The sequence below is a fragment of the Rhizobium sp. BR 315 genome (assembly GCF_050577975.1).
GTDB lineage: Bacteria > Pseudomonadota > Alphaproteobacteria > Rhizobiales > Rhizobiaceae > Rhizobium > Rhizobium miluonense.
Map to the genome: position 1 here is coordinate 57,672 of NZ_JARWKZ010000021.1, position 47,932 is coordinate 105,603.

Annotated in this window: 42 protein-coding genes and 2 pseudogenes (1 of these 44 running past the window's edge); 35 read left to right on the forward strand and 9 right to left on the reverse strand. The window is 59.4% G+C overall.

Going from position 1 to position 47,932, the window contains the following annotated elements:
• Positions 1 to 1,919 carry the 5' portion of an ABC transporter ATP-binding protein/permease gene (locus QD409_RS20045; protein WP_430763456.1) on the reverse strand. It extends 85 nt beyond the left edge of the window, so the window shows 1,919 of its 2,004 coding nt (coding positions 1–1,919); the start codon lies at positions 1,917 to 1,919; the stop codon falls past the left edge of the window.
• A gap of 544 nt (positions 1,920 to 2,463) precedes the next feature.
• Between QD409_RS20045 and QD409_RS20050 the strand changes: the two genes are divergently transcribed.
• Positions 2,464 to 2,661, forward strand: a complete 198-nt coding sequence (locus tag QD409_RS20050; RefSeq protein WP_092856769.1) for a hypothetical protein — start codon at positions 2,464 to 2,466, stop codon at positions 2,659 to 2,661.
• 294 nt (positions 2,662 to 2,955) lie between these two features.
• On the opposite strand, the pseudogene QD409_RS20055 reads toward QD409_RS20050, so the two are convergent.
• Positions 2,956 to 3,447 (reverse strand): annotated as a pseudogene (locus tag QD409_RS20055) (transposase family protein); the annotation flags it as partial.
• Positions 3,448 to 3,923: 476 nt separating this feature from the next.
• On the opposite strand from QD409_RS20055, the gene QD409_RS20060 reads away from it, so the two are divergent.
• The 7 genes from QD409_RS20060 to QD409_RS20090 all read left to right on the forward strand — a co-directional run bounded on the left by QD409_RS20060 (position 3,924) and on the right by QD409_RS20090 (position 9,776).
• The gene (locus tag QD409_RS20060) at positions 3,924 to 5,222 is read left to right on the forward strand and encodes an NRAMP family divalent metal transporter (protein ID WP_430763457.1); all 1,299 of its coding nucleotides are present in this window, start codon (positions 3,924 to 3,926) and stop codon (positions 5,220 to 5,222) included.
• A 158-nt stretch (positions 5,223 to 5,380) separates the two neighbouring features.
• Positions 5,381 to 5,641, forward strand: coding sequence for a hypothetical protein (locus QD409_RS20065; protein WP_430763458.1), 261 nt, complete (start codon positions 5,381 to 5,383; stop codon positions 5,639 to 5,641).
• Between the two features lie 1,052 nt (positions 5,642 to 6,693).
• Positions 6,694 to 7,089, forward strand: coding sequence for a DUF1236 domain-containing protein (locus QD409_RS20070; protein WP_430763459.1), 396 nt, complete (start codon positions 6,694 to 6,696; stop codon positions 7,087 to 7,089).
• 157 nt (positions 7,090 to 7,246) lie between these two features.
• Positions 7,247 to 7,621 (forward strand): hypothetical protein, encoded by a 375-nt coding sequence (locus tag QD409_RS20075; RefSeq protein ID WP_430763460.1) that lies wholly within the window; start codon positions 7,247 to 7,249, stop codon positions 7,619 to 7,621.
• A gap of 149 nt (positions 7,622 to 7,770) precedes the next feature.
• On the forward strand, positions 7,771 to 8,313 hold the full coding sequence (locus tag QD409_RS20080; protein ID WP_430763461.1) for a BON domain-containing protein: 543 nt from the start codon (positions 7,771 to 7,773) through the stop codon (positions 8,311 to 8,313).
• Between the two features lie 130 nt (positions 8,314 to 8,443).
• On the forward strand, positions 8,444 to 9,169 hold the full coding sequence (locus QD409_RS20085; protein ID WP_430763462.1) for an MgtC/SapB family protein: 726 nt from the start codon (positions 8,444 to 8,446) through the stop codon (positions 9,167 to 9,169).
• 235 nt (positions 9,170 to 9,404) lie between these two features.
• Complete coding sequence (locus QD409_RS20090; protein WP_430763463.1) at positions 9,405 to 9,776, forward strand: COG4315 family predicted lipoprotein; 372 nt, start codon at positions 9,405 to 9,407, stop codon at positions 9,774 to 9,776.
• Positions 9,777 to 10,087: 311 nt separating this feature from the next.
• Here the strand turns inward: QD409_RS20090 and QD409_RS20095 are convergent.
• From QD409_RS20095 to QD409_RS20120, 6 genes and pseudogenes are all read right to left on the reverse strand, one after another.
• Positions 10,088 to 10,408 (reverse strand): annotated as a pseudogene (locus QD409_RS20095) (glutathione synthase); the annotation flags it as partial.
• Positions 10,409 to 10,694: 286 nt separating this feature from the next.
• The gene (locus QD409_RS20100) at positions 10,695 to 10,994 is read right to left on the reverse strand and encodes a hypothetical protein (protein ID WP_430763464.1); all 300 of its coding nucleotides are present in this window, start codon (positions 10,992 to 10,994) and stop codon (positions 10,695 to 10,697) included.
• A 130-nt stretch (positions 10,995 to 11,124) separates the two neighbouring features.
• A complete protein-coding gene (locus tag QD409_RS20105; protein ID WP_430763465.1) occupies positions 11,125 to 13,350 on the reverse strand; it encodes an MGH1-like glycoside hydrolase domain-containing protein in 2,226 nt (741 codons plus the stop codon).
• A gap of 3 nt (positions 13,351 to 13,353) precedes the next feature.
• Positions 13,354 to 16,026, reverse strand: coding sequence for a carbohydrate-binding protein (locus QD409_RS20110; protein WP_430763466.1), 2,673 nt, complete (start codon positions 16,024 to 16,026; stop codon positions 13,354 to 13,356).
• An 8-nt stretch (positions 16,027 to 16,034) separates the two neighbouring features.
• The gene (locus QD409_RS20115) at positions 16,035 to 19,511 is read right to left on the reverse strand and encodes a molybdopterin cofactor-binding domain-containing protein (protein ID WP_430763467.1); all 3,477 of its coding nucleotides are present in this window, start codon (positions 19,509 to 19,511) and stop codon (positions 16,035 to 16,037) included.
• Positions 19,504 to 20,073 carry a (2Fe-2S)-binding protein gene (locus tag QD409_RS20120; protein ID WP_430763468.1) on the reverse strand — a complete coding sequence of 190 codons (570 nt, stop codon included), beginning with the start codon at positions 20,071 to 20,073 and terminating at the stop codon, positions 19,504 to 19,506. Before QD409_RS20120 ends, QD409_RS20115 begins: the two co-directional genes overlap by 8 nt.
• Before the next feature lie 348 nt (positions 20,074 to 20,421).
• Between QD409_RS20120 and QD409_RS20125 the strand changes: the two genes are divergently transcribed.
• From QD409_RS20125 to QD409_RS20150, 6 genes are all read left to right on the forward strand, one after another.
• Positions 20,422 to 21,552 (forward strand): FAD-dependent monooxygenase, encoded by a 1,131-nt coding sequence (locus tag QD409_RS20125; RefSeq protein WP_430763469.1) that lies wholly within the window; start codon positions 20,422 to 20,424, stop codon positions 21,550 to 21,552.
• Positions 21,549 to 22,349: an alpha/beta fold hydrolase gene (locus QD409_RS20130; RefSeq protein WP_430763470.1), complete on the forward strand. Its 801-nt coding sequence runs from the start codon at positions 21,549 to 21,551 to the stop codon at positions 22,347 to 22,349. Before QD409_RS20125 ends, QD409_RS20130 begins: the two co-directional genes overlap by 4 nt.
• A 58-nt stretch (positions 22,350 to 22,407) precedes the next feature.
• Positions 22,408 to 23,160 (forward strand): maleate cis-trans isomerase family protein, encoded by a 753-nt coding sequence (locus tag QD409_RS20135; RefSeq protein WP_430763496.1) that lies wholly within the window; start codon positions 22,408 to 22,410, stop codon positions 23,158 to 23,160.
• A gap of 11 nt (positions 23,161 to 23,171) precedes the next feature.
• A complete protein-coding gene (locus tag QD409_RS20140; RefSeq protein WP_430763471.1) occupies positions 23,172 to 23,804 on the forward strand; it encodes an N-carbamoylsarcosine amidohydrolase in 633 nt (210 codons plus the stop codon).
• A 54-nt stretch (positions 23,805 to 23,858) separates the two neighbouring features.
• Positions 23,859 to 24,890: a leucyl aminopeptidase gene (locus QD409_RS20145; protein WP_430763472.1), complete on the forward strand. Its 1,032-nt coding sequence runs from the start codon at positions 23,859 to 23,861 to the stop codon at positions 24,888 to 24,890.
• A 103-nt stretch (positions 24,891 to 24,993) separates the two neighbouring features.
• On the forward strand, positions 24,994 to 25,476 hold the full coding sequence (locus tag QD409_RS20150) for a MarR family winged helix-turn-helix transcriptional regulator (RefSeq protein ID WP_430763473.1): 483 nt from the start codon (positions 24,994 to 24,996) through the stop codon (positions 25,474 to 25,476).
• 116 nt (positions 25,477 to 25,592) lie between these two features.
• Here the strand turns inward: QD409_RS20150 and QD409_RS20155 are convergent, their stop codons facing one another.
• Entirely contained in the window at positions 25,593 to 26,672 is a 1,080-nt protein-coding gene (locus QD409_RS20155) for an ABC transporter substrate-binding protein (RefSeq protein WP_430763474.1), read from the reverse strand.
• Between the two features lie 592 nt (positions 26,673 to 27,264).
• Between QD409_RS20155 and QD409_RS20160 the strand changes: the two genes are divergently transcribed.
• From QD409_RS20160 to QD409_RS20260, 21 genes are all read left to right on the forward strand, one after another.
• Positions 27,265 to 28,179 carry an ABC transporter permease gene (locus QD409_RS20160; RefSeq protein ID WP_430763475.1) on the forward strand — a complete coding sequence of 305 codons (915 nt, stop codon included), beginning with the start codon at positions 27,265 to 27,267 and terminating at the stop codon, positions 28,177 to 28,179.
• 8 nt (positions 28,180 to 28,187) lie between these two features.
• Positions 28,188 to 28,967: an ABC transporter permease gene (locus QD409_RS20165; protein ID WP_430763476.1), complete on the forward strand. Its 780-nt coding sequence runs from the start codon at positions 28,188 to 28,190 to the stop codon at positions 28,965 to 28,967.
• A complete protein-coding gene (locus QD409_RS20170) occupies positions 28,954 to 29,997 on the forward strand; it encodes an ABC transporter ATP-binding protein (RefSeq protein WP_430763477.1) in 1,044 nt (347 codons plus the stop codon). Before QD409_RS20165 ends, QD409_RS20170 begins: the two co-directional genes overlap by 14 nt.
• A 1-nt stretch (position 29,998) precedes the next feature.
• A complete protein-coding gene (locus tag QD409_RS20175; RefSeq protein ID WP_430763478.1) occupies positions 29,999 to 30,628 on the forward strand; it encodes a cysteine hydrolase family protein in 630 nt (209 codons plus the stop codon).
• Positions 30,628 to 31,101, forward strand: coding sequence for a MarR family winged helix-turn-helix transcriptional regulator (locus tag QD409_RS20180; protein ID WP_430763479.1), 474 nt, complete (start codon positions 30,628 to 30,630; stop codon positions 31,099 to 31,101). The genes QD409_RS20175 and QD409_RS20180 overlap by 1 nt, the downstream gene beginning before the upstream one ends.
• A gap of 39 nt (positions 31,102 to 31,140) precedes the next feature.
• Positions 31,141 to 32,043, forward strand: coding sequence for a ribokinase (locus QD409_RS20185; protein ID WP_430763480.1), 903 nt, complete (start codon positions 31,141 to 31,143; stop codon positions 32,041 to 32,043).
• A gap of 661 nt (positions 32,044 to 32,704) precedes the next feature.
• Entirely contained in the window at positions 32,705 to 33,919 is a 1,215-nt protein-coding gene (locus QD409_RS20190) for an aspartate aminotransferase family protein (protein ID WP_430763497.1), read from the forward strand.
• Between the two features lie 16 nt (positions 33,920 to 33,935).
• Complete coding sequence (locus QD409_RS20195; protein ID WP_430763481.1) at positions 33,936 to 34,625, forward strand: GntR family transcriptional regulator; 690 nt, start codon at positions 33,936 to 33,938, stop codon at positions 34,623 to 34,625.
• Complete coding sequence (locus QD409_RS20200) at positions 34,622 to 35,632, forward strand: aldo/keto reductase (protein WP_430763482.1); 1,011 nt, start codon at positions 34,622 to 34,624, stop codon at positions 35,630 to 35,632. The genes QD409_RS20195 and QD409_RS20200 overlap by 4 nt, the downstream gene beginning before the upstream one ends.
• 21 nt (positions 35,633 to 35,653) lie before the next feature.
• Positions 35,654 to 36,523, forward strand: a complete 870-nt coding sequence (locus QD409_RS20205) for an NAD(P)-dependent oxidoreductase (RefSeq protein WP_430763498.1) — start codon at positions 35,654 to 35,656, stop codon at positions 36,521 to 36,523.
• The gene (locus tag QD409_RS20210; protein WP_430763483.1) at positions 36,523 to 37,431 is read left to right on the forward strand and encodes an SMP-30/gluconolactonase/LRE family protein; all 909 of its coding nucleotides are present in this window, start codon (positions 36,523 to 36,525) and stop codon (positions 37,429 to 37,431) included. Before QD409_RS20205 ends, QD409_RS20210 begins: the two co-directional genes overlap by 1 nt.
• A 226-nt stretch (positions 37,432 to 37,657) precedes the next feature.
• Positions 37,658 to 38,665: a BMP family lipoprotein gene (locus QD409_RS20215; RefSeq protein WP_430763484.1), complete on the forward strand. Its 1,008-nt coding sequence runs from the start codon at positions 37,658 to 37,660 to the stop codon at positions 38,663 to 38,665.
• 79 nt (positions 38,666 to 38,744) lie between these two features.
• Positions 38,745 to 40,337, forward strand: coding sequence for an ABC transporter ATP-binding protein (locus QD409_RS20220; protein ID WP_430763485.1), 1,593 nt, complete (start codon positions 38,745 to 38,747; stop codon positions 40,335 to 40,337).
• A complete protein-coding gene (locus QD409_RS20225; protein ID WP_430763486.1) occupies positions 40,334 to 41,458 on the forward strand; it encodes an ABC transporter permease in 1,125 nt (374 codons plus the stop codon). The genes QD409_RS20220 and QD409_RS20225 overlap by 4 nt, the downstream gene beginning before the upstream one ends.
• Positions 41,446 to 42,414, forward strand: coding sequence for an ABC transporter permease (locus tag QD409_RS20230; RefSeq protein WP_430763487.1), 969 nt, complete (start codon positions 41,446 to 41,448; stop codon positions 42,412 to 42,414). Before QD409_RS20225 ends, QD409_RS20230 begins: the two co-directional genes overlap by 13 nt.
• A 34-nt stretch (positions 42,415 to 42,448) precedes the next feature.
• The gene (locus QD409_RS20235; protein WP_430763488.1) at positions 42,449 to 43,408 is read left to right on the forward strand and encodes a nucleoside hydrolase; all 960 of its coding nucleotides are present in this window, start codon (positions 42,449 to 42,451) and stop codon (positions 43,406 to 43,408) included.
• 1 nt (position 43,409) lies between these two features.
• Positions 43,410 to 43,979, forward strand: a complete 570-nt coding sequence (locus QD409_RS20240; protein WP_430763489.1) for a DUF4269 domain-containing protein — start codon at positions 43,410 to 43,412, stop codon at positions 43,977 to 43,979.
• Positions 43,964 to 45,127, forward strand: coding sequence for a fumarylacetoacetate hydrolase family protein (locus QD409_RS20245; protein ID WP_430763490.1), 1,164 nt, complete (start codon positions 43,964 to 43,966; stop codon positions 45,125 to 45,127). Before QD409_RS20240 ends, QD409_RS20245 begins: the two co-directional genes overlap by 16 nt.
• On the forward strand, positions 45,124 to 46,902 hold the full coding sequence (locus QD409_RS20250; protein WP_430763491.1) for an IlvD/Edd family dehydratase: 1,779 nt from the start codon (positions 45,124 to 45,126) through the stop codon (positions 46,900 to 46,902). Before QD409_RS20245 ends, QD409_RS20250 begins: the two co-directional genes overlap by 4 nt.
• A gap of 17 nt (positions 46,903 to 46,919) precedes the next feature.
• On the forward strand, positions 46,920 to 47,345 hold the full coding sequence (gene cdd / locus QD409_RS20255) for a cytidine deaminase (RefSeq protein WP_430763492.1): 426 nt from the start codon (positions 46,920 to 46,922) through the stop codon (positions 47,343 to 47,345).
• Positions 47,346 to 47,360: 15 nt separating this feature from the next.
• Positions 47,361 to 47,932: aldehyde dehydrogenase family protein (locus QD409_RS20260; protein WP_430763493.1), on the forward strand; the 572-nt coding region annotated here is incomplete at its 3' end.

The window sequence follows — 47,932 nt, forward strand, 5'->3', positions numbered from 1 at the left end:
TTCCCTTTTCTGCGGCGATGGACAAGATCAACGTCACTGACGAGCTTTGCGCCACCCTCGCGGCGCTCCAAGGTAATTTTGCGGCTGTGGAAGGCTTCCAGCTCGGCTCGGTGTGCGACACTGACAATGGTGACCTTCGGCAATTCACGGATCACCATCTCCATCATGTTGTCCTGGCTCTTCTCGTCGAGCGCTGAGGTTGCTTCGTCGAGCACGATGATGTCGGGATTGTGCAAGAGAAGACGTGCGAAGGCGAGGCGCTGCTTTTCGCCACCCGACAATGTCTGATCCCAGGGCGCATCTTCCTCGATCTTGTCGTTCAGATAATCGAGGCCGACCTTCTCCATGACGGCCTTGATCTCATCTAGCGTCCAGTCATCGGCTGCACGGGGATACGCGACGGCGCGGCGCAGCGTGCCCGAGGGTATATAGGGCCGCTGTGGCAACATAAACAATCGGCTATTGGGATGGAAATTGACGCTGCCGTGACCCCAGGGCCAGAGACCGGAAATTGCTCGTACCAGCGTGCTCTTGCCGGTACCGGATTCTCCGGCCACCAACACCCGTTCGCCTGGATCGATTTCGACCTCCGTTTCCTTGACCACGGCGGTGCCATCATCGAGGGTTACGGAGAGATCATTGAGGCACAGCATCGCCTCGCCCTCAGTCTCGCCATGCTCGATGTGTACGAGGGAGTCGCTCTTTTCCGCGCGCTCCAGCCCGTCGAGCGACATCATGAGCGAAGCGACGCGGTGCGCGGAGGCGTTCCAGTCGGCAAGACGCGGATAGTTGTCCACCAGCCAGCCGAACGCAGTCTGAACGATAGCAAAGGCAGAGGCGGCCTGCATCACTTGACCGAGTGTCATGCTACCTTCAAGAAATTTCGGCGCACAAAGCAGGACCGGCACGACAGGCGCAATCAACATAGAACCATGCGACATAAGAGTCGTGCGCATGTATTGGTGCGCAAGCAGTGCCCACTGCGTCAGTACCTTGCCGAAGGTCGTTTCGAGGTCATTGCGCTCCTCCTCTTCGCCGCCGAGCAATGCGATACTCTCGCCATTTTCGCGCACATGCGTCAGCGTATAGCGAAATTCAGCTTCCACCTGGTTCTTGACCTCGGAGACCTCGACGAAATGGCGGCCGATGACCGCCATCAAGCTGGAAGTGATCACTGCGTAGAGGACCGCGGTAACGACGAGAAACCCTGGAATTGTGATGACCGAACCTGCGATCTGGAGCGTCAGGGCTCCGCCGATCGTCCACAGCACCACAATGAAGGTTGAGGCCGACACAAACGCGGAAATGACGCCGGCGAGGAAATCGACCGGAGACTCCGTGGCGATCCTTAAATCCTCGGAGAGACGCGCCTCGGGGTTCTTGTGGCCCTCGCCGCCGATCAGATTCAGTTGATAGTAGCGGCCGTTCGCGAGCCAGCGCGCGATGAGTGCGCTCGTGAGCCAGGAACGCCATCGCCGTTGGATCATCATGCGAATATAGACTTGTGATGTCACAAGGGTGACACTCCCGAGCACGAGCGGCGGAAACACCGCACTCAGGAAATAGATGGTGTGGGCGTTGCGCTGCTCGATGGCGTCAAAAATTGCGCGATTCCAAATATTGATTCCATACTGGAAGCAGACATTGACGCCGATCAGGCTAAGGAGCCCGATCGTGCACGGCCAAGCGAAACCATCGCCGCGCCGACTCCAGTAGCCGCGCGCACTGATCCAGAAACGTTTAAGCAAATAACTTTTGCGTTCCTTCTCGGCTTCCTCGGGCGTCAATTCTGGGCCGGGTTCAATATCGTCTGGCGGCGGCTCGACCTCGACAGTCGATGCCTTTTCCTGGCTCGACCTTCCGGCGCTGTGGGGTTTGGTGCCGTCGGCCGATTTCGAATTGGATTTAACGCCGGTCATAAGCACCACAACGGCTTAAAAATAAAAAAGTTTCACGAGGCCAGAGTGGGCCATGGCATTGGAGCGTCGGTCTAGAAAGGCGTCGCGAACTGCTTCCGCATCGACATGGCCCTCATGAGCGCCGACCAGCATTGACTTTGTTGTCTTGAAAGCACGCCTGCGCTTTTTCGACGGCCACTTTCGCTGCATATATATTCGGCCGCGGCCTCGATGATGCCGATCGTCAAACGTCGGCCAGGGTCACTTGTCGCAACCGTAACAGGTTTGCTCCAGCATTGCCGGCTCACGAATGCTGCCTCCAAAAATGAAATGAAACAATCGACAATATGTTCCTGCATTAGCCCGCACTGACAGAATCCTTGGAACAATTTGACTGGAGAAGCGTAGATCCGAGAATGACGGGTTCAACGGAACGGCTCTTCATACGCTCATGCCAAGGAGAGTTGCCGTGCAGTCGTGTCACATAGAATTCCCGTTCAAGCATCCCGAACCGCCTTCGCCGTTGCGTGCTTGATGCTAGAATGGGTTTGCAAGAGGTGCCGTCATGAAGACGAGCAATGACCATGAGATCTCCGAAAGCGACGCTTATGAACTGGGCAGAAAAGCCTTTGCGAAGGGAGCTTGCGCTGACAACAATCCGTTTCCAGAGGGAGATCCTCGCCGAGACGAATGGACGCATGGATTTATGGACGCGCAAAAAATCCCTAGCGACCAGCATAAACCCGGCCATCCGTTGGACTGATCGGCCTGATCGCCACTGCCCGCACGCTGGAAATCACCGCAGTAGTGTGACAGGCGTGTCTTCCTGCCAAATCAGTAGGAATTTCGGGTGACTGTCGGCAGGCTGCCAGCAAGCCATTCGGCATGGATCGGTTGCAAAGTTTGAGGCAGCCGCGATACGAGGTTGATTGGCGGGGTTTAAAAAACGGCAATCGGGGTTTCGAATTGTTTGGCGACTGACAGGTCCGCGGTCCCAGAATCCTGCATCTGACGCTTGTGCAGCACGCGGATCATCTCGATGCCGGACAACGTTCCCCCAGCTCCAGTCATTGATACCGATGATCCGTGCCGGGGGTTCGTCATCGATCCGCGAAGCATTGCGCTTCAAATGCCGAAGGATGGTGTCGTCGCTGATCGACATCCCATGCCGTCTCATCAAGCGCTCTCCGGGCCGTCCGCCGGTGCTGTGACCCAGCAGGCCGACTATTTCGGCGACCCTCCTTGTCCTGCGTGCGTAAGGCGAGGCAATCGCCGGGACCGGGTCGGTGAATATTTGCCGTTTGCACTGCCGATGTGTGCAACGCCAGCGGCTTAACTGAAGCTTTACCGTCACTTCATTTCCTTGGATCAGCAGGTCCTGGAGACTGCGGTACGACCAACCGTGCCGACTTCCGCTCTGATGTCGGCAATCTGGGCATATGCCCGAGGATGGGCCGCAAGCTAACACAACCCAATCACCAACACTGTTGGATACGGCGGTTTGCACTTTAATGCCCGGACCGGGCGACCATTTCGATTTCGTTCGCATGCCGGCGCATAGCGGCGCAACGGTCAACGATTTGTTAACCACACAAAGTGAGGAAGACCCGCTGCGCAGCTTGTCTAATATGGTCGATATGGGCGCAGCTCGGGGTGCTTTGGCGGATCGCGTTCGCCTGCGTGACCGTGATCACTGTTTTGGGCGAGACAAGAGAAGTTGGCCTCGCAGCAGAATGGAACCATCCGGCTCATTCTGCATTGTGTCGGCACGCCCTTGTCGATGACGGCCGCAGCTTCCGCCAGAGCCGAGCAGGCGCTTCTTGGTGTGGGCAGACGATGGTGTCTAACAAGGCGAGACTTTCCATCCTCGGCATGCTGGCGGTGATTTCACTCGCCTCGACTGATCTTGCTCTCGCATTGCAGCTGAGTTTTGGGCGGCGGCTGATGCCGGTCCTCTTAGGACCAAGCCTGGCGGCCACAGGGGCCGCGCTATTCGCTCTTTGGCGGAAAAAGCAGGAGTAATCCGTGGTTCAGTCGACGGCACAACATAAAGCGACGTTGACCAACAGCCCTCTTCGTCGGCTTCTAAAGATCCTGGGTCCGGGCTTCATCACTGGCGCTTCGGATGATGATCCGTCCGGCATTGGAACATACAGCCAAGCCGGCGCCCAACTCGGATATAGTATTGGTTGGACGATGTTGCTGACATACCCGCTGATGTCGGCAATCCAGGAGATCTGCGCTCGGATTGGACGAACGACTGGGCGTGGTATTGCTGGAAACGTATGTCGGCACTACCCAGCCTGGCTACTCTATCTCATCGTGGGGCTTCTTTTCATTGCGAACGCGATCAATATCGGTGCCGATCTCAGCGCCATGGCCGACGCGCTGAAACTTCTGATTGGCGGGCCTACCGCGCTCTACGTGATCGGCTTTGGAACTGTGTGTGCGGCTGCCAGCCTTTTGTTCGACTACAGCCGTTATGTCGCGGTGCTCAAGTGGATAACACTGAGCCTCTTTGCTTATGTGGCCGCTCTTTTCGCGGTCAATATATCCTGGCCGGAAGCGATTGCAGGCATTTTGGTGCCCAGGATTGTTTGGGATGCACCGTTCTTTACGACCGCGGTCGCGATTTTGGGCACGACAATATCGCCCTATCTGTTCTTCTGGCAGGCGTCAGAGGAAGCCGAAGACGAACGTATTGACCGCAGCGAACACCCACTGGTGCTTGCGCCAAGAGAAGCGCCCGCTGCGCTCAGGCGCATCCGTGCCGACACTTTGACCGGGATGGCGTTTTCGAACATTATAGCAATCGCGATTATCGTGACTACCGCGGCTACGCTCAATAAGGCTGGCGTCACGAATATTGAATCTTCGGCGCAAGCAGCCGACGCACTGCGGCCAATCGCTGGCAATTTCGCCTTCGTCGTATTCGCGATCGGCATCTTAGGCACCGGCCTGCTTGCGGTTCCAGTCCTTGCTGGTTCGTCCGCCTACGCCATCGCCGAGGCTTGGCGACGGCCGGTCGGTCTTTCCAGAAAGCCAAAACACGCGAAAGCCTTTTATGCGACTCTGGTTATTGCATGCGTACTTGGAATGGGCATTTTGTTCACGCCGGTCAATCCGATCCAGGCACTCTATTGGAGTGCGGTGATCAATGGCGTCGTAGCCGTTCCCGTGATGACCGTAGCGATGCTGATGACGGCAAAGAGCCAGATCATGGGCGAGTTTATCATCACCGGCTGGTTGCGCTGGCTCGGATGGACCTCGACCATTGCAATGGCGGCATGCGTTGTCGGAATGATCGTGACATCGATTACTTAGGGATGTCTTCGGCATGAAGAGGGCTCTGGCGCATCTGTGGAAATCGACAATCGGAAGGTTCGTCGGGAGGCTATCGCGCCAAATGATTGCGCGACTGTTCCATGGCCTCAAGGAACCGTCCATCGCAAATAGCGTTTTGGTGTTAGGAGGAAATCGCTATGTGCCCGGAAAAGCCAACTACAGTACCGATCTCCGCACCTGGGCTTGGGCTGCCCAACCCCATACAATATTACCCTTATCAATCGCCACGTCTTCCCGCTTCAGAGAGCGAGAAAGAGGCGTACGAAAGGGGAGTCAAGGCGGGAAAGCGCGAAGCGGAAAACCAAAAGAACCCCTATCCTGACAACAGCGAACTGGCCAAAGCTTATGAGCACGGCTACCTCGATGGTCAGAAAATCCGGTTTACAGATATACCCTAGTGACGGACGATTTCGAGCTCACTGCGCAGACGGTGACGAGTAGGCATCAGTTTGGATCGCTTTGGCAGGCTTGCGACTGACCATCAGAGTTGGGCGTATCATTGCCGCCGCTCCCCCTTTCTGCGAGCGGGTGGTGGCGTTGGCTTTGCCGCATGTGGGAAACTAGGATTCCCGTTCACCAAGGTTCGATCTGTTTTCCTCTAAAGACGTAGGTTGTCGTCAAAGCGGAGGGCGCCAGCCGCACATTTTCCTAGTGAGTTGCCATCTGCCTAAAGTCGCTGCCTCGCTCCGAGGTGCATTTACCTGTACTCGACTTCGCGGCTCCGTTAGTGATGCTTGAAATATTGCACCTCTCGCTCGTGTTTCTCGGCCGCCTCTCTAGTTTTGAAGGTCCCGAGATTCTTGCGCTTCTGTGTCTTTGGGTCAACTTTGCGAGAGTAAAGGCGGTATTCACCCGATTTTAGCTTCCGGATCATGTTAGCTTCTCCTTTGCTAGAGGCATAACCCCAAGGAGCCGTTCCGGTTCCGAGCGAGCGGGTAGCCCGGAGTTGTCCCGTTATCGATTGAAGGCCCTTGTCAGCCGCGGCGGCATTGAGATCAGGCAACCGCGCCTGTCAAGGCTTTCCAAAGTGCTATAGCGTTGATGCGGTGAATATGAGTGGCATAGTCGGATCGGGGCTCGGCGGTGGGCATGGTGTCACGCCTGTATCACCTCAGTTCCTTGCGTCATGGTCAGCCGGCCATCAGCCGCGTGCCATAGCTGAACCTTCTCCGAGACCGAAATTGTCTACTGCGGCGTGGCCATAGGAAACACCGGCGTCGTCGCGTTCGCATCTGGAGGTCCAAGTCGTCAGGTGCAGATCTTCGAAGTAGCAGAACTCTAGGCAATTGCCCTACTGCCGCTATGGAACGAACAAAGCGATCAACGCTGTGTTCCCGAGTTACGGCTTCAGTCGGAACAGCATGCGACTGAAGCCCAATGCGGGGAACCCTTCGCAACATCAGCGATTGTTCAGGGGTCTCTCATGAGACGAAAACGAAAGGAGAATGCTATGAAAACGAAAGCTATCGTTACAGCGGTTGCTGCCTTGGGCCTTCTCGCTGGCCCAGCCTTCGCCCAGTCCTCGACCGTTACCGGTGCTGCCGGCGGCGCAGTGACAGGTGCAGTCGTTGGTGGCCCCGTCGGGGCTGCTGTCGGCGGCGTAGCGGGCGCCATTGTTGGGTCTGCAATTGATCCTCCGCACAATGTCGTCACCTATGTCCAGGAACAGCCAATTCCGTCGGATGAGGTTGTCGTCAAGGAGAGTGTTGTCGTCGGCAGCCCCTTGCCGCGCACCGTGGTGATTACACCTGTGCCGGGCCATCCGACCTATGCCTATGCCATGGTCAATCACGAGCGCATCATCGTGCAGCCGAAGACCCGCAAGGTCGTAAAGATCCTTGACTAATTCTGCAACAACGACCCGCGGCGACCTCATCGACAACTCCTCAAGTCGCCGTGGGTAGGCCCACCCGGTCGCCTTATCGAGAAGAATCCGTAACCCTCCGCTTGCTTTTGCTGTCTGTACGCTAAATTAGTCTTTATCCCATCTAAAGGAGGTCACCGTGATCAAGCCTTTGGTTTTAATAGGTCTTGCGTTGATGCCGACCACCGCTTTCGCGCAATCCGCCGATCTCGAAGCAACCTGCAAGACCGTGGCGAAAGACTTCTTACTGTCGGATGGTTTGACGTTCGGCGCCATCCAATCCTTTCCGGAACTCAAGCCGCCGGGCGTGCGCATGGCTTATTCCACTCGCAAAGGGACATCATCTGCCGAGATGAGCGACACGTTCGAATGTGAATTCGATAAGCCGGACAAGCCACACAACCTCGCCAAATTCTGTGTGTCGAACACATGCTACACGCCTACCGACAGCGACGTCGACCACAAGCGACGATTCGAAGAGTTGCGCATTCTTTTACAACGGGCAGAGAAATAGCCACATGTATTGCGCGCCGATGGTCTTGCCTCCAATCCGCAAACCTTGTGGGTGCGCGAGATGCCTTGGCGAGTACCTGATCATCGACAGAGAGATAGGAACATTTGGTGTTGCTGAAGGTTCTCCCTAATCAAGCATGGGAGAAAACGATGACCGAGATCAAGAACAGCAAGGAGGCCAAAGGCTCTCCGGATCACGGCCATATCCGCACCCTTCAGGCACTCGATCAGGCAGCCGGCGGTTCCGGGCAGATTGTGCCTGAGCGGGCTGAGGATGCTTCGTCAGCGGGGATCAGGCCGGAGCACGGCACCGACGATGCGCGCTGTGAAGATTCAGCCGAGTACGACCTGCAACGCGAGCAGATGGCCGAGGAAGTCTTTTTCAGGATTTCCAACGTCCCGAGGTCGGAGGACATCGACGAAAGTGCAAAGCCGGGCGGCGAGTCCGCGGGCGATTTTGCACCAAAGCAGGAGCGGACGGACGCGGAGATTCGGCTGGAAATCGAAGGCAAGCTGAAAGCTGATCAGCTGCTTCGCGAGGCGAGCATATTCGTGACAGTCAGTCGCGGACGCGTCCTGATTGAGGGCTCCGTCGAAAATCACGGAGCCAAGCAGCGCGCGGAAGCGATTTCACGACAAGCAAGCGGCATCACCGGCCATGACAGCAATCTTGCCGTCCGCAAGTCGCCGTAGGAGGGGTGCAGCGACATGCGTATGTTGTTGCTCGTGATCTTCGGCTTGATGATTGCCTCCATCTTGGCGATTCTCGTCATCAAGCCGTTTACGGCGATATCTGCCATGAAACCAATGGGCGGAGGCCGCCATGCCAAGCACGATGATCGAGTTCATGCCCTTAAGCCCCAGCTGGGTTGATATCGTCGTGCGCCTTGTGCTGGTCATTGCCGCGGGCGCGCTGATTGGCGTCAACCGCGAGGTCGGCCGACATGCCGCCGGATTCCGAACGACGATCCTGGTCGGGCTGGCGGCGTGCTTGACGATGATCCAGGCCAACCTACTGCTTTCCACCATGGGCAAGACCCCGCAATCGTTCGTTTCGATGGACATCCTGCGCTTTCCACTCGGTGTGCTGACGGGCGTCGGCTTCATTGGCGGAGGCGCCATTCTCAAACGTGGCGATCTCGTCACGGGCGTCACGACCGCGGCTACGCTATGGATCATGACGGCGATCGGTCTTTGTATCGGCGGCGGACAATTGGTGGTCGGATCAACTGGCGCCATCGCGGCCTTCATTGTGCTGTCGCCCTTCAAATGGTTCGATGAACTAATACCGCATCAGCAGAAGGCGCGCATGGAGGTCGAACTCTTAGGCGTCGCCGAAATCGCAAAGGTCCAGGCAATGTTCGAGCCGCGCGGTTACGCCTTCCTCTTCATTGCAAAAGCGGCAGGTGAGGCCTGTAGCGCCATGCACGTGATCTATCAGGTGCGCTGGAAACATTCAGGCGTCGACGGTGGCGCGCTGGAGCTGCTTACCGCCGTTGAGGAGCGCTACAAGGTCCTATCCTTCGAGATGGTGACGACGGCCACGTGACTGGCCGATGTTTGTTGTGGAGCATTCCTGATTGGCGCTGACAAGAACCAGTTATACGTATTCGTTTTGACGCGGACCTTTCATGCAATGTCATCGCTTTACGGATAGGACGGCGCGGTTGTCGTCGTGCCATTTGCCCGGCTACGTAGTGGAACCACTTTGCCGGCCGGACGTTTCTAAATGGTGATATCGGGCACTGCTGGCATTTCGTCGGCACCCCCGAATGGAGGAAAATATGAAAACGCTGCTGATCGCGATCGGCCTTGTGGCCGCAACAACTTTGCCGGCTCTGGCAGCCGAACCTGTCAAGATGGTCGACACTAAAATGGGYAAGGTCATGGCCACGGAAAWGGGCATGACCCTTTACACTTTCGACAAGGATGCCCAAGGAAAATCAAACTGCGATAAGGCTTGCCTCAAGAARTGGCCAGCCTTTCGTGCTGCCGACAAAGCCAAGGCAGAGGGGGAGTGGTCGTTGGTCAAGGATGCTGACGGCAAGCAGATGTGGGCTTATGGCGGCAAGCCGCTTTATACGTTTTCCGGAGATAAAAAGTCAGGCGATATGAACGGCGACGGCGTTGGCAACATGTGGCACGTGGCCAAGTAGGCGGATCGGCGTCGAGTTGCAGAGGGCGGTCCTCAGATCGTCCTCTGCTTTGCACTGCAAATTCCCCCAAAAGCCAGCCGCCTCACACCCGCTGGAGCGAATTCCGTGATCGATGAATCGAATGGGAAATGACGACGCAGGCCGAGGCTGATTAAGCATCTGCTTGGCATTTGCACGGATCGTTCAAGGGGTTGAGTTTGGGCAGGTGGCAACCGCAACAACCGTTGTTACTTTCATGCCTTCAAACGCAATAGCGCCTGCCATCAGCCTGCAACACCGTCAGCAATGTCGCGATCTCTCAGGTCGGCAGATTATAAGGTTGCCAGCACCCGGTTTGAAATCCGACCGGCATAATTTTTCCTCATCTCCACTTTCTGTTCCAGCACGATGATGACATCAAGCGCCAGGTCGACGCCGTGGAGTTCGGCAATTTCAGGCAGGCCGCCGGGTGTGAAGACGTTGATCTCGAGAATTTTGTCGCCGACGATGTCGAGGCCAACGAGGAACATGCCATCCTCGACGAGTTTCGGCCGCACCATTTCGGCGACCGCGAGGATCTTAGGCGTGATTTCGGCGACGGCGGCGGTGCCTGCGGCATGCATGTTGGAACGGACCTCGCCTTTTGCCGGCATGTCGTTTGGCATTTAATCGTAAGAATGCGCCCGTTCCGGCAGGTGATGGCACTTAATTTGAGATTTTTCGTTGCGATTTTCGGCGCTTGACGCCTTCCAATTCGGCAATAACCTTTTGTGATATTTGGCATTTTCTGATGAAGATTGCCGTAGGCAGCCATCTTTTCCACGGCGGAGAATCTCACATTAAGTGCCAAAATCCAAGCCAGAATCTCAAATTAAGTGCCCAATCTCAATTTAGGTGCCGAGCTATCTTGTTGAAATTATTGCATGCGGGGTCTTGCGATTAAGTGCAAAACGACAAGAGCATCCAAACGGCGAATGACGGCGTCTCAAGTTCTGCTCCCATCAAGGCGTATAATTTGTAGGGCCGCATGGATGTTCCGCTTTGATATTCTATTTTAGCTCGGCGGAAACTGGCATGGAACAGAAGGTTCGGAACGAATAAGTCGCGCGCATGCCCGATGTTCATCGAGAAGCATAGCAACTTGGCCGGACCGCCAAGACCTTCATTTCGCCGCTCGGCAGCGGTGTGGCTCAGGTGGGCGATAGTCCAGTCGATGATGATCGACGCGGGCAGGTTCAACTCGGCGATCTGGTAATGTTGTCCTTCGGTAGGGCGATCCGTATTTTTTCACCTTGGCGGCCTCTGCGAGATTGGAGACATAAAGCCGCCTCGGGGGCAAGTCAGGGCTGCGCAGGACGGGGCAGTAGCGTTAGATCCGATTTGTTTCGGCCATTCCAACGAAAAACTCCAACTTGCGCGATTCCGGAGAGGCGGCGATGGCTATCTTGAGACGGCCGTCCCGCTGCTTGAGGGGAAGTGCCATACCGTCGAGATATATGCCCATGACGTCGCGTGCGTCGATCGTCGGAAAGATAAGATCCCCGCCTACGTCAACTGGTGAAATCGTCATACGAACGTGACCCGGAGCGATCGTCAGCCCCGACATTTGAAGCTTAAGGCTGGTCTCCAGAAGAAGCTTGCCGTTTATTGATAGGAACAACCGGCCCTCCGAAATCTTGACGCTCATTGGTCCCACCGGAGAGACGATCGGGCCTACGTCGGTGTCTCGTTGCCGGTTGCGGATCGTCCAACCGTTCCAAGGATCGACATCCACGACATCGGCCATCGCCATGAGCGGCAACAAGCCTGCCCAGATATAGAAGGGATCGGTATCCCCCTGATCCATTGCTTCGCCGGTCTGCGAATTGTAGTTCTCGGCCGCGATCCTGGTTCCTTCCCAGGATTTCAGGAAAAGTTCCCGTGACTGTTCCATTAGCTTTTGTGCTTGCGGCTCAAGGCCGTATCGCTTCAGGCCGAGCCAGACGAGATAATTGACATTCGGCCAGATGCGGCCGCGCCAATAGACGTTCTCGGCATGGGCCGGATCGTTGCGGGTTGCGTTCGGCAGGCCGAACTCGCCGGCGAAAAGGCTTTCGTCCTGAAGATGATCCATCAGATGACGGACCTGTTCGTCGCTCGCAGCGCCGCACAGAAGAGGGTAGAAGCTGGTCGGCGAGAGCGACGTGACGAAGGCGCCAGAACGCTGGCGGTTGGCGAAGATCTTGCGCTCGTCGTCCCAGAGTTCCTCACGGATTCGCTCGCGCAGTCTCGCGGCGATCGCCTTGAACTCTTCGGCGTCGTTGGTCTTCCCGAGAACGGCCGCCAGGTTTGCGAGCATTTCGGCATCGAGCGCCACGACGCAGTTCAGGCCGAGATCGAAGGTCGAGAGCGACCGGGTCTTGGGATCGTAGACCGCTTCGTCATGGGTGGCCGAATTGTCCATGCCGGTCTCATTGCGGGCGCCGAAAGCGGTGCCCTTATAGAGCGACTCGCCGACATCCGATGTGCCGCAGGAAATCATGCCGCGGCCTTCCGGGTCGCGATTGTCCCACCACCACCGGTGAGCGCGGGCGACGACGTCGTAGCTCGCTTCGATGATCGAGCGCTCGCCGCTGCGCTGATAAAGATCCCAGATAACAAGCGAGCCGAGCGGCGGCTGCGTGCGGTCGACCCATGCGTCATTCGAAGTGACGATGCAGGCAACGTTGCCCTGCGGTGTCACGCCGGCAAAGGCGGTCGCAAGGTTTTCGCGGGCGATGTCCATGTCAAACAGGCCGGAAAGCAGGGCGGCGTAAGTCTGGTCGTTGTACCAGACGGCAAACTTGCCGAGGTTCCAGATGCGGGTGACGGCCGTATAGGACCGGCTGTTGGTTTCGTCCCAGATCGTGTTCCAGCCGACGATATCGCGAACCGCGGCGAGGAACGTGTCGGTTTCATCGGATGCAGGCGCTGCATTCTGCGCAAGGGCAGCCCGTGCCTTTTCGATGGCGAGGTCGGCACGGTCCGCGACAGCTGCTGCGTAGCGGCCGTCGTGCATCATCTCGAGATTGAAACGCAGGCCGATGACGGGTGCGGCACTGCTGCGGCTGCCGAGATAGAAATAGCCATTCGTCTCGAAATCCTGACGCAGATCAGCAATGCTGTCATGGCCGGTCACCTGGACCGGGTTGTCGGCGCTGACGACTGCCACAAATCGCTGATCGATCTTGAGAAGGGCGGCGCCAGCTTTCTCATCGTAGGTGACCTGAGCGCCGTCGGCGGAGATCGCCAAAGTAACCCAGAAGCGCAGCCCCCACTCGCCACTTGTCAGCGCCTTCCAGCCGCCTGTGACGACGAATGGGTCGGGCTTGCTCCAATGGAAGGAGAGGGTCGTTCCCGTATGGTCCGTCTCCAGCGATACTTCCGAACCGTCGAGTTCGTGCCGTCCCAGACGGACCATATCGTGCCGCGGCTCGATAGCTGAAGTCTTTCGGCTCCGGCTGGAATACAGCACCGGTGTCAGGCGCACGCCCAGCGGCAGGAACACCATCTCGGCCGGCCGATCGCTCCAGGTATTCCAGGCGCGATTGAGGGGAATTGTCGTGTGCTGAGGCATGTCTTAGCGTCCTGAGAAGAAGAGAATGGGAGGCGCGCCGAGCCCTGCGGGATCGTCCTTGCCGCCCTTGAACGGCGTATCCGCATAATAGGCGTTTGCCGCCGTGGAAGAGACGGAAATTTCCAGGAGATGATTGCCTGGCCCGAGCACGCCGAGATCGAAGCGATAGGGGCGCCAGCCGCGCCGGCCCGACGGGCGGCCACCGACGCTGACGCTGGCGGCGGTGTGCACGACGGGCAACTCTAGCAGCCAACGATCGACCCGGCTTGTGGTGATCATGCGTGAATAGGTCGCCGTACCAGAGATGGTCTCAAATCCCTGCGCATCCCATCCACAATCGACGCGGATATCGATCGGCCTGGGGCTATCCTCGAAGCGCAGCGTCCATTGATCGGCAAGGACGATGCCCTCGTTCCCCGTTCGATCGGGGACAGACCGAGGCAAAGCAAGTCTGCTTGCGGCTGTCAGGGCCGGGCTAAGCCGCAGGCAGATCAGCTCGTAAGGTTCAAGCCTGATCGAAAGACGGGACGAGGCGCCATGTTGGGTTTCGGTGCCATCGGCGCAATCCCACAATGCGATGTCGAAGCCTGAACTCAGAGCAAAATCGTCTGTTGCAGGTTCCGCGCTGTCGTTGAACAGGGCCAATCTCCATCCTGCCGCGTCCTCTCCGAGCCAGCGCCAAAACCTGTGCTCGGCATCCGTTCGAAGGACTGGCCCTCGTTGACTAAAGGCCGATTGCAAAGCCTCGACGTCATCGCTGGTGGGCAGTCGAGCAAGGCTCTTTGACGACGGATTGTCGATCGCACCTTCGCCGTCGAGCGGCACGAAATGGTCGCTGCCACCGGATGACCAAACGATACCTCCCGCGACGGCGAAACGTTCCAGAGCGTGGATGGCCTCTAGGCCACCGATCGTCGTGACCGCGGGCAGGATGACGGCATCGAATGTCTGGCCGCTGATCGTGATCAGCGAGCCGCCGATCGCGGCCTCGGCAACGGCGTCCTCGGAAACGAAGAGGAAATCGATGCGCCTTTCCAGAAGCGTCCGACACCAGGCGCCGACATGATCCGCATGCTCATGTCTTGGGCCTTCTGCCAGCGCAGTGTGGAGTGGATAGAAGATGGCAACGCGCGTCAGCGGGCGCGCTGGCTCGATGAAGGCTGAGAGCCTTGCGGTCTCGTCCGCCAGCAGCTCGTGGAACGGCCACCAAGGCTCGAAATTGATGCCGGGCGCAAAGTCGAAACGCGGATTGACGAAGGGGCGCGGCTCGGCGGTTCCATCAGACATGTAGAGCCCGTGCCAGATCGATTGGCGCATGCCGAGGAAGTGCATCCGGATCAGGTGCGTCCGCAAAGTCTCAAGCGTGAGTTCCCATTGTCCGGCAGCTCTCAGGGGCGTGCGCTCCGAGGTCGCGTAGGTCTCAAGCATGCATCGGCTTCGCCCGTTTGCGCGCGCCACCGAATCTGCGAGCTTCGGCGAAAGCTGGGGTATGAAATTGTTGGCATCCGCGGCGGTCAGATGGCGATAGGCATCGATGCCGAAGAAATCGACGGCCGGGGCAATGCGCGGATCGATCCCCTTGAACGTGCCGTTAAGGTCGAAGCTGCCGACATGCGGAAGAATTTCATGGCCGGTCAGTAGCAACTGGTTTTTTTCCGCCCATGTCCGCAGCGTGCCGAAGAAGGCATCGTTCATCTGCTGTGAGAGGGCGCCGTAGGTCTTGGCGCGAATGACCGGCGTCTCAGGCCCGATGTCCCGCACCAGCGAGAGAAGCGCAATGGCGAGAGGCTGGCCGGTCTGCCCCGCAAGAGAGCGGGCGAAGGTGGCCGAGAACGGTAGACTGTTCTCGAGATTTCCGGTTTTCTGCCCCCAGCTGTAGAAGCCGGCAGCCGGCTGGTCGTAGAAAATCTGATCGACCGGATACGGCAGGAAACCGTCCAGCGCGGAAACCAGCGGTTCCAGCCCATGGGTGATGAAGGCTTCGGCGGCTTCCGGCAGCAGATAATTGATGATGCGGGAGGTGCGGCTGCGGGCGCTGATAAAGACGGTGACTTTGAACCCGGCGGGGATGTCGCCGGATATCCGGAACGCGCAATGTTCGTCGCTGCTGCCGGTGATCTCGACAGGCCCCGAAAATGGCGATGCCTCGTCGGCTAATGCCATGTCGCCTGCGGGGTGGAGCGCAACCGCCTCGATCGTCCAGTCACACCAGGCCGGGCGTCCCTCATCATATTGCCAGTCAAGAATGTCTTTGCCCATTCCGGAGGTCCAGGAGGTGACGATGCCGCTGATCTCGCCGGCCTCTCGCGAAGTCTCGCACCAGAACAGATGCCGTTCGCGAAGCTCGTCGCGGCCCTTTACAGTGCGTCCGGCTGACTGGCCGCTGATCCAGTTGTAGTCGTCGTAGATGCCGATCCGCAGGCTAAGTGTCCTGGCGACTTCGACGGCGTCGCGGTAGGCTGCGATGAACGGCTCCGAGAGATAGTCTTCCCGCGGCATCGCCAACCTTGCCTGGATGTAGATCCTGCCAAAGCCCTTGGCGACGAAGTCCGCGAGCTGCCGGCGCGTCACTTCGCCGGAGGGGATCGAATGCCAGAACCAATAGGCGGCCGGCCGGAATTGCGAGCCGGGCGACTGAAAGCTCTGATCGGTCGATGTCTCTTGGCGTGATGGCATCGGTCTTCTTAATGTCCGGAAGCGCGCGCTCTGGCAAGGCTGCCTGTGATATCGGTCCAGGCCGGCTCATCAGGCGCGAAGCGGGCGCGCAGATAGGCGACCAGATCCTCGACTGCGCTATCGCTCAGCGTGTTCTTGAATGCCGGCATCGACATCGTCTCCGGTGAATTCCGTGCTTTCATCTCTGCGGGCGCTTCCGCACCGCCGAGAATGGCCTGGATGATATTGTCGGGAGTGTCAGCGTGCAGATTGGTGTTCAGCGCAAGCGATGTCAGCGCGCTATTGCCGCTGTGGCAGGTGGCGCAGGCGCCTTCAAAGATCCGCTGGCCGCGCGGAGATGCGGCGAAGGCCGTGCGTTCGGCGGCCGTGGCTTTGGCGATCGCTTCGGCGGCAGCAGCGTCCGGATTGGCCGATGTCTCCTGCTTGTTCAGGCTGGCGAGATAGTTTGCCATCGCCCGGATGTCCTGATCGGGCAGCGGCTCCAGCGCCTTGACGACATGGCTCATCGGTCCGAGGGCGCTGCCGTGATGGGCGGCGCTGCCCTTGCGGAGGTAGTCGTAGAGCGAGGCTTCGGTCCATTGCACCGGTGACTTTCCGGAACCATCGAGCGCCGGCGCATGCCAGCCGTCGGCAAAGCCGCCCGCAAGGTGGGACTTGCCCGACATTTCGGCGCCGAGCGCATTCCGCGGCGAGTGGCATGCCGAACAATGGCCCAGTGTTTCTACGAGATAGGCGCCTCTGTTCCAGACGGCGTCCTTATCCGGCTGAAACGGCATTTCGCTTCGCTGATGGAAGAGCGCGTTCCAGCCGGCCATCAGCGGGCGGATATTGAAGGGGAAGGAGAGCTTCGTCTCCGGCGCCTTCGTCTCGACCGGCGGCTGGTTCATGAGATACGCATAGAGAGCCTGTAGGTCGGCATCTTCGGCGCCTGCGAAAGACGTATAGGGATGTGCCGGGTAGAGGCGGTGGCCGTCGCGGCTCACCCCGTTGCGCATTGCCCGTTCGAAGGCCGGATAGGACCAGGCGCCGATCCCAGCGGCGGCGTCCGGGCTGATATTGCTGGCATAGATCGTTCCGAAGGACGTCTCCAGCGCTCGGCCGCCGCCGAAGGCGCGTCCGTCGTCCGAGACGTGGCAGACATTGCAGGCGCCGATTGCTGCAGCAAGCCTTCCGCGCTCGATGGTCGAGGCGGAGAAGACGCCGACATCGGGACGGCTGATCTGTGCGATGTTGGGCTGCCACGGCGACAGCAACTGAAGAAGCCCGCCGGCAACGGCAACAACGCCCGCCGTGCCGAGCGAGAATTGCCACCATTTGCGGGCCTGCTTGGGAGGATCGGCCTGCTTGGGGGTGACATTGCCCAGTCCCGCAAGGACAGCTTCCGGTGTCAGCGGCAATTCGCGGAACCGCACGCCGGTCGCGTCATAAACGGCATTGGCAATTGCCGCAGCGCTCGGGACCGACGCCGACTCGCCGACGCCGAGCGGCGGATCGTTTGGCCGGTCGAGCATCAGAACGTCGATATCAGGCACCTCGGGGAAGGTGATGATCGGGTAGCCGCCCCATTCCTTGGAGAGTACGGCGGTATCGGAGAACTCGACCTTTTCCTTAAGGACACGGCTCGTCGACTGGATGATATTGCCGTGGATCTGATGGCGGACGCCATCCGGATTGATCATCAGGCCGGCATCCTGGCCGCAGGTGACCTTCGTGATCGCTATCTCGCCGGTCTTCCTGTTGACGGCGACATCGGCAACCCAGGCTGCCCATGCGGCAGCGGTGCCGGGGAATTTTCCGTGGACATAGACGGCATAGGCGAAGCCGCGTCCGTAGAGAAGATCGCCTTCGCCACCCAGGGTGCCCCAGGTCGTGTGCGGCTGCCATTTGGCGCGCTCGGCCACGGCGCGCACCAGCTCGCTTGCCCGCTGATCGGGCAGGTAACGGAGCCGGTATTCGATCGGATCGACCTGAGCGGCGGCCGCCAGCTCGTCGATATAGCATTCATGCGCGAAGGTATTCGGCATCGCCGAGACGCCGCGAAACCACGAGGCGCGGGCAATCGGCGGCATGTCGTGAACAGTCACCCGGAGATTGCCATAGGCGTAGGGCGGGATTGCTGTCCGATCGCCCATCTGCACCACCTCTGCCACCGGAGCGACCTTACCGGTCAGGATCAGGGCGAGCGTCGGGGACAGATTGGAGGGGTAGCGCGTTTCGAAATCATAGGCTGCAGGCCCGCCTTCGGTGTCGAGGCCACCGCGGACGTCCATGACCTGGGCGGCGCCCTTAGGTTCCCAGGCATGTTCCTGATCGCGGGTCAACTGAACGCGGACCGACGCGCCGACCGCGCGCGACAGGAGGGCGGCATCGGCGGTTACGTCGTCGGCGCAGTTTCTGCCGTAGCACCCTGCAGCTTCGAGCCGCTCGACGATAATCTGCTGTTCGGGAATCTCCATCAGCATCGCGAGATCGCGCCGCATCGGATAGGGGTTCTGCGTTCCCGACCAGACCGTCAGGTGATCGTCCTCGAAATGCGCAACGGCGCATGACGGGCCGATCGAGCCGTGCATCTGATAAGGCCACACATAGGTGCGGTTCATCGCCGAAGGCATGCCTTCCAGGGCCAGATCGACATTTCCGCGGTCGATCAGCTGTCTCGGCGTCGAGGGGTTCGTCCGCAATGCAATCTCGGGCCGGTTCAGGTCTGGCCGCCGCACCGGTACCAGCCACTCGACCTTCAGCGCGTTCATCGCGGCGATGGCGTTTTCTTCGCGGGTCGCGACAACGCCAACGAAATCGCCAACGACGACGACGGCAACGAGGCCCTCGATATGAGAGACAGAGGCCTCATCGACGGAAACGAAGCTGGAGCCGACATTGCCGCCGTGGTCGTAGCCGGCATAGGGCGGCCTGACGACGCGGCCGTGCAGCATGCCCGCCACGCGAACGTCGTGCACGAAAGTCCATGCGCCGACGGCTTTCAGCGGGATATCGACGCGAGAGCGCGACGTTCCGACCAGCCGATAATCCGCGATGCGCTTCAGCGCGACATCGGGATCATGCGCCAGATGCTCGTCGAGCCCATCGACCAGTTCGCCATAGCTGATGGAAACATTCCGCTCGCCGTCACAGAATATGACGCCGTGTTCGACCCTGAGCTCTTCGTCCCTGATGCCGAGAACGAACCGCGCTCGTGCCAAGAGAAAGCGCCGGGCCGTCGCTGCCGCCTGCCGCAGCGGAATCGCGGTGACCTGAATGGTTTCGCTGGCAATGGTCGCGCCCTGATCGAGCCCGCCGACAGTGCTGCCGAGCACCATCTCCACGCTTTCGAACGCAACGTCCAGCTCCTCGGCGACGATCTGTGCAAGCGATGTGCGGATCCCGGTGCCAAGATCGACATGGCCGTTGAAGGCGACGATATGGCCGTCATCCCGGATGACCAGGAACAAGGGGCCATCTTGCGTCTTGAAATGAACGCTAAGCATTCGCCTCTCCCTGATCTGCTGTACTGCCTGCAGGCCGTTCTTCGGACCCATCGGGCGAATTTGCGACTCTTGAGAGCATCAGGGCTCGTTTGGCGGCGGCAAGAATTTCACGGTGCGTGCCGCAGCGGCAGAGGTTGTGTTCGAGCGCGCGCTTTATCCGGTTATCGTCCGCATGCGGTTCGCGCAGGGCGAGCGCCGCAACCGTGATGATCATGCCGTTCAGGCAATAGCCGCACTGGGCTGCATTCTCGTCGATGAAGGCCTGCTGGACCGGATGCGGCGAGGCGCTGTCTCCCAGGCCTTCCAGTGTCACCACGTTCCGGCTCTCGACGGCGGTGACCGGGACGACGCAGGAGCGGACGGCGCGCCCGTCGATCAGCACCGCGCATGCGCCGCACTCGCCAAGCCCGCAGCCGAATTTCGGGCCATTGAGGGCGAGGTCGTTGCGCAGGACGTAAAGCAGTGGGGTTTTCGGATCGCAGCAGACCGTGTGCTGCGCGTCATTCACTCGGATTGATATCGAAGATGCGCTCACGTGAGGATCACTCCCGCGGTTAGCCATTCGGTGCACCGGTCGGGGAGGGCGATTGTGGCAAAATCGATTGCCAGATCTAGCATCCCAGTCTCCATAGCGAGCTTTCGCCGCCTCATATTCGCAGCCTTCGTATCCGGATCAATCGATATCGCGAAGGAGCGCGTTCCCTTTTTATTTAATAGCGTATACACTGATTTAAGATGGATCGACTGTCAACAGGGTAGTCTGTCCTGTTTCTAGGTGTTGCGCTGCGCGCGCTGCGGGTGAAGAATGTCGGCGCCGTCGAAATCTCGCTTGCAATAAATAGTGTATACGCTTAATCTGCCTGAAACTGATGGCGATGTGATGTCAGCCAGAAAAATGGGATTGCTGCTTATGGGAAAACAGAAGATTGCCATTATCGGTGCCGGCCTTGGTGGTGCGGTCGCAGGATCGCTGCTCCAGCATTCCGGTTTTGATGTCGACGTCTACGAGCAGGCTCCGACCTTCGCGCGTCTTGGGGCCGGGATCCATATGGGTCCGAACGTGCTCAAGATCTTCGAGCGCATCGGCGTTGCCGAAAAGGTGGTTTCGATCAGCAGCACGCCGAAGTTCTGGCTGAGCCGCGACGGTATCTCGGGCGAGTATCTCTCCCGCATTCCGCTGGAAGGCTATGGTCATACCTACTGCACCGTTCATCGCGGCGACCTGCAGGCGCTGCAGTGCGACACGCTGAAGGGGGGCACGCTTCACTTCGGCAAGAAGCTTGCGACGATCGAAGACACCGGCAGTGACGTTTACATGACCTTCGAGGACGGTACCTCGGCGCGCGCCGACATCGTTATCGGTGCCGACGGCATCAATTCGAAGATTCGCGAGACACTGCTCGGCTTCGAAAAGCCCAACTATAGCGGCTGGGTCGGGCACCGTGCGCTGATCAATGCGGAGCGGCTGAAGAAATACGCTCTCGAATTCGAAGACTGTGTGAAATGGTGGGGTCCGGACCGTCACATGATGGTCTACTTCACCACCGGCCGGAAAGACGAATATTACTACGTCACCGGCGTTCCCCATGATGCCTGGGAGTTCGAAACGGCATTTGTCGACAGCAGCCGCGAAGAAATGCATGCGGCATTTCCGGGCTATCACCCCGTCATCGAAGCGCTGATCGACAGCACCGAGACGGTCACCAAGTGGCCGCTCTTCAACAGAAATCCGCTGCCGATCTGGAGCCAGGGCAGATTGGTGATGCTGGGCGATGCCTGCCATCCGATGAAGCCGCACATGGCGCAGGGTGCGGCGATGGCAATCGAAGATGCCGCGATGCTGACCCGCTGCCTGCTGGAGACCGGCATCTCTGATTACGCAACCGCCTTCAAGCTCTATGAGGTCAACCGGCGCGACCGGGCGACGCGTGTTCAAGCTGTCTCCAACGCTAATACGTTCCTGCTGACGCAGGAAGACCCGTCCTGGGTCTATGGCTACGACGTCTACGCCGAACCGCTGCGCACGGAGAATGCGGCATGAGCGGCCGGTTTCTCTATGGTGCGAATGTCTTCGCCAACGGCATCCGCCAGCACTATTTCCGTTACGGCGGCAAGGGGCCGGCGGTCGTCCTGGTTCCCGGCATAACGTCGCCGGCGATTACCTGGGGCTTTGTCGCCGAACGCCTGGCGCTACGCCATGACGTCTATGTTCTCGATATTCGCGGCCGCGGTCTCTCCTCGACTGGCCCGGAGCTCGACTACGGTCTCGATGCGATGGCGGATGACGTCATCGCTTTTGCCGGCGAGCTCGGGCTGAAGCAGCCGGCCATTCTCGGACATTCCATGGGCGCGCGCATTGCGATGCGGGCGTCCAACCGTTCGACAAGCGTCTTCAGCCGCCTGGCGCTGATCGATCCGCCTGTCTCCGGTCCTGGTCGTCGTCCATATCCGAGCAAGCTGCCCTGGTATACGGACTCGATCGCGCTTGCCGAAAAGGGTATGGATGCCGAGGCGATGAAGGCGTTCTGCCCGACCTGGACCGAGGAGCAGCTGCAGCTGCGTGCCGAATGGCTCCATACCTGTTATGCGCCTGCGATCATCAAGGCGTTCAACGATTTCCACGACATCAACATCCTGCCCGATTTTGGCCAATTGACCGTTCCTGCCATGCTTATGGTTGCCGGCCGCGGCGGCGTCATCCTGAGCGCGGACGAAGAGGAGATCAGAGGCCTCAATCCATCGCTTCGGATCTGCCATGCCGAAAACGCTGGCCACATGATCCCCTGGGACGATTTCGAGGGCTTCTTCGAGGCGCTCGGCGACTTTCTGATCCAGTGACAATTCCATGACGCGGCAACGCGTCATCACTCTTGAACGCATTGCAAAAGGACAAGCCGTGCAAAAGGTCTATCGCATTGGTCAAATCGTGCCGAGCTCCAACACGACGATGGAGACGGAAATCCCCGCGATGCTGCTCGCAAGGCAGTCGATCCGGCCGGAACGTTTCACCTTCCACTCCAGTCGCATGCGAATGAAGACGGTCAAGAAGGACGAACTGGCGGCGATGGACGCGGAATCCGACCGCTGCGCTGTCGAGCTTTCCGACGCGCAGGTCGATGTCCTCGGCTATGCATGCCTCGTCGCAATCATGGCGATGGGCCATGGCTATCACCGCCAATCCGAGACGCGCCTGAGAGGCCGCACAGTGGAGAATGGCGCCAACACGCCTGTCGTCACCAGCGCCGGTGCGTTGATCGAAGCGCTGAAGGTCATGAAGGCCAAGCGCATTGCCGTGGTCGCGCCCTACATGAAGCCGCTGACCGAACTCGTCGTCGACTATATCAGGAACGAAGGTTTCGAGGTCGGTGATTGGCGTGCGCTCGAAATTCCGGACAACCTCGCCGTAGGCCGCCACGATCCGCAGAACCTGCCGGAGATCGTCGCCGGTCTCGATCTGACTGGCGTAGACGTGATCGTGCTTTCAGCCTGCGTGCAGATGCCGTCTTTGGCTGCCATCGCCAAGGTGGAAGCGATGACCGGCAAGCCGGTCGTCACGGCGGCGGTTGCCACGACCTATTTCATGCTGAAGTCGCTGGGTCTCGAACCGGTCGTGCCCGGCGCGGGCGCCCTGTTGTCCGGCGCATACTAGGGAGCTCTGCGATGGAGACGGCCGAAGCGAACTACCAGGGTGTATGGGGTAACAGGATCGGTTTCGGCCAGTCCCCTGCGCTGCTCGTCATCGATTTCCTGAAGGCCTATACGATCGAGGGCGCGCCTCTTTACGCGCCCGGCGTCGTCGATGCCGTGGCGCAGACACCGGAACTCATCGAAGCCGCCCGCAAGGCCGGCATTCCGGTCATCCATACCCGCATTCTATATCTTGCGGACAATTGCGCCGATGGCGGCATGTGGGTGAAGAAGTCCCCGGTCATGAAGGCCATGGTTGAAGGCAATGTGCTTGCGGAGTTCTGCGACGAGGTTGAGCCCGCCAAGAACGAGCTGGTAATCGTCAAGCAATATGCCAGCGCCTTCTTTGGAACCAGCCTGGCTTCGCATCTGCATGCGCAGGGGATCGACACCGTCATCATGGCGGGCTGCTCGACCAGCGGCTGCATTCGCGCCAGTGCAGTGGATGCGGTTCAGCACGGTTTTAGAGCCATCGTGGTTCGCGACTGCGTCGGCGACCGTCATCCCGATCCGCACAATGCGAACCTTTTCGATATCGACAGCAAATATGGCGATGTCGTCGCGAAGGCAGAGGCGATTGCCGAAATCGCCAAAGCCAAAGTCTGACTTTCCGTAACGATACGAGGCACAGCAGTCCTCAAGCACTATAAGGGAACGAGCATGGATCAGTTCAGCTTCACGGAAATCTGCCTGCACCAGTTGAAGATGTCGGGCGTTCACGAGGGCGAAAAGCTTATCGTCCTGACCCAGGGTAACGAACGCCTCGATTATGCCGATGCCTTCATGGCGGCGGGCATGCGTCTCGGTGCAAAGATGTATCACATGCGTTTGCCACCGGTTCCGCCGGCAGGTGCTTGGGCGGTCGGCCAGACCGGACTGGCAGCGATGCCGGAAGCCGTGGAAGCCCTCAAGGCCGCCGACATGGTCATCGACTGCATCTTCCTGCTTTTCAGTCCGGAACAGATGGCGATCCAGGCATCCGGCACGCGCATCCTGACTGCGGTCGAGCCGCCGGAAGTTCTCGCCCGTATGCTGCCGACGAAGGATCTGCGCGAGCGCGTCGAATTCGCCGGCGAGCTTCTGTCCAAGGCCAAGGTGATGCGCATCACCTCCGAACACGGCACGGACGTCACTTACAAGCTCAACACCTATCCCGCGATCACCGAATATGCCTGCACGGATGAACCGGGCCGTTGGGACCACTGGCCGTCGGGCTTCGTGTTCACCGGCGGTGACGATGACGGCGTCGATGGTACGATTGTCGTTGCTCCCGGCGATATCCTGCTGCCGCAGAACATGTATGTCCGCGATCCGATCATCTACACGATTGAAAACGGCTGGATCACCGACATTCGCGGCGGTCTCGATGCTGAACTCGTGAAGTCCTACATGGCCGGTTTCAACGACCCGCGCGGCATGGGCATGAGCCACGTCGGCTGGGGCCTCAACCAGAACGCCAAGTGGCATCGTATGGTGCCCGGCGAATTCCCGGGCGGCATGGGCATGGAGGCGCGCTCCTTCTACGGCAACGTCATGTTCTCCACCGGCCCGAACAACGAGCTCGGCGGCCCGAACGATACGGCTTGCCATCTCGATATTCCGATGCGTAATTGCAGCCTGTTTCTTGATGACGAACCGATGGTTCTGAAGGGCGAAATCGCCGTCAAGGAAATGCAGCATAAGTTCGGGTAAACATCGGCTGCCGGCCGCATTACGTCGACGCGGCTGTACCAGCATGCTGGCGCAGCCGTTTTTCAATCGGCTTCAGCCGATGTCGAGGAGGTTTGGGGTAAGTATGAGCAATGGTGAAGGCAATTCTCTGGTGGAGCCCTACCGCGTCACGGACCAGGTGGGGCATCTGCTGCGCAAGGCCTATCAGCGCCACCTGGCGATCTTCCAGGACAATGCCGTCGACCCTTCGCTGACATCCGTTCAATTCGTGACACTCTGCGCGCTGCGTGACAACGGGCCGATTTCCCAGGGCGAGCTCGTCAAGGCGACCGCCGTCGACCAGGCGACGATCCGCGGCATCATCGACCGCCTCAAATCGAAGAATATGATCGAGATCTCGCGGGATGCTTATGACGGGCGAAAAGTGATCGTTTCACTGATGCCTGCTGGTGAGGCGATCCTCGAGCAGATGTATCCGCGAGCACGCTCCATCACCGAGAAGACAATGGGGCCGCTCAATCCGGCCGAACAGGTGGCTTTGCTTTATCTGTTGCGCAAGATCGCCGAGGTCGATCCTGATATAGGCGCCGGCGCGGACCTCGGCTGAGCCGTCGGCTCTCGTCTGTCCCGGCACAATGCCTCACTTGCGCATTCCATCAGGTCAGGTTCTAGACAGTCCAATTAGGCTGCCCGGTACCGCAAGGCACCGGGCAGCCGTTATGATTAGCTGGCGTAGAACGCTTTTACTTCCTGCCAGAGATTGTTGAAGCCTTCGCGGCGGTCGTCCGGAAGAGCGGATTGGATCGCCATGGTCTTCAGATACTCGGGCTTGTGAATCTGGCGGTTCAGGTCGTCAGCCGGCAGCTTTTCCATAGCGGCGGCGTTGGCCGAAGCGGGAGCGCCGATCTTGGTTGCCCATTCGACATAAAAGCCCGGGTCGATCATGTAATTGATGAAGGTTGCGGCTGCCTCCGGATTCGGTGCTGAGGCCGGAATGGAGAGGCTGTCGAGCCAGCCGATGCCGCCTTCCTTCGGAACCACGAAATCGACGGGCAGGTGGCTGTTGCGCTTGGAGCGGACCGTTGCACCCGACCAGTAGACCGAGAGATCGAATTCCTTGGCGGCGAAGGACTTGTTCCACTGGTCTTCGCTCGACCAGAGAAGCTTGACGTTCTGCTTGAAGGCCTTGAGCTTATCGCCGACCGCGGCGAGGTCGGTCGGATTGTTGATGTCCTGTCCAGAGAGCAGTGCGCCGATGGCGACGGCTGTCACGGCGTCGTCGAACAGCGCGACCTTGCCCTTGTGTTCCGGAGCGCCGAGTGCGGCATAGCTGTCCGGCTTCGGTACGCCATCGGCGACCGCCAGCGCGGTGATGCCCCATACCCAGGCGACGCCGTTGGTCTTGCCGTCGAGCTGGAGGTTCGAATGGTTCTTCAGTTCCGGAGACAGGCCGGCGGAATTCGGGATCTTCGAAAAATCGATCGGCGTCAGCAGGCCTTCGCCTGCGGCCTGCTGCGAGCGGGCGCTGTTGATCAGAACGACGTCGTATGCGCCCGGATTGGTGCGCAGCTTCGTCAGCATCTCGGGTTCGGAGCTGAAGTAGTCGTGAACGACTTCAATCCCGGTCTTTTCCTTGAAGGCCTTCAGGGACCAGGCTTCGTCTGTACCGTAGCCTTGCCAGTTGAGGACGGTGATCTTGCCGGCGGCGCGCGCCGGGCGTGTCGAAAGCGACAGGCCGGTTGTCGCCACAACCGCCGCAGTGCCCATCAGGCCGAGGGCTTGTCTTCGGGTGAAGTTGTTCATCTCTGTACCCCTTGTCGATAGTTTTTTGGATTTTTGTCTGCGGCTGCGCAGGCGAGTGCGGTGATGCCTCCCCGCATCCTCTGAACATCCGCAACGAAATATGTTCACGATCTTCCCGCCGCAAAGGCCTTGGGCAAACTCTGCGGAAAAACATTCGTGTACAAATAACCTGTTCCTAGTTTTGCATCTTGTCAAGCGCCGTTTGGCCACCGGTTCGGCGCCTTGCGTTCCAATATATCAATATCCTCGGCTATTCAGCACGTTCCGCCGCCATGTGCTGGCCCAGGCCGACTCCTCCGCTTTGGCTATTTTGCAGGAAAAACAGCATCTAAGCCTTCGTTGAAAAAGCGCACTTGACAATGGCTGGGACTACTGAAATCATTTGTACACAAAATAAAGAAAGAAGAATTCGAGGGTGAGCATATGAGGCAGTCTCAGGCAATTATGCGAGCAGCCGCTTAGCGGGTAATGCGTTGGCAAGGTCGGCGCGAGAAGCCATGCTGCGGCATGACCCGGCCGGCGAATGAACTTCAATATTGGATTTGACCGCTGCAGCGACGCGAAGGTCGCTGTGGTCGCGGAGGACGGCTGGATGGCCACACTTAACGCTCACGAACCCCCATTGACGGCTGCGCTGGATCCCCGGCGATCACGGCGGCTTCCGTCATGGGTGACGACAGGCGCGCTGCTTCTGCCGACCTATGGCTGGCTGACGCTGGCCGTGTTCATTCCCCTGCTGGCGATGTTTGCCTTTTCCTTCATGACGGCGACGCCGCTCGGCAACAAGCCGATCATCTTCACGCTGAAGCAATACCGCGCCTTCATCGATCAGCCCTATCTGGTCGGCGTCGGGATTAGCTCACTGCTGATCGGCTTCTGGACGACGTTCTTCTGTGCCGTTCTCGGCTTCTTCGCGGCCCTTGCTCTTGCCCGCGCCACGATCGGCAGGACCAAAGAGGTGTTGCTGATCCTTATCCTTCTGCCCTTCTGGACCAATGGCCTGGTGCGCGTCTTCTCCTGGACCATGGTGCTGCGGGAAGGCGGGTTCCTCGACTACATCTTGCACATGATTGCGCCGGAGGCCGGTTCGATCGGCTTCCTCTACACGCGCCCGGCGATCGTGGTCGGTCTGGTGCACGGCTATCTGCCCTATATGATCCTGACCTGTTACATCGCGCTCTCGACCATCGATGACGCGATCATCGAGGCAGCCTTCAGTCTCGGCGCCCGCTGGTGGGTCGTGCTCTACAAGATCCTCCTCCCGATGGCTGCGCCCGGCCTGATCTCCGGTGCCGTCCTGACCTTCGTTCCCGTCATCGGCTCGTTCATGGAGCCCCGCATTCTCGGAGGCCGCGTCGGGGTGACGATGGGAACGGTTATCGAGGACCAGTTTACGCAGGCATTCAACTGGCCCCTCGGAGCCTCACTCTCGTTCACGCTTCTGGCCGTGGTGCTGGCGATCTTCGCCACTTTCTCCGGTGTCCTGAAGCGTGGATCCGTCGCATAGGTGCTGGAATGAAGACACTCGGACGTTTCTATCTTTTTGCGATCCTGGCATTTCTCTACACGCCGATCATCGTGATGATGGCGATGGGGTTCAATGAATCGCCGCTCTACCAGCTGCCGTTCAGCTTCTCGACCCGGTGGTACGTCGCTCTGATGGGCAATGCCGGCTTGCTGACCTCGGGTATGAACAGCATCATTATCGCCGTGATCACCGCGGTGGTCGCGACGACGCTCGGAACTGTGGCATCGGTGGCGCTATCCCGCCGCACCTTCCGCGGACGCAGCCTGCTGCAACTGCTGCTCTTGCCGCCTATCGCTATTCCGTGGCTGATCACCGGCACGGCGATGCTGATCTTCTTCTATTGGAGTGGCATCGGCCGCGGCATGCATGCACTGATTATCGGCCACGTCGCGCTGGCCATTCCCTATGTCGTCATCGTCGTCGGCACCGGGTTCAAGACGATCCGCGCCGATCTCGAGGAGGCAGCGATGAGCTTGGGATCGACACCGATCCATGCCTTTTATTCCGTGACCTTGCCGCTGCTCTTCCCAAGCATTCTCGGTGCTGCTCTTTTCGCCTTCGCGGTCTCGCTCGACCAGTTCGTGATCTCGTACTTCCTGGCGACACCTGGTTACACGACGCTGCCGGTGCAGATCTATTCAGCGATCCGCAAGGGCTTCACCCCGGAGATCAATGCGATCTCCACCATTCTTTTGCTCGGCTCCATGGCCGTAATTCTCATCTTTGCCCGCTTCGCAAAACCCGGAGAAAATCGTGACCCACGTTAACGTAAAGTCGGTTGCCAAGAGCTACGGCGCGACGCCTGTCCTGTCCGATATTTCGACGGAATTCGCCGAAGGCTCCTTCACCAGTCTGCTCGGCCCGTCCGGCTCCGGCAAAACGACGCTGCTGCGCATCATCGCAGGCTTCATCACGGCCGATCGTGGTAGTGTGATGATCGGCGACCGGGACGTCACTAACGTTCCGGTGTGGGGCCGTAACATCGGCATGATGTTCCAGTCCTATGCACTGTTCCCGCACATGACGATTGCGCAGAACGTGTCCTTCGGGCTCGAGCGGCGTGGCATCCGCGGCGAGGTCGCCCGCAAGGAAGTCGAGCGCGCGCTTGAAATGGTGCGCCTGCCGGGCTTCGGCGGCCGCTATCCGAAGCAGCTGTCCGGCGGCCAGCAGCAGCGCGTCGCGCTTGCCCGCGCCATCGTCATCAAGCCGAGCGTCCTGCTGCTCGATGAGCCGCTTTCGGCGCTCGACCGCAGGCTGCGCCAGGAAATGCAGGTCGAGCTCTTGCGCATTCAGCGCGAGAGTGGGCTAACGACGATTTTCGTTACCCATGACCAAGAAGAGGCGCTGACGCTCTCGGACAAGGTTGCGATCCTCGACAAGGGTAAGATCGTCCAGATCGGCGAGCCGGCAACTGTCTATGAACGGCCGCGCACACGGTTTGCGGCTGAATTCCTTGGCGACTCAAACTTTCTGCCCGGCACCGTCGAAAATGGCGGCGTCCGCCTCGAAGACGGCGGCATGGTCGAAGTCGCGGGCACGCTGCCCTCGGCCGGAACGAAGGTGACGCTCGCGGTGCGCCCCGAAAAGATGTCGCCGTCGGGCGATGGCAAGAACCAGATCTCGGCGCAGATCAAGACGGTGATCTACGCAGGGCCGGTGCTTTCCTATCACCTCGTGACCAATCAGGGCAGGGAGCTGAAGCTGTTCTCGCAGAACCGCGACGGTAACCTTCTGCGCCAAGGCGAAAACGTCACGCTGTCGTGGATGCCCGAGCACACCGTCGCGCTGGTCGAATAAGATGGAGATCGAAACGATCTTTGACGGCTTCTGTCATGTGGTCATCGACATGCAGCGGCTGTTTGCCGAAGAGACCGTGTGGCACGCGCCTGCGATGCAGGACATTCTTGGGAATGTCGTTGCACTCTGCCGGCGCATGCCGTCCGAGACGCTTTATGCCCGCTTCATCGTGCCGGCTTCGGTGGAAGACGCGTCCGGATGCTGGAAGTCCTATTACGAGCGTTGGTCGGTGCTGACGGGCGATCATCACGATCCGGCTCTGCATGATCTGATGGAACCGCTGAAGGCGATTGCTCCGGCAACGCAGGTGTTCGACAAGCCCGGCTATTCGATCTTCTCGAACGAAACGATTCATGCGCGGCTGCAAAGCAGGGGTGTTCGCGCCCTGATCTTCTCCGGCGCAGAAACCGATGTCTGCGTCTATTCCAGCGTCCTGCATGCCATAGACCTCAATTACCGCGTCGTCATCGTCACCGATGCGGTGGGAAGCAGCGACAATGCCGCCCATCGCGCCGTGATCGAGCAACTCGCTCCGCGCATGCCTGAGCAGATATTGCTGCTGTCGACCGAGGCGATCTTGAGTGCCCTGGACAGCGCCGCAGCGCGGCGCTCTCACCAAAGGATAGTTTGATGCAGAACGGGGATCAGAAGCTGACGGGTCAGCCGGAGCGCCAGGCGAGCAAAGCTGCTGAAGCAGCCTATACGCTTGCCGAGCAGATCGGCTATCTCCTGCGACAGGCAAACCAGCGGCACGTGGCGATCTTTACCAGCCGGATGAACGAGAAGCTGACCACGACGCAATGGGCGGCGCTGGTGAAGCTGCGCGATCTGCAGCCATGTTCGCAGGTCAATCTCGGGCGTGAGACGGCGATGGATGTGGCGACCATCAAGGGCGTTGTCGACCGGTTGGCGAAGCGCAACCTGATCCGCACCGCCCCGGATACGACCGACGCCAGACGCCTTGTCCTGACGCTGACGGAGGAAGGCGAGGCGGCCGTCGTCCGCAACCTGCCTGTTGCGCACGATATCTCGGAAGAGACTCTCTCGACGTTGTCGCCAGCCGAACGAGCCATGTTGGCCGAGCTGCTGCGCAAGATTTCTTGACCCGAACGTTCTTTCCGGCTGCTGTCCAAGGAAATCCAGATGATTACAGTGCTTGGCTCCATCAATATTGACCTCGTGGCACGCACACGGCGCCTGCCGCGTCCGGGAGAAACGGTCGCCGGCCACACCGCCAAGACCGAAGCCGGCGGCAAGGGCGCCAATCAGGCGCTTGCCGTTCATCGGGCCGGCGGGCCGGTGCAGCTAATCGGCGCGGTCGGGACGGACGACTTCGCGACGCCGGCGCTGGCAGTGATGAAGGCCGCAGGCCTCGACCTCTCCGGTATCCGCAAGGCCGAGGGAGCGACCGGCAGCGCCTTCATCCTCATCGGTGACGATGGAGAGAACATGATCACCGTCGTTGCGGGCGCAAACGGGCTCATCGGTGAAGACGATGTGGGGCGCGCGGTTGCCCGCACGGAACCGGGCGGCATTCTGATGCTGCAGATGGAAATTCCGGCTGAAGCAGTCGCGCAGGCGCTCACCATGGCGCGCGGCCGCGGGCAGAGAACAATCCTGAACATCGCCCCGGCGACGGATGACATCGTACAGGTTGCGCCTCTCGCAGATATCGTCATCGCCAACGAGAGCGAATTCGAACTGCTGGCCGGCGAACCGCTCGGAGATCTGGACGCGCAGGTCGCTGCGCTCCACCGTCTCCACGAACGCGGTGGCCAGACGATCATCGTGACACTGGGGCCGGCAGGCGCGATGGCGATTTCCGATAGCGCGGTCATCAACGTTGCGGCCTTGAACGTGACCCCTATTGATACCGTCGGCGCCGGAGATACGTTCTGCGGTTATTTTGCTGCCGAGCTCCATCAACATGGCAACGTCGAGATGGCGTTGCGCGTCGCCGCCGCCGCGGGTTCGCTCGCCTGCACACAATCCGGCGCACAGACGGCAATCCCCGAACGCGAATTCGTACTGAGGCATTTCCACTGAATATGCGGTTTCGCAGAGGTGGGTTTGCAGCATAAGAAGGAATCTCGATTCCTCCTTGGATCTGAACGGGTACAAGGTTTCTTGGTTTGGCGTTCTTGACAAAGCAAGCGGGGAGATCGCTGCAATCGGCCCTCTCCTATAAGGGGGCCGATGGTTCGATTCCTATCAAGAGCTTTGTACGCTTATGAACGGCGGCGGGTGCTTTTACACCTACTGTGAAGTGGCAAATGGGGTGAGCTTCTTATGGAATTCAAAAACCGCCCCCACGGTAATCTTTGTGCTGAGTCGGCGGAGGTGATCCATCGCCGTCGAACCGCAACGAAAGTCATACGGATTGTCTGTCGAATTGCGAGCCTACCCCAGGTGCAGGAGAGAGTCTGTTGACATGCGTATGAAAGTATACATTATAGCAAGAATTGAGCGGACGATGAAGCGCGGATGCGATGATCGTCCCAATGGCCGCCGCCCATGAAGCGGCCGCTCAGAAACCAAAGCTTCCGGAGTGAAGCGACCGAAAGAGGAAACAATGACAGCCGCATTCGTCGATACGGCAAGCCACAAGCACAATAGCGCCCTGCTCGAGGCCGTAGAGGATGCAAACGCCGCCTTCGCGCGGCGTAATCCGAAGAGCGAGACGCTGTTCCAGGCCGCGCAGGCATCAATGCCCGGAGGAAATACGCGCAGCGCCCTCCACTTTGATCCATTTCCGCTATACGTCGCAGAAAGCTTCGGCGCGCGCATCAGGGATGCGGACGATCACATCTATCTCGATGCTCTGGGAGAGTTCACGGCAGGTCTCTATGGCCATTCGGACGACCGAATCCAGAATTCGGTGATCGAGACCGCAAAGCGGGGCGTTTCCAACGGTGCCCCCGGCGAGGTGGAGATCAAGCTTGCAAACGCCATTTGTGATCGCTTTCCGGCAATCGAGTCCGTGCGGTTCTGCAATTCTGGGACCGAAGCCAATTTGTATGCGCTAACGCTTGCGCGAGCTGTGACGAAGCGTTCAAAGCTGATTGCCTTCTCGGGTGCCTACCATGGAGGCATCTTCGTTTTTGGCGGTGGCGGTTCCAGCGTCAACGCGCCATATGACTGGACGCTTTGCGAATACAACAACACCGCCTCCACTGTGGCAACCATCGAAAGGCTCGGCAATGAGCTGGCGGCGGTCATTGTCGAGCCAATGATGAGCAATGGTGGCTGCATACCGGCAGCTGGCGAGTTCCTGCGTGCTCTGCGCTCAGCCTGCGATCGGGTGGGAGCGATTTTGATATTCGACGAGGTGGTTACGTCGCGCATGGGGGCAGGTGGAGCACATTCACTGTTCGACATCGTCCCGGATCTCGTCACGCTCGGAAAATATCTCGGTGCCGGTTTTTCCTTCGGAGCCTTTGGTGGCCGCTCGGCGATCATGGAGTTGATGAACCCGCGCAAGCCAGACGCGCTGCCCCACGCCGGCACGTTCAACAACAACGCCTTCTCGATGTCGGCTGGCTTTGTCGGGCTGAGCGAGATTTTTACCCCGGCCCGCGCAGACGAGCTCTACGAGACCGGGGAAAGGCTGCGCGAGAGGCTCAACGGACTTGCCCGAACCTGCTCATCCTCGGTCCAGTTCACAGGCTGCGGCTCCGCCATGAACATCCATTTTGTTGGCGGTAAGATCAGCGCGCCGGAAGATCTCGTGGCGGAGCCTCGAGATCTATTCAAGCTTTTCCATTTCGACCTCATGGAGGCGGGTGTCTACGCGGCGCGCCGGGGGCAGATCAACCTCAGCTTGGCGATGGTTCCCGATGATCTGGATTTGATCGCAGCATCGGTTGATCGCTTTTTCAAACGACGGGTTGACCTGATTCGTGCGATAGCTGGTGCGCACTAATTTCATCGAGGCGACAATGGCGTTCGAACCACAGTTTAAATACCGCAATCTTCCCGATCAGCTCGCAGATCACATTGTCGAGTTGTTTGCAAAGGGCGATCTTGAGCCCGGCCAACGCCTCTATGAGAAGGACGTCTGCGAACTTCTTGGCGTCAGCCGAGTGCCGGTGCGCGAGGCGTTCCGTATCCTCGGAGCCCAGGGGGTCGTGCGGACCGAACCGAACCGCGGAAGCTTTCTCGCCGAGCTCGGTCCTGACGAGATGAGCGAAATGCTCGAGATCCGCCTCACCGTCGAGAGGATTGCCTTGCGAAGGTTGCTCAAACTCGTCGCGTCGAAGCCGGAGCTTCTTGAGGAGTTAATGGGTGCCATCGACAATATGCGCCGCGCCTCCCGTATCGACGATCAACTCACCTATTGCAGGGCTGACCTCGCCTTCCATTCCAAGGTTGTCGAGCTCTCGGAAAGTCCTCTCCTAAAGCCGATCTGGGACTCTCTGTCACGCGTTGTCCTGGTGCTGCTCATGAAGGAACGGAACGTCAATTTCGATTATGACGCAGCCATCAGGGATCACGAGGTCCTTGTAGAGCTGATCAGGGACAGGAAGCGATCGGCTCTAGACAAGGAGATCGAACGCCACATCACAAATACCCGCGATAAGCGGTTGGGCCGTGCAAGCTTGGCGGCCGAGGAGGACATAGGTACATGACGACGCGACGGCTTGGGCGCACAGCGGTGCAGCTTTCTCCCATCGGCATCGGTGGGGTTCCACTCGGAGAGATCTACAAACGCATTCCAGAAGACGATGCAAGGCAGACCCTCGAAACGGCGTGGAATGAGGGGATCCGCTACTACGATACATCTCCTTGGTATGGTCGTGGATTGAGTGAACTGCGCTTCGGCCAGATGCTGCGTCAACGACCGCGTGATTCCTTTGTGATATCGACGAAGGTTGGCCGCACCTTTCACCGCCCTCAGGATCCCGCGACGTTCAAAGGCGAGTTCTGGGCCGGCGGACTGCCGTTCCAGCACCGTTTCGACTACACCTATGACGGCATCATGCGCTCCTATGACCAGAGCTTGATGCGGCTTGGTCTGAATACGGTCGACATGCTCCTCATCCATGATCTGGATGTTGCCGAGATCGGCTCCTTGGATCTCGTGAATGCGCGCTTTACCGACCTGGAGCGCAGCGGCTGGAAGGCCCTGGAGACACTGCGACGGTATGGAGAGATCAAGGCGATCGGCGCCGGCGTCAACATCATGGGCACCATTCCTGAATTCCTCCGGCGATTCGATCTCGATTTCTTTCTCGTCGCAATGCCGTTTACGCTGCTTGATCAAGACGTGCTGGAGCATGAATTCCCACTTTGCGAGGACAGAGGCGTCGGTATCATCGTTGGGTCGCCCTATGCGTCCGGAATCCTGGCGACAGGAACCGCGGTCGCGCAGCCATACTACAATTACGTCCCCGCGACGCCGGAAATCGTTGCAAAGACGAAACGCATCGAAGCGCTGTGCGAACGGCACGGGGTTACTCTGAAGGCGGCGGCATACCAATACCCTCTCAGGCATCCGATTGTGGCGAGCGTGGTCTCGGGCGCCGGCTCGCAAATCCAGGCTACGGAAAATGCCCGACAATTGGACGCGCAAATTCCTGAGGCATTCTGGGGCGATCTGAAGACCGTCGGCCTTCTTCACCCGCTATCACCGTAAAGGATCGCAGACGTGGCAAAGATGCTTGGGTCCGGGGATAGGGTGACCTTCCTGGGATTGGGACATATGGGCTTTCACATGGCGAATGCGATCGCCAATGCCGGCTATTCGGTCGTCGGCTGGAGCCGCAGGCCAAAAGCGTTCGAGGGCGAGCCGAAGTTCAAATTCGAACCAGGCCTCGATCGAGCCATCGATGGCGCCGACGCAATCGTGGTCTGCGTGCGCGACCATCTTGCCGTTGAGGATCTCCTCTTCAAAAGCCGCATTTTTGAGCAGATCGCGCCTGGTGGGCTCGTGATTGACATGGGAACGTCGGGGCCGCAAACGGCCATTCGCCACGGGCGCATGTTTTCGGAACGGTCGGTCTCCTATCTTGACGCACCCGTTTCGGGTGGGACCCAGGGAGCCAAAGACGGGACCCTATCTATATTCGTCGGCGGATCGCCAGACGATTATGCTGCTGCGGCTGGCCTGCTGTCAGCGATGGGGCGACCTTCTTATCTTGGAAGACATGGCTCGGGCCAGATCGCCAAGCTTGCCAATCAGATCATCGTCGGTGTGACCATCGCAGCCGTCGCCGAAGGGCTTGCCTTCGCGGAGGCGGGCGGCCTGGAGCCCTTGGAATTTCTGGCGGCGCTTGATGGCGGCTTTGCAAGCAGCCGGATCCTCGCGTTGCATGGCCCACGCATGGCCGCGAGGGATTACTCGGCGGCAGGTGCGGTAAAACTTCATCTGAAAGACCTCACTCTAGGCTTGCAGGACAGCATCCTTTCCGACCTGCCTCACGCACAGCTCGTAAAGTCCGGGTTTGAACAGCTTGAGGCCTCCGGGGCTGGAGCGTTGGATCACAGCGCCTACGCCGCGCTTTACCAGGGTCGGGGCGCGTATTGATGACACATCGTTGCCTAAGCGCCTTGCTCGGTAGCAGTTTGGAACGTCTCGAACGGGCGGGTAGCGCCATCAAGATCGCGAGCGGCCTGCGATGGGGTGAAGGGCCGGCCTATCTTAAGGTGTCGAACAGCTGGATCTTTTCGGATATCCCCAATGATCGGGTTCTGTCATTCAGCGAACGGAATGGGCTTGGCATCTTTCGCAGCCCATCCAATTTCTCCAATGGGCACTTCGCAACGGCCGATGGTGCTCTCCTTTGCTGTGAACATCTGACGCGGTCGGTTTGCCTCATAACGCAGCTCGGCGAGCGCAGCATCATTGCTGACCGGTTCCAGGGAAAGCCGCTCAATTCGCCGAATGATGTCGTCGAGGCCCCGGACGGCACGATATGGTTCTCCGATCCGACCTATGGGATTTTGACAGATATCGAAGGCCGGCGCGCTCAAACAGAACAAAGGCACAATCGCGTCTATCGCTATGATCCGACCTCGCACGCGCTGACCGGTGAGATCGAGGATCTATCCATGCCGAACGGCCTGTGCTTTTCCAACGAAGGCCAATTTCTGTTCGTGGCTGACAGCGGCGCCGAAATGGGCCCGGAAATCGGCTTCGATCCCCAGGGACCTCGGGACGTGTTCCGCTATGCCATCGATCGCAATGGCAAGGTGGCGGGTGAAAGGACCCATGTCTGTCGCATCGCGGTGGGTGTGCCAGACGGAATGCGGTTTGATCCTGAGGGAAATCTTTGGGTTGCCACGGGTGCCGGCCTGGAGTGTTTCTCGCCGGACGGCGAGAGGCTTGGGATGATCACGGCACCTGAGACGGCATCGAACCTCGCCTTTGGCGGAGCAGATCGGGATCGCGTCCTGGTTACGACGGAAAAGGCGGCCTGGTTGTTAAGGCTTTGAACGGCACCGGCCTAATTTTGGCATGTTATCCAGTCCGATCAGGCGGCGCAACACGGTTGGCGCCGCTCGCCAACTGATCGGTACGAGTGCCAATTCGGTGCCGGACAATCTCTAGGGATGCGGGAGTCCAGGAAAGAAAATCGCGACAGGTTCTTGTCGTGTAAGAATGTATACATTATAAGAGTATGGCGCGCTGACGCCGTAGATAAAAATGGGAACAACGAAAATGAGCGCATTGAAACAGACAACAGCCGCGACAATGGTCGCGCTAATGACGTGGGCCGGAGCGGCTTCCGCCGCCGATATCAAGCCGGCGGTTCTCTATGATCTCGGAGGTAAATTCGACCGAGGATTCAATGAGAGCGCCTTCAACGGCGCGAGCCGCTTTAAGAAGGAAACGGGCATTCCGTTTCTGGAATTCGAACCCGCCAATGATGCCCAGCGTGAACAGGCGCTGCTGACCTTTGCGCGACAGGGCGCAGATCCAATCGTCACCGTCGGATTTACCTGGGAGGTTGCGGTCAAGAAAATTGCCCCGAAATATCCGAAGGCGCATTTCGTCATCGTCGATAGCGAGGTCGATCTTCCGAACGTGCAATCGGTCGAATTCGCCTACAATGAGGCCGCCTTCATGGTCGGTGCACTTGCGGGGCTGAAGACGAGAACCAACACGTTAGGGTTCGTTGGCGGCATGGATATACCCCTTATCCGCGACTATGAATGTGCCTATAGTCACGGGGCGAAATACACAAATTCGAAGGCATCCGTACTGGGAAACATGACGGGAACGACGCCTGCGGCATGGACCGATCCGGCTCGAGGACGAGAGCTTGCGCTCGGCCAATATGACCGTGGCGCCGATATCGTCTTTGCTGCAGCCGGCGGAACGACGCTTGGCGTCCTCCAGGCTGCAGCCGATGCCGGCAAGCTGGCGATCGGTGTCGACAGCAACCAGAATGGCATCCAGCCGGGTCACGTCCTCACCTCGGCGATGTCGGCAACCGATGTTGCCGTTTATCTCGCCCTCAAGGATGCCCGCGACGGCAATTGGAAGGCCGGCGCAAAACATCTCGGGCTCAAGGAAGGTGCCGTCAGTTGGGCGCTCGACGACAACAACCGCCCTATGCTGACGGCTGAAGATCTCGCCAAGATGGACGCCATTAAGGCCGACATCGTCAGCGGAAAGCTCGTTGCGCCCGATTTCGTCAAGAGTGGAGCGTGTCCCCCTCTTTGAACAGGGCTCGCTATCAGAGCGCCAAGCACAGAGCCGGACGGTTGCCGCCCGTGCTCCCCGACTGACGGAGCATCGAGACATGACTTTGAAAAGAACGCCACCGATGGTGGTGGATAGCCCAGCCGTGGAGTTTTTGAACCTCTCGAAACGGTTCGGCTCGGTTGTTGCCAATGATGAGGTAAGTTTCACCATTCCCCGGGGGACCATCCATGGCATCATCGGTGAAAATGGTGCTGGCAAGTCGACGCTGATGAGTGCCTTGTTCGGCATCTATCAACCCGACGCCGGCGAGATCAGGATCCAGGGAAAGCCCGTCAGGATTGACAGCCCCGCGCACGCAATCAGGCTCGGCATTGGCATGGTGCATCAGCATTTCATGCTTGTTGAGCGCCTGACAGCGCTCCAGAACATCATTCTTGGAAATGAGGATGGCCCCTGGCTCGGAGCGAGCCTCGGTAACGCTCGTGGGCGCGTCATGGAGCTGCAGGCCAGGTACGGTCTGCAATTTCCGCTTGATCGCGCCATCCGAGACCTTCCGGTCGGCACGCAACAGCGCGTCGAGATCGTCAAATCGCTTTATCGAGGCGCCGACGTTCTCATTCTCGATGAGCCGACGAGCGTTTTGACCCCGCAGGAAGTCCAGACCCTTTTCAAGGTTTTCCGCGAGCTCTCGGCTGAGGGAAAGACGGTGGTCTTGATCACCCACAAGCTGCAGGAGGTCGTTGACGTCACGGCAAGTGTCACCGTTCTGCGGCACGGACGAGTAATAGGCACCAGGAAGACGGCTGAAACGACCAAGACGCAGCTAGCGGAAATGATGGTCGGCAGAAAGATCCAGGCCACAACCGGCGAGCGGACGGCAACGGGGACCGACATTAAGGTGTCCGTGGAGCGACTGACGATCAAGGATGATCTGGGTGTCGTCAGGGTCTCGGATCTTTCCTTCGAGATCCGTGCCTCGGAGATCCTGGGCGTGGCCGGCGTTTCGGGAAATGGCCAGACCGAGCTGATTGCTTGCCTTGCGGGACAGCTATCCGCGGAAACGGGCTCCATTCGGCTCGGTTCGCTTCAGTGGCGGGCCGGAGCCGCGATGTCGTCGCTGTCGATCCGTCAAGCGGGCACGGCCCTTGTTCCCGAAGATCGCCTTCGTCATGCGGTGATCGGGAGCTGGACCGTTCGCGACAACAGCGTTCTTGGCATTCATCGTTCGGGCAAGATCCCCGGAACGGGCATGCGCATGCATTCCGGGAAAATTCTGGCCTGGTGCCGCCAGCTGATGGAGGCACATGATGTTCGTCCGGTCGACCCGATGCGCAGGACGAGCGTGTTTTCAGGGGGCAATCAGCAGAAGCTGGTCATGGCCCGGGAGCTCGCAACTCAGCCGGACATCATTCTCGTCGGGCAACCGACGCGAGGCGTGGATGTCGGCGCTATCGAGGCCATCCACGGCAGCCTGATGCAACAGCGCAACGACGGTAAGGCGATTTTGATCGTTTCGGTCGAGTTGGAAGAGGTCATGGCGCTCTCCGACCGTATTCTTGTGATGTTCGAAGGGCGTTCCATGGGTGTGCTTGATCGCAACGAATTCGATGAAAACACGATTGGCCTGATGATGGCGGGATCCTCGCATGAGGAAGCGATTGAGCACAAGAAACAGGAGGCGCTCTCGTGAACAGGACCACAACGGCATTGGGTAGCGTGCTCGCTGCCCTGATCAACATCATTTTTGCGCTCGCCCTTGGGGGTATCCTCGTGGCAGCCGTCGGAGAGGATCCGCTTGCGGCCTTCTCGGTTGCCATTTCCGGTGCTTTCGGGAGCCTCGATGGCTTTGCCTATACCTTGCATTATGCGACGAACTTCATCTTCTCCGGTCTCGCCGTCGCGGTTGCCGCACAAGCAATGCAGTTTAACATTGGCGGTGAGGGCCAAGCCTATATCGGCGGCCTTGGCACGATGATCGTCTGTGGTTTACTACCCTGGTTCCCCTGGTGGGCGGCACTTCCACTGGCCATCATAGCTTCGATGGCTTTCGGAGCCATATGGGCCTTTATTCCTGCCTACATGGTCGCCCGACGCGGCAGCCACCTTGTCATCACGACAATCATGTTCAATTTTCTGGCTTCGTTGCTCATGATTTACTTGATCGTGAACCACTTCCGCGAGGCGGGCTCGATGATCCCTTCAAGCGGTCCCATTGCCCAGAACCTGGAATTGCTCAAGTTCGACCAGATTCTGTCTGCCTTTGGTGTCGACATCCCGGAATCTCCTCTGAATGTCATGGTGATCGTGGCCCTCTTGGCCTGCATGGCCGTCACCTTTCTTGTCTGGCATACACGGTGGGGCTACGAGTTGCGTGCCGTTGGCGCAAATCCCGCGGCAGCCTCCTTTGCCGGCATAAATGTCAACCGCATCGTCATTCAGGCCGTGTGTCTTTCCGGAGGCCTTGCCGCACTCATTGCCGTCAACGAAATCATGGGTGCACAGCATCGGCTCATGCTGGATTTCGCTCTCGGCTACGGCTTTACGGGGATTGCGGTCGCCATGATCGGCGCCAATCATCCAGCCGGCATCATTCCAGCAGCCGTCCTCTTCGGCGCTCTCTACCAAGGCGGCGCCTCGCTTTCCTTCCTGTTCCCGTCGGTGTCGCGCGACGTCGTCACGGTGCTTCAGGGACTGGTCATCCTGTTTGCCGGCGGTCTGACACATGTATTGCGTCCATTTAGCATCGCGATCGTCGAGAGCATCTTTGACAAATGCAGGGCGCGAAAGGGAGGCGTATCATGGAATTCCTAGACTTCGTCCTCATCAGTGCGTCGGCCTTGCGGCTTGCCGTTCCGGTCGTTCTTGCCGCCATGGGCGGCCTTTACGCCGAGAGTTCCGGGGTCGTCGACATCGGCCTTGAGGGCAAGATGCTATTCGGTGCCTTTGCAGCCGGCACTTGCGCTGCGTTGACCGGCGATGCCTGGATGGGGCTTGCCGGCGGGATGGCGGCGGCAATCACGATCGCAATGGCGCAGGCCTTCGCATCGATCACGCTGAAGGGCAACCAGATTGTCATCGGCCTTGCGGTCAACATTCTCGCGAGCGGACTGACGGCCTTTCTGGGTATTGCCTGGTTCCAACGCGGGGGACAGACGCCCAATCTGGAAACAGGAGCGCGCTTTGGCTCGATCATCTTCCCTCTGACCGAGCAAGTTTCAAGCGTGCCGCTGCTCGGGCCGATCTACAAGGATATTTTGAGCGGCCAAACGATCCTGACCTATCTGTCCTTGCTCGTTGTTCTTGTGACATGGCTTGTCCTCTACAGAACCCGCTACGGTCTGCGAATTCGAGCAACCGGCGACAAGCCGCAGGCAGTCGATACCGCCGGCATCTCGGTTTCACGGCTGCGCTATTCGGCGATGGCGATCAACGGTGGACTGTGCGGTGCGGCGGGCGTCTACCTTGCGCTTGTGCAAGGAGGTGCGTTCTTTCGAGACATGACCGCGGGTCAGGGCTACATGGCTCTGGCAGCCCTCATCTTCGGCAATTGGAGGCCGGGCCGCGTCTTTCTGGCCTGTATCGTCTTTGCCTTTGCCGACGCTCTCCAGGGCCGCCTGCAGGGGGCTGGCATATTCGGAATCGAAATACCCGTCCAACTCGTTCAAGCCGTTCCCTATCTGCTCACAATTCTCCTGCTGGCCGGCATCGTCGGCAAGGCCGAGGGCCCGGCGGCTGCAGGCAAACCATATTTCAAGGGCGAGCGCTGAGCGTTGGCCATCATCTTCCAGGAAAGGATAAAAAATGCCAATCAAAGTCATAGTCGATACCGATACCGGCGTGGACGACGCTATGGGCTGCGCGCTTGCCTTGCGGTCCCCTGAGCTGGACGTCCTCGCATTCACTTCGGTTTTCGGGAACGTGAGTGTCGAACTTACAACGGAAAATACCGCCTATCTCATGGAGGTCTTCGGCCGGCCAGACATCCCCCTGGCGAAAGGTGCAGGGCGAGCCCTGGTCGGCACCCCGAATTATTCGCCCTTCGTTCATGGTGATGACGGTGTCGGAAATGCGGGCTTCGACAAGGCCAAGACGGTAAAACCCGTCCAGCAGTCAGCCGCAGAGCTTACGGTCGAGCTGGGGCGCAAGCATCCAGGCGAGATCACCTACATCGCACTTGGCCCGCTGACGAACCTTGCGCTTGCCTTGGCAATTGATCCCGACCTCCCGAAATACCTGCCCCGCGTCGTTTGGATGGGCGGTGCAGCTTTTGTTCCAGGCAATGTCACGCCCGTGGCGGAGGCAGACGCCTGGCACGATCCGGAAGGCGCGCAGATGGTGCTTCAGCAGGCGGGTTGGCATATCGACATGGTCGGGCTCGACGTGACCGATGACACCATCCTCGTCGAGGAAGATCTGAAGAGACTGGAGGCAGGCAGTGCCCAAGGGCGATATATCGCCGCCATGATGCCGTTCTATATGCGGTTTTACTCGGCAAAACTTGGCCAATATGCCTGCGCGGCCCATTCCGCATTGACGGTGGCGATCGTTGCTGATCCGGCAATTGTGACCAGAGAAGAAAAATATCCGGTGCAGGTGGAGCTGACGGGCAAGCTAACGCGTGGAATGACGATCGCTGACCGGCGAACGAACAACTCCAATGGCGGATCACCCGAGTGGAAGGACACCCCACTTACCAACATTCTGATCGACGTTGATCGGCCGCGGTTCCGAGAAATGTTCCTCAGCAGGATAGAAACTTAACATGAATACCCGTGCCCAGTACCAGGACGCCATCGAACGGGTGGGCATCGCGCACCATTTGAGCGCCTGGCGCTGGGCGCTCGCGGGTACGCCGCCTTTGGGGATTGCGGTCGAGAGCAGTGACATCGACATTGTCTGTCATGCCGGCGACGACAAAGTCTTTGCAGAGAAGCTCTGGCACGCCTTTAGCGACAACGAGGCTTTCAAGCTCTGGCAGTGGACCGGTGCGGGACGACCTGTGCTTTCGCGCTTTCGCGCTCAGGGATGGGTGTTCGAGATCTTTGGGAGCAGTGTCCCGATTGAGGACCAGCGCGCCATGCGACATTTCGAGATCGAACGACGCCTACTCGATCTCGGCGGCGCTCGCTTTCGCCAAGCGATCATCGAGAGGAGGCGGGCTGGCCAAAAAACTGAACCGGCTTTCGCCGCTCTGCTTGGACTTGGCGGAAACCCATACGAGACAATGCTCGAAATCGGCGCGCTCACGGACAAAGATCTGATCCTGCTCTTAGGGCGGTCGGGGTTCGTTGGGGGCATGGACCAGGGACTTGAACAATGCCAAGACGATTGACATCTGCAGACATTCTTCCAATGGACGATGAGGCAACCCTCATCGGGCGCGTCTGGTTGACCGCCGAAGATGGGCCTTGCCCAGTCACGGTCGACAAGGGGGTCGTGCGCAATATTTCCAGCCTCGGCGCGACCATTTCGGCCATCTTGAACGAAGGCGATGAACGTCTCGCAAGACTGAGCGCCTTTCCAGTGATCGGCGAACTTGAAGAGTTTCTTCCAAGAGGCAACTCCGCCGGTTCAAAGGGTGTGCTTCTCGCGCCCAATGACTTGCAGGCGGTCAAGGCCGCAGGGGTCACATTCGTGGAGAGCATGCTCGAAAGGGTCATTGAGGAGCGCGCCAAAGGCGAGCCTGAACTTGCAGATCAGATCCGCGCCGACTTGAACCGCGCCGTTGGCCGGCAACTGGGGTCGATCGTTCCGGGATCGGACGCAGCTCTGAAGGTAAAGTCCGTCCTTCAAGCCGCCGGACAATGGTCGCAATACCTCGAAGTCGGCATCGGTCCCGACGCGGAAATCTTCACAAAGGCTCAGCCATTGTCGTCGGTTGGCTGTGGGGCAATGGTTGGCATCAATCCGATGTCCTCCTGGAACAATCCGGAGCCTGAAGTCGTGTTGGCCGTCAACGCAGCGGGCAAAATCAGGGGTGCGACGCTCGGCAATGACGTCAATCTGCGCGATGTCGAAGGGCGATCAGCCCTTCTGCTTGGTAAAGCCAAGGACAACAATGGTGCGTGCGCAATCGGCCCGTTCATTCGCCTGTTTGACGATGGCTTCTCGCTATCCGACGTCGCAAGCATGGAGGTTCGCCTGACCATCGCCGGCGAAGACGGCTTCATGCTTGAGGGCACGAACGACATGACAAAGATCTCCCGCACGCCGCAGGATCTCGCTCGACAGACGATCAACGGCAGTCATCAATATCCAGACGGCTTCATGCTGTTTCTCGGGACAATGTTTGCACCCGTCAAGGATCGCTCCGGGACTGGACTTGGCTTTACCCATCAACTGAACGACGAGGTGCGCATCTCGTCGGATCGTCTCGGCAGTCTGATCAACTGGGTTGGCCGATCCGACGAAATTCCACCCTGGACCTTCGGGATTGGCGCCTTGATGAACAACCTTGTCAAGCGAGGCATGATCCAATGAGGAGCAGAGAACAGCGTCGTCTGCGTTCGCAGGACTGGTTCGACAATCCGGATCATATCGATATGACGGCGCTCTATCTTGAGCGCTTTATGAACTATGGCATCACGCCGGAGGAGCTGCGGTCGGGCAAGCCGATCATCGGCATTGCCCAGAGCGGCAGCGACCTCACACCCTGCAATCGCCATCACCTCGATCTCGCCAAGCGCGTGCGCGACGGCATTCGCGATGCAGGCGGCATCCCGATCGAATTTCCGACACATCCGATCTTTGAGAACTGCAAGCGCCCAACAGCGGCACTCGACCGCAATCTGGCCTATCTCGGTCTGGTGGAAGTGCTCTACGGCTATCCGCTCGACGGCGTCGTCCTGACGACCGGCTGCGACAAGACCACGCCATCGGCGCTGATGGCCGCTTCTACCGTCAATATTCCGGCAATCGTTCTCTCCGGCGGCCCTATGCTCGACGGCTGGCATGAGGGCGAGCTTGCCGGATCGGGTACGGTGATCTGGCGCTCGCGCCGCAAGCTGGCCGCGGGAGAGATCGATGAAGAGGAATTCATGGAGGCGTCGCTTGCCTCGGCGCCCTCGATCGGCCATTGCAACACCATGGGAACAGCCTCGACCATGAATGCCATGGCGGAAGCGCTCGGCATGTCGCTGACCGGCTGCGCCGCCATTCCCGGCGCCTATCGCGAGCGTGGCCAGATGGCCTATCGCACCGGAAGGCGGGCGGTCGAGCTGGTCCTTGCAGATATCAAGCCTTCGGATGTGCTGACGCGCGAGGCTTTCCTCAATGCGATCAGGGTCAATTCCGCCATCGGCGGTTCGACCAATGCGCAGCCGCATCTGGCCGCCATGGCCAAACATGCCGGCGTCGAACTCTATCCCGACGACTGGCAGGTGCATGGCTTCGACATTCCGCTGCTGGCCAATGTGCAGCCGGCGGGTGCCTATCTTGGCGAGCGCTTCCACCGCGCCGGCGGCGTCCCGGCCATCATGTGGGAGCTGCTGCACGCCGGAAAGCTCGATGGGAGCTGTCCGACCGTGACCGGCAGGACGATGGCGGAGAATTTGAAGGGCCAGGAGGCTGGCGATCGCGAAGTCATCCGCCCATTCGCCGAGCCGCTGAAAGAGCGGGCTGGCTTCCTCGTGCTCAAGGGCAATCTGTTCGATTTCGCCATCATGAAGATGAGTGTCGTCTCCGAGGATTTCCGCAGTCGTTATCTGCAGGAGCCGGGCCACGAAGGCGTGTTCGAGGGCCGGGCTGTCGTTTTCGACGGCTCCGAAGACTATCACAAGCGCATCAACGATCCGGATCTTGGCATTGATGAGCGGACTATTCTCGTCATCCGCGGCGCCGGGCCGATCGGCTGGCCGGGGTCTGCCGAAGTCGTCAACATGCAGCCGCCGGATGTGCTGCTCAAGCGCGGCATCCGCAGCCTGCCCACGATAGGAGACGGCCGACAGTCCGGCACGGCCGATAGCCCTTCTATTCTAAATGCATCGCCGGAAAGTGCTGCCGGCGGCGGCCTTGCCTGGCTGAGGACCGGTGATGTGATTCGCATCGATTTCAACCACGGTCGTTGCGACATGCTGGTGGAGGAGACGGAAATCGAGCGGCGCAAGGGCGACGGCATTCCGGCCGTTCCGCCCGATGCGACGCCTTGGCAGCGGATCTATCGCCGCTCCGTGACGCAGCTTTCCGATGGCGCCGTGCTCGATGGCGCCGCAGATTTCCGCAATCTCGCGGCTGTTCCGCCACGGCACAATCACTGATTTGGCGGAGGGGAATTATGGTTTCAGAGAACGAGATCTTTGGTCGCCTGTTCGCCAAGACGACATTGGTGCGGGTGAATGCGTATGTGCCCTACTCGAAATTTCCGGTCGCGGCCTGCGTGCTCTCCGAGAGCGGAGAAGTCTTTGCCGGCGTCAATGTTGATAATGCTTCCTTTCCGGAGACGTCCTGTGCTGAGGCAAACGCAATCGGCGCCATGATTTTGGCTGGGCACCGGCGCGTTACCGCGGTCTTGGTGCTCGGTGGAAGCCAAGACGACCCAGGCATCGTTTGCACGCCCTGCGGCGGCTGCCGACAGAGGCCCGCGGAATTCATCAGTCCGGACGCCCCGGTCTATTCCTGCGGACTGGAGGGAATTCGCGATGAAAGCCGATTTGCGCATCTTCTGCCCAAGGGCTTCGGTCCGGCCAACCTGGCCACCTAGTGAAGGGATAAGTCAGTGAAACTCAACTTAATCGCCGGCGAGTGGACCGGGACGACCGGTGCCGAAAATATCAACCCGTCGGATACGAACGAGATCGTCGGCCTCTATGCGAGTGCCAGCGTGCAGGATGTCACTGACGCGATCGCTGCCGCCAAGGCTGCCTTTCCGTCCTGGTCGCGTTCCGGCATTCTGGAGCGCCACACGATCCTGAAGAAGGCCGGCGAGGAGATCCTGGCGCGCAAGGAGGAGCTCGGTGCGCTGTTGGCCCGTGAAGAGGGCAAGACGCTTCCGGAAGCGATCGGCGAGACGATCCGCGCCGCGCAGATCTTCGAATTCTTCGCCGGCGAGGCCCTGCGCCTGGCGGGCGAGGTGCTGCCCTCCGTTCGTCCCAACATCGGCGTCGAGATCACCCGCGAGCCGCTCGGCGTCATCGGCATCATCACGCCCTGGAACTTCCCGATCGCCATTCCGGCCTGGAAGATCGCGCCGGCGCTCTGCTACGGCAACACCATCGTCTTCAAGCCGGCCGATCTCGTGCCTGGCTGCTCGTGGGCGATCGTCGATATCCTRCACCGCGCCGGCCTGCC

Coding starts and splice junctions, on each gene's coding strand:
- QD409_RS20050 (WP_092856769.1), top strand. CDS start 2,464: ATGAAGACGAGCAATGACCATGAGATCTCCGAAAGCGACGCTTATGAA.
- QD409_RS20065 (WP_430763458.1), top strand. CDS start 5,381: ATGTGCCCGGAAAAGCCAACTACAGTACCGATCTCCGCACCTGGGCTT.
- QD409_RS20070 (WP_430763459.1), top strand. CDS start 6,694: ATGAAAACGAAAGCTATCGTTACAGCGGTTGCTGCCTTGGGCCTTCTC.
- QD409_RS20080 (WP_430763461.1), top strand. CDS start 7,771: ATGACCGAGATCAAGAACAGCAAGGAGGCCAAAGGCTCTCCGGATCAC.
- QD409_RS20085 (WP_430763462.1), top strand. CDS start 8,444: ATGCCAAGCACGATGATCGAGTTCATGCCCTTAAGCCCCAGCTGGGTT.
- QD409_RS20105 (WP_430763465.1), bottom strand. CDS start 13,350: ATGCCTCAGCACACGACAATTCCCCTCAATCGCGCCTGGAATACCTGG.
- QD409_RS20110 (WP_430763466.1), bottom strand. CDS start 16,026: ATGCCATCACGCCAAGAGACATCGACCGATCAGAGCTTTCAGTCGCCC.
- QD409_RS20115 (WP_430763467.1), bottom strand. CDS start 19,511: ATGCTTAGCGTTCATTTCAAGACGCAAGATGGCCCCTTGTTCCTGGTC.
- QD409_RS20120 (WP_430763468.1), bottom strand. CDS start 20,073: ATGGCTAACCGCGGGAGTGATCCTCACGTGAGCGCATCTTCGATATCA.
- QD409_RS20125 (WP_430763469.1), top strand. CDS start 20,422: ATGGGAAAACAGAAGATTGCCATTATCGGTGCCGGCCTTGGTGGTGCG.
- QD409_RS20130 (WP_430763470.1), top strand. CDS start 21,549: ATGAGCGGCCGGTTTCTCTATGGTGCGAATGTCTTCGCCAACGGCATC.
- QD409_RS20140 (WP_430763471.1), top strand. CDS start 23,172: ATGGAGACGGCCGAAGCGAACTACCAGGGTGTATGGGGTAACAGGATC.
- QD409_RS20145 (WP_430763472.1), top strand. CDS start 23,859: ATGGATCAGTTCAGCTTCACGGAAATCTGCCTGCACCAGTTGAAGATG.
- QD409_RS20150 (WP_430763473.1), top strand. CDS start 24,994: ATGAGCAATGGTGAAGGCAATTCTCTGGTGGAGCCCTACCGCGTCACG.
- QD409_RS20155 (WP_430763474.1), bottom strand. CDS start 26,672: ATGAACAACTTCACCCGAAGACAAGCCCTCGGCCTGATGGGCACTGCG.
- QD409_RS20160 (WP_430763475.1), top strand. CDS start 27,265: ATGGCCACACTTAACGCTCACGAACCCCCATTGACGGCTGCGCTGGAT.
- QD409_RS20165 (WP_430763476.1), top strand. CDS start 28,188: ATGAAGACACTCGGACGTTTCTATCTTTTTGCGATCCTGGCATTTCTC.
- QD409_RS20175 (WP_430763478.1), top strand. CDS start 29,999: ATGGAGATCGAAACGATCTTTGACGGCTTCTGTCATGTGGTCATCGAC.
- QD409_RS20180 (WP_430763479.1), top strand. CDS start 30,628: ATGCAGAACGGGGATCAGAAGCTGACGGGTCAGCCGGAGCGCCAGGCG.
- QD409_RS20185 (WP_430763480.1), top strand. CDS start 31,141: ATGATTACAGTGCTTGGCTCCATCAATATTGACCTCGTGGCACGCACA.
- QD409_RS20190 (WP_430763497.1), top strand. CDS start 32,705: ATGCCCGGAGGAAATACGCGCAGCGCCCTCCACTTTGATCCATTTCCG.
- QD409_RS20195 (WP_430763481.1), top strand. CDS start 33,936: ATGGCGTTCGAACCACAGTTTAAATACCGCAATCTTCCCGATCAGCTC.
- QD409_RS20200 (WP_430763482.1), top strand. CDS start 34,622: ATGACGACGCGACGGCTTGGGCGCACAGCGGTGCAGCTTTCTCCCATC.
- QD409_RS20205 (WP_430763498.1), top strand. CDS start 35,654: ATGCTTGGGTCCGGGGATAGGGTGACCTTCCTGGGATTGGGACATATG.
- QD409_RS20210 (WP_430763483.1), top strand. CDS start 36,523: ATGACACATCGTTGCCTAAGCGCCTTGCTCGGTAGCAGTTTGGAACGT.
- QD409_RS20215 (WP_430763484.1), top strand. CDS start 37,658: ATGAGCGCATTGAAACAGACAACAGCCGCGACAATGGTCGCGCTAATG.
- QD409_RS20220 (WP_430763485.1), top strand. CDS start 38,745: ATGACTTTGAAAAGAACGCCACCGATGGTGGTGGATAGCCCAGCCGTG.
- QD409_RS20230 (WP_430763487.1), top strand. CDS start 41,446: ATGGAATTCCTAGACTTCGTCCTCATCAGTGCGTCGGCCTTGCGGCTT.
- QD409_RS20235 (WP_430763488.1), top strand. CDS start 42,449: ATGCCAATCAAAGTCATAGTCGATACCGATACCGGCGTGGACGACGCT.
- QD409_RS20240 (WP_430763489.1), top strand. CDS start 43,410: ATGAATACCCGTGCCCAGTACCAGGACGCCATCGAACGGGTGGGCATC.
- QD409_RS20245 (WP_430763490.1), top strand. CDS start 43,964: ATGCCAAGACGATTGACATCTGCAGACATTCTTCCAATGGACGATGAG.
- QD409_RS20250 (WP_430763491.1), top strand. CDS start 45,124: ATGAGGAGCAGAGAACAGCGTCGTCTGCGTTCGCAGGACTGGTTCGAC.
- cdd (WP_430763492.1), top strand. CDS start 46,920: ATGGTTTCAGAGAACGAGATCTTTGGTCGCCTGTTCGCCAAGACGACA.